Below are 56876 nucleotides of genomic sequence, written 5' to 3' on the forward strand. Positions count from 1 at the left end.
AAAGCCGGAGCTTGTGGAGCAAGAGCTGTGGGGTGTCTTACTGGCTTATAATCTGGTGAGATATCAGATGATTAAAATGGCGGAACATCTGAAAGGTTACTGGCCGAATCAACTGAGTTTCTCAGAATCATGCGGAATGGTGATGAGAATGCTGATGACATTGCAGGGCGCATCACCGGGACGTATACCGGAGCTGATGCGCGATCTTGCAAGTATGGGACAACTTGTGAAATTACCGACAAGAAGGGAAAGGGCCTTCCCGAGAGTGGTAAAGGAGAGGCCCTGGAAATACCCCACAGCCCCGAAAAAGAGCCAGTCAGTTGCTTAACTGACTGGCATTACAGCTTTCCGTGCTGGCTTTTTTATTGCTCTGGAGCTGACATGACCCGGCAACGACAAGCCGACCTCTTCCTTGTTCTGACCACGATGATTGCCGCCTGCGGCTGGATTTTCTCGCGCGAGGCTATTTCTGGCATGCCGGTCTTCGCCTTCCTCGGGCTGCGTTTTTTCGGCGCCGCGCTGGTACTGCTGCCGTTTTGTCGTGGTCAGCGTATTGCGTGGGAAAAAATGCGCCAGGTGGTGATTAGTGGCCTGTGGATGGCGCTTAATCTCTGTCTGTGGATCTGGTCGGTATCGACCACGGCATCGCTGGGTGAGGGGGCATTTATCATGAGCCTGTCAATGCTGTTTGTCCCGCTGGTTGCCTGGGGAATGATGCGCACCCGCCCGGCACGCGCGTACTGGGAGTGCCTGCCGGTGGCGATTATTGGCCTGGGGCTGTTAAGCCTGCATATGCCGATTACGTTTCATGCCAGCCAGGGCTGGTTCCTGCTGACGGCTTTCGTGCAATCGATCTACTTTTGCTATACCAGCCGCTGTGCGCGGGAAGTACCGCTATTGCCGTTGACGGCAGTGCAACTGGCGATTACTGGTATTGCCGGACTGGTGATTTCGCTGCTGTTTGAATCATGGACGCAGCCATTCACCGCCACTACCGCAGGCTGGCTGGCGGCAAGCATTCTGATCGCCACCAGTTTGCGCTTTGGCCTGCAATTGCAGGGGCAGAAATATGCCGCCGTTGCCAGCGCTGCCATTATTATGGTGCTGGAGCCGCTGTTAACGGTGATTGCCGCCTCCCTCTGGTACGGCGAGCGTCTGCCGTTGCAAAAAATTATCGGCGGAGTGCTGATCCTGCTTGCGCAGGTCTGGTTCCGCTGGCGTATGGTGTCGCGTCTGCCTTCAAAGGTGTAACGTTCCTGCCAGTACCGTATGTGCCATGCCGCTCATCAGCACGCGGCCATCGTCGGTGCAGTGAAGCGCCAGTACGCCGCCGCGCCGTGATGCCTGGTAAGCGGTAAGCGAGCGCTTATCCAGGCGCTCTGACCAGTATGCTGCCAGCGCGCAGTGTGCCGAGCCGGTGACCGGATCTTCATTGACGCCAACCCACGGCGCGAAATAACGCGACAGTACATCATATTCCCCATCGCCAGGCGCGGTAACGGCTACACCGCGCCCCGGTAGTGCGCCCAGTGTCTGGAAGTCGGGCTGCAATGTCCGTACGATCTGCGCATCATCAACCACCACCAGTTGTTTCGGGCCAAACAGGCCGTAATCACGTACTTGCGCGCGCTCCAGACCGAGCGCATCAAGTAATGCCGGTGGTGCTGCGCTGTGCAGTTGCGGGGTGAGTAACGGGAAATCGAGCTGGATACTCTCTGCGCCCAGCGTGGCGGATAGCGGGCCGGAGAGCGTCTGAAAAGTAATTGTTTCACCCGCTTGCAGCAGCCCGGTCTGGCGCAGGATATGCGCCATCGCCAGCGTACCGTGTCCGCACAAATCCACTTCTGCCTTTGGTGTGAACCAACGCAGGTTGTTATCGGCAAGATTGAGAAACGCGGTTTCCGACACTGCCATCTCATCGGCAATCTGCTGCATTAACCTGCTATCCAGCTCGTGTTGCGTGATGCATACTCCCGCTGGGTTGCCGGAAAAAGGACGCGCACTGAATGCGTCCACCTGATAAATATTGAGTTCCACCGCTTCACTCTCTTCGTCACAAAATAATAACACTACCCCTGTTTCGCGATAACGGATAGCGTTCTTTAGCTGGCCGGACAACGGTGAGCCAGTTGCTGGCGCGCACTGACTGCCGCTGCTGCCAGTACCAGCATCATTACCACTTCTGTCACCAGAAAACCGCTTAGTGCGGTGCTGTAATTGCCGTGTGATTGACCTACCAGGTAGAGAAATACGCTGCCAAGCGCGGCCGGGCCGAGACCGAATGTCGCTTGTTGCAGTGTGCTGAGTAACGCGCTACCAGCGCCCGCATCCTGCGTGGTGATGTCCCGCATTCCGATGCGGTAAAAGCTGTTCACAATCAGCGCCTGGCCGTAGCCAATTAGTGCTGTGGAAGGCGCCAGCGCCAGTGCGCCGACCATCCGCCCGGAGAGTTGTAACGTGGCAATCAACGCCAGCAGGCCGCTCACCTGAATGACCAGCCCGGTCAGTAAAATTGTACGCATGCTGTAACGGGCAATCAGTTTCGGCGCATACCAGGCGGAGACAAAATAGGCGATACCGAGTGCCACAAAGCTGTTGCCGGACTGGTACGGCGTCATTCCCATGCCTGCCTGCAATGTCAGCGCCATGCAGAACATAAAGCCGGACCAGGCGGTGAAGAATAGCAGCGCAATCAGCAGACCAAAACGAACGCTATGCAGCTTAAGCAGATGCGGCGGTACCAGCGGAACCAGACCAGCGCGCTGTTGTTGCAAGGCGCTGGTACGCATCCACAGAGCCAGCGGAAACAGCGCCAGCAGCGCGGCCTGCGTTGACCACGGCCAGTGCAGTTCCGGGCCCAGCGCCAGTGGGAATAGCAGGCAGCAGAGGATTAACGCCAGCGCTAAAGTGCCCTGCCAGTCAATACGAGTCCGGGTGTCGTTGTGCGTCTCCGGCAGGTAGCGGTTCAGCGCCAGTATCAGCAGACAAATCGGTACATTGATAAAGAAGGCATTGCGCCAGCCCAGCCCGGCGATATCAGCCGATACCAGCCAGCCACCGCACATCTGACCAATAATGAATGATACGCCGCCAATGCCGCCATACAGACTAATAGCGCGGGCATGTGCGGTGCCTTTTAACGTGACATGCAACGTGGCGAGAATTTGCGGCACGATCAGCGCCGCGCCGATGCCCTGTAACGTGCGGGCGGCCAACAATGCGGAGACGGAATTCGCCAGGCCGCACAGCAGCGAGGCGAGACCAAAGAGCGCTACGCCCACTAAAAACAGGCGCTTGCGGCCAAAGTTATCGCCCAGCTTGCTGCCCATCGCCAGACAGACGGCAAACGCCACGCCGTACAGGGCAACGATCAACGCCAGTTGCGTGGCGCTGGTGTGCAACGACTGGGTAATCGAGTCGAGTGCAACGTTGGTGATTGAGGTATCTATCTGGGGCAACATCTGCCCGGTTAGCAGAAGGATCAGGCCTGCCCGGCCTGGTGAAACAGCAGACGTTTTCATGGTGACTCCATTGCGTCATTCATCAGATGGACGTAGCATCACCGATTAGAAAAACGGGTACCAGTTCTTACGTATACTGGTACTGGCACTACTATGCTGGAGGGGGTAATGACGCTGATAAGCGATCGAATGGTGGATGTGACCATCCAGGATGAAAACCGCAAACAGCTCGGCGCATTTTTACGCGCCCGCCGGGAGAGCCTCGATCCGCAGCGTCTGGGGTTGCCACGCAGCGGTCGGCGGCGCACGCCAGGGCTGCGACGGGAAGAGGTGGCGCTGCTGGCTGATGTTGGCGTCACCTGGTATACCTGGCTGGAGCAGGGACGGGATGTAAACCCTTCGTCAGCGGTTTTACAAGCCATTGCCAGCGCATTGCAGTGTTCTCCAACCGAAACGCGGCACCTGTTTTTACTCGCCGGATTAACGCCTGCCGAAACGCTGAATGTGCCGCAATGTGAGGGAATTAGCGAGGGTACGCGCCGTTTGCTGGATAGTCTGCTGCCGCAACCGGCCAGTATTCAGAAACCTAATTTTGATATTGTGGCATGGAACGTCGCTTTTGAGCGCCTGATGGGGGTTAAGTTCAATGAAATTCCCGAAGATGAGCGCAATTGTATTTACCTTTATCTCACGCATCCGCAGTGGCGTAGCCGTCTTGGCAGCGATGACAGCGTATTGCAGACATTTGTGGCCTATTTTCGTGCGGCGATGGCGGAGCACCGTGGCGATCCGTTATGGGAAGCGAAGCTGGCGCGTTTTTGCGCGGCATCCAGCGAGTTTGCCACGCTGTGGCGGAAATATCTGGATGTGCGCGGCGTGGAAAATAAGCTGAAACTGTTTACTCATCCGCAGCTGGGAGAGTTCACCTTACAGCAAATGTACTGGTACTCAGCGCCGCGTAACGGTTCGCGGCTGCTGGTTTATCTGCCGGTGGATGCGCCTGGCGAGCGGGCGCTTAGCTGGCTGGCTGAGAACGCGTAGGGCGCAGTCGCTGCTGCTCTTTGCGCGAAAGACCGTCCACCACCCGATCCCACGACGTCTGAATCAGCGAGGCAAGCAGCGATTCGTCGATCTCTTCCCCGGCATAGACCGAAATCCAGTGTTTTTTGTTCATGTGATACCCCGGTTCAATACTGGGGTAGATTTGCTGGTTGAGCAGGGAACTTTGCGGTTCCGCTTTCAGGGTTACCATCGGTCTGCCGTGGGCGGTAGTGGTTAGCATAAAAATTTTGCCGCATACTTTGAACACATCATGCTCCGGGCCAAACGGCCAGCAGTGCTCGGTAAACGGCAGCTCAAGCGCAATACGGTGCGCGCAGGCCTGCAATGCTTTACTGTCCATTTATTCCCTCAGCCGTGAGTGCGCGCCACATTGCCTCAAAACCGAGGCGTTTGATCTCTTTAGCTCGGGAGGGATCGCGGCTGGCAAAGGTGATAGTGGTATCCGCCAGCGTCAGGAAAATGGCATCGCCAAACGGCGCAAATTCGCCGTTGAGAAAAACCGGCAAGACCGAGCGGTGGCAGAGCTCGTGCAGCTCCGGAAAGATAGCGGTAACCTGCTGGCGGGTTTCCGGGCGCAGTTTTTCGCTGACGGAAATTTGCCGCACCGCGCAGTGGCCGTTAGGGTGACGAATACCCCAGTCGATATAGCTGTCCCAGACTGAATGTGTATGCACTTTTGAATCGCTGATGGTGCGATCGAGATTCTCCAGCATGGTGCCGCACAGGTCAGTTTTCAGATGCAGATAAAGTGCGTTCAGCAGGTCGTCTTTGGTGGCGAAGTAGCGAAACAGCGTCCCTTCCGCAACTCCCGCATTGCGGGCTATTAAGGCGGTGGAAGCGGCGATCCCGGATTGCGCGATAGCTTCGGTTGCTGCTTCCAGTAACGCTTGCTTTTTGTCTTCACTCTTTGGACGAGCCACTACATTTTTCCCCATACTTTATAAAAACCACAATTGAAGCATGCCCACCAAGGGGCTGCAACGTTGAATGTCAAAGAAAGAAAATGATCTTGACGGTTTGCTGTCCTTTTCTATAATGAGTGCTTACTCACTCATAATCAAGTTTGTTTCATGTCGTCTCTACGGACTGGAGCGATTTCTTCGGGTCAGGATATGAAACGTCTCACTTTCAGCGTGGTCATGGTTATGCTCGTTGCGTCCGCCGCCAGTTTACCCTTTGTTTTGAATGCAGGATTTGGCAAAGCGCCGCAAGGCGAACAGCTTACTGAAGTCGAAAAATCACCCCATTACCGTGACGGCAAATTTCAAAATACGTTGCCGACGCCAGGCTTTACCGGCAAGAAAAATATGCTGGCCGCGTGGTGGGATTTTCTGGTCACTAAACGGGAAAACGCCCGTCCGCAGCAACCGCTGCCAATGGTACAAACGGATCTTGCCAGCCTGCCTGTTGAACAGGACTCGCTGGTATGGATGGGGCACTCTTCGTGGTACCTGCATCTGGCGGGCAAACGCATCCTGATCGATCCTGTGTTGAGCGACTACGCTGCGCCGTTTTCATTTCTCAATAAAGCGTTTGCCGGGAATGAGGCATGGACAGCGCAGAGCCTGCCGGAGATCGATCTGCTGATCATTTCTCACGATCACTATGACCATCTGGATTACGCCACTATCAAGGCGTTGATGCCGAAAATCAAACAGGTCGTGACGCCGTTGGGCGTTGGTTCGCACCTGCGTTACTGGGGCATGAATCCGCAGATTATTCGTGAAGCGGACTGGCAGCAGAACGTGGCGATCAACGATGAACTAACGGTTCATGTGCTGCCGTCTCGCCATTTCTCCGGGCGTGGCCTGAAACGTAATCAGACGCTGTGGGCCAGTTTTATGTTTGTCACCGACCAACGCAAGGTCTATTACAGCGGCGATACCGGTTATGGCCCACATTTTAAAACCATCGGCGAGCAGTTTGGTACGGTGGATATCGCCATCATGGAGAACGGCCAGTATGACGAAGACTGGAAGTACATCCATATGATGCCGGAGCAGGCCGCGCAGGCGGCGGAAGAGATTAATGCACGCGCGGTTCTGCCGGGCCACGCGGGGCGCTTTGTGTTGGCAAAACACTCATGGGACGATCCGTACAAACGGCTGGCGGCAGCAAGCCGGGGCAAAAATTTCCGTTTACTGACACCGATGCTGGGCGAACCGGTTCTTGCGGCTAACGATGCGCAGGAATTCCGTGCCTGGTGGGAATAAACCCGTTTATTAATCGAAGAGCAGAGGGGGAGCGCAGTATGACTATTTCCGCTCAGGTTATCGACACTATCGTCGAGTGGATCGATGACAATCTCCATCAACCGCTACGTATTGATGATATTGCAGCGCACGCGGGCTATTCCAAATGGCACCTGCAACGTCTCTTCTTGCAGTACAAAGGGGAGAGTCTTGGGCGTTATATTCGCGAGCGGAAACTGTCGCTTGCTGCGCAGGATTTACTCAATACTAATCAGAAGGTTTACGATATCTGCCTTAAGTACGGTTTTGATTCGCAACAAACCTTCACGCGTACCTTTACCCGCACGTTTAATCAGCCGCCGGGGGCGTATCGTCGGGAGAACCACCCGCATACGCATTAAACGCATGAACTAAAAACCGGCCATTAAGAAGGCTGGTTTTTTACTCATCGATCGTCTGCGTTATGCCGAGACGCTGTAAAAAGCCACAGATCCCTTCGCGGGCCAGTAACAGCGCCAACAGTTTCTGTTCTTCGGGCGTCATATTCTGCAAAACTTTGACAATCTCCTGTAGCGAACTGTTTTCACTCGCATAGGATGGTGCCGGTTCTGCGATAGAGTAAGGAGAATGGTGCTGGCGCATGGAGGGCGTTTTCATCACGAAATTCCGCACTTCTTTGGTGATGTGAATCAGCCTTGCGCGACCACCTTTGATACCGGGTAGTGCTTCCGTTTGCCAACCTTGTTCACGGATCCAGCGATTAACGGTTTGTCTGGCAACACCGAGAAAATCGGCCAGCTCTTCAGTCGTCATTTTGTTAGCGAGTTTCATCATTTTATTTCTGAGTGCGGATGCCAAGACGTTGCAATAACCCGGTTATGCCGTCACGTAAGAGTAGAGAGGTGAGCTGCTTTTGCTCAGCGTCAGTCATCTCTTTCGCCAACGAAATAAACAAAGCTTCAAGTGAGTTGTTACTGACAAATATCGTAGGGGCTGGCTCTTCGCTACGCTGTGCGCTGCGAATAAAGGCGCGTACTTGTTCATTCACATGCACCAGCCGGGCTTTTCCTCCTTGTACTCCAGGTTTTGGCGAGGTGATCCAGCCCTCTCTGCGCACCCATTTATTGATGGTTTGCCGACTGTACCCGGTAAGACTGGCTAACTCTTCTGGTGTCATTCGTTCCTTGAGCATGTAATTTCCAGAATGGTTGTAAGGGTAATTAGTGGTTTATGTTATAGCACCATTTTACTGGAAAATGTGACATGTTTAACTACTGACTGTGAGGAGCTACGCAATGTCCTTAATTTGCATGCTTTTTCAGCGATTGATTGACGCGGTACGATTTTGCCGTTGACACCTGGCAAGGGAATTCATATCATGCCGCCCGTCAACACGACACGCTTTACATAATGGGGCTATAGCTCAGCTGGGAGAGCGCTTGCATGGCATGCAAGAGGTCAGCGGTTCGATCCCGCTTAGCTCCACCAAATTCCGAACCCAACGGAGTTGGCGCGTAAAGACAAATTGTGGGGCTATAGCTCAGCTGGGAGAGCGCTTGCATGGCATGCAAGAGGTCAGCGGTTCGATCCCGCTTAGCTCCACCAAAATTTCAAACCCTCGCGTTTACGCGGGGGTTTTTGCTTTTTAGCTTCCGATTTGTCAATTTATTACAGCAAAAAACTGGAAAAGTAGTCGTTCGGTAAAGCCTCAGTAATGAACAGTATTCGATGGTCTGAAAACTTGATTCATATGATGAATAAACCTATTATTCTGGCTATTCTATTTTTTTTTTTTTTTTTTTGCCAGGATTATTTAATTAACTTTGATGATATATAATAAATACAATTGTATAAGAAAATTTCTGCTCGCGTTAATTTTATGTCTGGTAGCACTTCCTGTTTCTCGTTTTATTTCACCGCGCGCAATTGTTGATGGTTCTACGCTATTTCTGGTATGGCTACCACTAAATGTAACGTTGGCGATTATCTTTTTATTCGGTCGTCATGGGATAATTCCACTAATTATTAGCTTTGCCGTACTGAATGAGTACACATTTCATCTCCCGCATACGGAAGCTGCGGTATTGTTATTCTGCGAGTTATTCCCGGTATTTGCAGTATGTACGATTGTGCGCTGGCGGCTTGGCGCGCGCTGGCGTCACTGTATGCCAAATAGCGACATAGCGGTACGCGTAGCGTGGATAGGATTTGTTGCGCCTTGCGGCATTAAGGCATCAATGTATATTGCCGCAACCTGGTTTAACTATCCGATTAAGATCTCGAATTTTTTCGGCTCCGGAACAATCATTTTCTCTATTATTGATATACAAAGCCTGATTTGCGCAGCGCTAATTTTTACTATGATTGTCTATTATCTGCTACGGATGATAATCAATCCGCGTTTTGCACGAAAATTCTGGTATCGTAATCGCCAGCCTTTTTTATCAGCTAAAAAACGCTTATTTATGCTGGGCTGGCTGGGAGCATTAGTTGCAGCCGTTACTATATTGTGCGCACCTTTTAAAAGTGACTATATTGCCGGATATTTAGTGCCGATTATTTTCATCCTTTTTACCATGGGGATCAGCTGGTTAAGTTATTCATTTATTACACTTAGCTGGTCTGTTTCGGCGTTTATGCTGCTGGCTTATAACAATAACTTCCTGCAGGGGGTGAATTCCGACTACTCGCTGGCGTTTGTCATGTCAGTGTTGATCAGTTTTACCATTTGCATGTTGTATATGATGCAGGTTTTTCGCCGCAGTGAGTGGCTGAAAAGACGCTGGAAATTACAGGCAATGAGCGATCCTCTGACCGGTCTGCCGAATCTGCGCGCGCTGGAAAAGCAGATGGAACAACAGCCCAACGGCGTGGTGTGTTGTCTGCACATGAAGAATATGGAGTTTCTCAGTAAGCATTTCGGCTTGATGATGTGTGTGCATGTGAAGCGCAGCGTTGCCCGGAAACTACAACCTCTGTTGCAGGGGGGCGAGCGTTTTTTCCAGTTGCCCGGTGGTGAACTGTTGTTGTGGTTAAACGGGCCGGAAACGGAGGCGCGTTTACAGCATATGACCGATTTTCTGAACAGTCGTCGCATCCTCTGGAACAACGTCGGCCTTGAAATCGAATTTGGCGCCTCCTGGGGAGTGTTGCACATGTGCGGCGAAGCGCTGCATCAAATGCTCGGGCAATTGAGTTGGCTGGCTGAGAAGGCCAGCGCCGGGCATCAGGTACTGGCGCTCACCAATAGCTTGCAGGCGGTGGCCGGTCAGACTACGAACCGAGTCTTGCAGCTTAACAAGGTTAAACGTGCGCTGGATGAAAATGGCATTCAGCTTTATGGCCAGCCAGTTGTTGATGCGCAAGGGAAGGGGTACCAGGAAATTCTCACCCGGCTTATCAGCAATGGTGAAATCATGATGCCGGATCAATTTATCTCCGTCATTACGCAGTTTAACCTCGGAACACGTTTCGATATGTTGGTGGTTGAACGCCTGTTGCAATGGATGCAGCAGCACCCGCACACCAGCAAGTATGCGCGTTTTTCAGTGAATCTGATGCCGCTGACGTTGATGCAAAAAGCCTTTGCTTCGCAGTTTCTGGCGTTGTTTGAGCATTATGCGATAGCGCCACAGACGGTAATCATCGAAATCACCGAAGAGCAGGCCTTTTCCAATTCCGAAGTCAGCATTCTTAATATCCTGCAATTGCGTCAGGCTGGGTTCAAAATTGCCATCGACGATTTTGGTACCGGTTATGCCAACTTTGAGCGCCTGAAACGGCTGCAAGCGGATATCATCAAGATCGATGGCTGCTTTGTGCGGGATATTCTCCAGGATCAGCAAGATGTGATGATTGTTAAAGCGATTTGTGAACTGGCGAAAGCAAACTCTTTCACTGTTGTGGCGGAGTATGTGGAAAACGAAGCACAACGTGAACTGCTGCTGGAGGCGGGAGTGGATTATCTGCAAGGGTATTTATTTGGCAAACCGCAGCCGTTGACTGATGGCGAATAAAAAACCGGGGAATTCCCCGGTTTGGTTTTTTGTTTCGTGCGTGGCTATCAAATCACCAGCGCGGCGATGGCGGCTGACAGCACGCTGACCAGCGTCGAGCCATACACCAGCTTCAGACCAAAGCGGGAAACGACGTTGCCTTGCTCTTCATTCAGGCCTTTGATCGCGCCTGCGATAATGCCGATAGAGGAGAAGTTTGCGAAGGAAACGAGGAACACCGACAGGATACCTTCAGAGCGTGGGGAGAGGTTAGCTGCGATTTTTTGCAGATCCATCATTGCCACGAATTCGTTAGACACCAGTTTGGTTGCCATGATACTGGCGACCTGCAATGCTTCGTGCGCCGGCACACCCAGAATCCAGGCGATCGGATAGAAGATATAACCGAGAATGCCCTGGAAGGAGATGCCGAAAACAGCAGCAAACAGTGCGTTCAGGCCGGAGATCAGCGCGATAAAGCCGATCAACATTGCCGCCACGATAATCGCCACTTTAAAGCCCGCCAGAATGTATTCACCCAGCATTTCGAAGAAGCTTTGACCTTCGTGCAGTTTTGCCATTTGCAGGTTTTCTTCGCTCTCTTCAACACGGTACGGGTTGATCAGCGACAGAACAATAAAGGTGCTGAACATGTTCAGTACCAGCGCCGCCACCACATATTTTGGCTGGAGCATGGTCATGTACGCGCCGACGATGGACATGGAAACCGTTGACATTGCGGTCGCGGCCATAGTGTACATGCGGTTGCGTGACATTTTGCCGAGGATATCTTTATAGGCAATAAAGTTTTCGGACTGACCCAGAATCAGGGAGCTGACGGCGTTAAAGGACTCCAGTTTGCCCATGCCGTTAACTTTGGAAAGCACCGTCCCGATGGCGCGAATAATGATTGGCAGTACACGAATATGTTGCAGAATACCGATCAAGGCAGAAATAAAGACGATTGGGCATAGCACTTTCAGGAAGAAGAACGCCAGACCCTGGTCATTCATTTTACCGAAGACGAAGTTAGTACCTTCGTTGGCGAAACCGAGCAGTTTTTCAAACATTTCGGAGAAGCCTTTCACGAAACCAAGGCCGATATCAGAGTTCAGGAAGAACCAGGCCAGTAAAACTTCAATCACCAGCAGTTGAATCACAAAACGAATGCGGACCTTCTTGCGATCGCTGCTGAAGAGCAAGGCAAGCAGCGCCACAACAACAAGCGCCAGGACAAAGTGCAGAACGCGGGACATATTTGCTCCAAATATGAGACGGGTAGGAATTTTGTGCACATTCTATGTAACAAGCGGAAAGAAAACGAGATCAAACACACACTATATTGATGTCGTGTGACCAGACTCAAAAATAGTGATCAAACATACATTTCTGTTATGTTAAGTAAAGGCGTGAAAAGTTACGTTGAAATGCTACACTCTTAACATAATTCGGCGATGATTCCTGCTATCGCCGTCACCATCCTTGCGATCCGGCCCTTCTATCGTTTCTGGCTATCAGAGAAATCAGGTAAATCCACTACAAATGAACTTGATAATCATTCTCACATTGCTAGCATGAAACATAGCAAAGGCTATATTTAGGGGCAATAAATGAACAGTAGTCGCGTTGAGAATAGTAGTGGGCGTGCAGCGCGCAAGGTAAAGCTGGCGCTAATGGGGCCTGCGTTTATTGCCGCCATTGGTTACATCGATCCGGGGAATTTCGCCACCAACATCCAGGCTGGAGCCAGCTTCGGCTACCAGTTGCTGTGGGTTGTTGTGTGGGCCAACATCATGGCGATGTTGATACAGTTGCTGTCTGCCAAGCTCGGTATCGCCACCGGAAAAAATCTTGCTGAGCAGATCCGCGATCACTATCCGCGTCCACTGGTGTGGTTTTACTGGATTCAGGCTGAAATCATCGCCATGGCGACCGATCTGGCTGAATTTATTGGTGCCGCGATTGGCTTCAAATTGATCCTTGGCGTTTCTCTGCTACAAGGCGCAGTACTCACCGGTATTGCGACATTCCTTATTTTGATGCTGCAACGTCGCGGGCAAAAACCCCTCGAGAAAGTCATTGGCGGGCTGCTGCTGTTTGTGGCGGCGGCATACATTGTTGAGTTGGCCTTTTCGCAGCCGAAGCTGGCGCAACTGGCGCAAGGTATTGTCATCCCCAGCTTGCCGGGGTCAGACGCCGTGTTCCTTGCCGCTGGTGTTCTGGGCGCGACTATCATGCCACATGTGATTTACCTGCACTCGTCGCTGACACAGCATCTGCATCAGGGTACGCAGCGCGAGCGCTACTCTGCGACAAAATGGGACGTAGGTATTGCCATGACCATTGCTGGCTTTGTTAACCTGGCGATGATGGCGACGGCAGCGGCGGCGTTTCATTTTAACGGACATAGCGGTGTGGCGGATCTCGATCAGGCTTATTTGACGCTGGAACCGCTTTTAAGCCATGCAGCGGCAACCATTTTTGGTTTGAGTCTGGTGGCGGCCGGCCTCTCCTCCACCGTGGTGGGGACGCTGGCGGGACAGGTGGTGATGCAGGGGTTTGTCCGTTTTCACATTCCGCTATGGGTGCGCCGTAGCATTACCATGATGCCGTCGTTTATTGTTATCTGGCTGGGGCTGGATCCGACCCGCATCCTGGTGATGAGCCAGGTGCTGTTGAGCTTCGGCATCGCACTGGCATTGGTGCCGTTACTGGTCTTTACCAGTGACCGTAAATTGATGGGTGGGCTGGTAAACAGCACGCTGGTGCAACGCACAGGTTGGTTAATTGTGGTGCTGGTGGTGAGCTTAAATGGCTGGCTGCTGATCGGAACACTTGCAGGTTTATAATGAAAATGCCCGCAGGCATTTGGCGTTGCGGGCAGGGTGTTGAATGCCGGATAGCGGGGCGCTACCCGGCACGGAAATTAGTGGTGATGGCCACGCCCCGGGCCGCCATGATCATCCCGGTCGCGCCAGCCTTCGCGATAACCGCTCTCGTAAGCATCGCGCTTATCCCAACCGCGATCCCAGCCACGGTGCCAGCCGCGATCGTGTTTGTACCAACGGTCACCGCGCCATTCATAATTGCGACCCCAGTAGTCCCGATCACGCCAGCGTCCGCCATCCCAGTAGTTACCATAGTTATCGCGATCGCCAATTTGCAATTTAATCGACGGCAACAGGGTGATTTCGCCAGCATTAGCGACCAGCGGTGCTGAAGCCATTAACACTGCTGCCAGAATCAGTGACCTGAACATACTCTTCTCCTCACGATCGGGCCGAAACGGCCTGTTACAACAATTTTACGGGGTGGCAATACCCCGTATTATTGGCGGAACTCTTAAATCGTGAATGGCAGCACTTTTTGCTAAAACAGTATTTATTCTGTACCGCTCAGAATCGTATCGATCTCAGCACGCTCATCCGCAGTGAAGTGACGGTTTTCCAGCATACCAACCGCATCTTCGAGCTGGCTTATCTTGCTGGCGCCAATCAGTACTGACGTCACCTTATCATCCCGCAGTACCCATGCCAGCGCCATCTGCGACAGCTTCTGACCACGCCGTTGCGCCAGCGCATTCAGCGCACGCACGATGTTCAGTTTTTGCGTGGTAAGCTGCTCTGGATTGAGAAAACGGCTACTGCTGGCAGCGCGTGAATCCGCCGGGATCCCCTGCAAATAGCGGTCAGTTAGCTGGCCGCCAGCCAGCGGAGAGAAGGCAATACTGCCCACCCCTTTTTCCTGCAACACATCCAGCAATCCGTCTTCAACCCAGCGTTCAAACATTGAGTATTTGGGCTGATGGGTCAGACAAGGCGTTCCAAGGTCATTAAGAATATCAATCGCTTCCCGCGCCTGTGCCGCCGGATAATTAGACAGACCGACGTACAGTGCTTTGCCCTGGCGCACAATATGATCCAGCGCGCGCATCGTCTCTTTCAACGGTGTTTCCGGATCCGGGCGGTGATGGTAGAAGATATCTACATACTCAAGTCCCATCCGACGCAGGCTTTGATCGAGGCTGGCAATCAAATATTTGCGGGAACCCCAGTCGCCATACGGCCCATCCCACATGGTGTAACCGGCTTTGGTGGAGATAATCAGTTCGTCCCGTAGGGAGTGAAAATCCTCATGCAGGAGACGGCCAAAATTACGTTCAGCCGATCCCGGCGGTGGCCCATAGTTATTGGCAAGGTCGAAGTGTGTAATGCCGAGATTGAAAGCGTACTGCAATAACTGACGGCTGTTTTCCAGCAGCGTGGTATCACCAAAGTTGTGCCACAGACCAAGTGAAATGGCCGGAAGCTTTAACCCACTGTTGCCGCAGCGGCGATAAGCCATATTTTGATAGCGCGCAGGATCTGTCTGATAAGCCATGCCGTACTCCTATTGTGTCTTTGTTGTGTGAGTGTATGCGTTTACACAAACTGGCCTTCCTGAGCGTACACCGGGTTGTGTCGTAAAGCTTACTTTCCACCTGAAATATGACCTCTAACCTGGATTCTAATCACACTTCTTTAATACTCAGATCAACGTTAAAAGCCAGGGATCAACGACATGCGAAACGACATGAAAAGTGATTACTCAATTGCTGACTACTTACTCGACAGGATCGCTGGCTGCGGTATCCACCACCTTTTTGGCGTGCCGGGTGACTATAACCTGCAATTTCTCGATCATGTGATTCAGCACCCGGCTGTGCAGTGGGTAGGTTGTGCGAATGAACTTAACGCCGCCTACGCCGCTGATGGCTACGGGCGTTGTCGGGGAGCGGGCGCATTATTAACCACCTTCGGTGTGGGTGAACTGAGTGCAATCAACGGCGTTGCTGGCAGCTATGCCGAATATGTTCCGCTATTGCATATCGTTGGTGCGCCCTGTAGCGAAGTACAGCAACGAGGTGAGTTGCTGCACCATTCGCTTGGCGACGGTGATTTTCACCATTTTTACCGGATGAGTGAGCCTGTCACCGCTGCACGCGCCATTTTAACAGCGCAAAATGGCTGCTATGAGATCGATCGTGTGCTTGAAGTGATGCTGACGCAGTCCCGTCCCGGTTATCTGATGCTGCCTGCTGATGTGGTGAAAATGCCAGCCATTCCGCCTGTAAACGCTCTCACTATTACCCCGTTCCCGGTAAACGAAGCGTGTCTGAATGCCTTTCGTCAGCATGCGCAGGCGATGTTATCAGCGGGTTCCAGCGTGGCGTTACTGGCCGATTTTCTCGCCCGCCGTTTTGGCGTACATAAGGTGCTGCAATGCTGGATGAAAGATTCACCGTTGCCGCATGCCACCCTGCTGATGGGGAAAGGGTTATTTGATGAAACGCAACCCGGTTTTGTTGGTACATACAGCGGTGCGGCCAGCCCGGCGCCGGTGCGCGAGGCGATAGAGGGCGCGGATACGGTGATCTGCATCGGTACGCGTTTTACTGATACGCTGACCGCCGGGTTTACCCAGCAAATTGCGCAGGAACACACTATTGAAATCCAGCCGTTTGCTGCCCGCGTCGGCGAGGTGTGGTTTAGTGGTATTCCGATGCGCGAGGCGATAGATACGTTGATTCCCCTCGTGCGTGCCAATGCACATTCCGCGGCGGATCATCGCTCGCCTCAGGCTATTCATGCCCCGGTTCATCAGGGGACACTCAATCAGGAGACGTTCTGGCAAACCGTACAGCAATTTATTCGTCCTGATGACATTTTGCTGGCGGATCAGGGCACAGCGGCGTTTGGGGCGGCTTCCCTGCGTCTGCCTGCCGGAGCGGATCTGCTGGTGCAGCCATTATGGGGTTCGATTGGTTTCTGCTTGCCTGCCGCGTTTGGCGCGCAAACCGCCTGCCCGCAACGCCGGGTGGTGTTGATCACTGGCGATGGCGCGGCGCAACTGACGATTCAGGAACTGGGATCGATGCTGCGTGATGGGCAACGACCAATCATTTTACTGCTCAACAATGACGGCTATACGGTCGAGCGTGCTATCCACGGCGCAAAACAGCGCTATAACGACATTGCTCGCTGGAACTGGACCCATCTTCCCCATGCTTTAAGCGTGGATTGCCAGGCCGAATGCTGGCGTGTGAGTGAAACCGTGCAATTGGCCCAGGCGCTGGAAGCAGCGGCACATCATCATCGTCTTGCGTTGATAGAAGTGATGCTACCAAAAACCGATCTACCGGATCTATTACGGGATGTCACCCATGCACTCGAAGCGCGTAATAGCTAACTGTTATTGATCGCGCCGGGGAACAATCATCATCGGTTTCCCGATCAGTAGCAGCCAGGCGGGAAGGATCACGATGCACAACAGCGGCAGCAGAGTCGTATCCGGCACCACCACGGCGGCAAGAAACAGGCTCAGCCAGCCATCGCGCGTTACCACCAACACCATACCGAGCACCGCGCAAGAAACCGTCACGGCGGCGGGTACGGCATCGACATGCTTGTGCAGCATCAACCCGAGCGCCACACCGACAAATACCGCCGGAAAAATACGCCCGCCACGAAAACCGCAGGCAGCAGCTACCACCAGTGCAGCCAGTTTTACTACCGCAAACAGCAGGTAATCCGTCACCGTTAGCGTCTGGGCGAAAGCCAGTTGTTGCATCTCGTCCAGTCCCTTAAATAGCGTGACCGGCCCGCCAATGATCCCCAGCAGGCCAAGCAGGAAGCCGCCAACGCCAAGAACCAGCACCGGGTTGTGCAGTTGGTGCATCAACCGGTGCAGGCGCGGCAGGCACCAGACGGCAACCATACCCAGCGCGATGGCAAATACAGTAACCACCGCACCGCTGATGATATCGACGATATGCAACTGGGGATAACGGGGGATTGGCAGGGCAAAATGGGGCAGAGCGAACAAACTGCTGGTCAGTGCGCCAGCCGCAGCAGCCATCAACGGTGCTAATAAACGGTCCCACAGCGGCACGTCATTGCTGGCGGTCAGGGTTTGTGAAAAAACCAGTGCTGCCGCTACCGGTGTACCGAACAGCGCACCAAGGGTGCCCGCCGAGGCGAGAATGGTCCAGTCCAGTGGTGCTACGCGAGGGAAGACGTGTGCCCCCAGCGCTACCGCGAGCGCAATATTGAGTACCATTACCGGATGTTCTGGCCCCAGGCTAACGCCACCCGCCAGCCCGAGGATCAGCGCCAGTACCAGGCCGGGCAGCGCTTTGACTGACACTGGTGCATTGATCAGTGGGACGCTCGCCGGATCCGGACCGCCGTGTCCGCGACTGAAACGGATCACCAAACCAACGGCGATCCCGGTCAGCGTCAGTATCGATAAGATCCAGCCCGGCGAATCGGATGCAATGCCCAACTGCCCAGGAATAGCACTCCACAAAACGGCTTGCAGCAGCGAAGCTATCTTCATTACCAGTAGCAGCACAAGGCTGGAGGCCACGCCGATAGTCAGCGCAGGCAGGGCCAGCAGTAACAGTGTTCTGGCTCGCGGATGAAGCATACATAGATCCTTGTAAAGACGTCGGGATGACGCAAAACAATCTGGCGGCAGCCCGTGGGTTAATCTGTGACGTAGATCGATTATCCTGGGGCACTCGTGCTATGGTCGTTGTTGTTACAGCGCCTTGAATTTACAGTGTGCCAAAGATTTATTCTGACTTTAGCGGAGCCGTAAAAGAATGACAAAGTATGCTTTAGTGGGAGACGTGGGCGGTACCAACGCGCGCTTAGCGTTGTGTGATATCGACAGCGGTGACATCTCCCGGGCCAAAACCTATTCCGGCCTCGATTATCCCAGTCTCGAAGCCGTAGTGCGCGTTTATCTTGATGAACATAACGTCAGCGTGGAAGACGGCTGCATCGCTATTGCCTGTCCGGTTACCGGAGACTGGGTGGCGATGACGAATCACACATGGGCTTTCTCGATTGCGGAAATGAAGAAAAGCCTCGGGTTTGCGCACCTGGAAATTATCAATGATTTTACCGCCGTATCAATGGCGATCCCGATGCTGAAAAAAGATCACCTGATCCAGTTTGGCGGCGGTGAGGCGGTGGAAGGCAAACCGATCGCTGTTTACGGCGCTGGCACGGGGCTTGGCGTTGCGCATCTGGTGCATGTAGATAAACGCTGGGTGAGCCTGCCGGGCGAAGGTGGTCACGTCGATTTCGCACCGAATAGTGAAGAAGAGGGGATTATCCTCGAAGAGCTGCGGGCGGAAATCGGCCATGTCTCTGCTGAACGTGTGCTTTCTGGCCCTGGGCTGGTCAATCTCTACCGGGCGATTGTGAAATCTGATGGTCGCCTACCTGAAAATCTGCAACCCAAGGATGTTACCGAACGGGCGCTGGCGGACAGTTGCATTGACTGCCGCCGCGCATTGTCGCTGTTCTGCGTCATTATGGGACGTTTTGGCGGTAACCTGGCGCTAAACCTCGGTACATTCGGCGGGGTGTATATCGCGGGCGGGATCGTGCCGCGCTTCCTCGACTTCTTTACCGCCTCCGGTTTCCGTGGTGGCTTTGAAGATAAAGGGCGTTTCAAATCCTATGTGCAGGACATTCCGGTCTATCTGATTGTTCATGATAATCCCGGGCTACTCGGCTCTGGCGCGCATTTGCGCCAGACGCTGGGACATTTCCTTTAAAGATTCATTAGCTGCCTGAATTCTTTAACTTTGCTGCGGCTGACGGGCACCTGAAAATCCAGGTCCCGCAGCCGCAAGATATAGGTGTTGTTGAACCACGGTTCGATCTCGCGAATTTTATCCAGATTCACGCAGTATGAGCGATGGCAGCGAAAGAAATGCGCCGTCGGCAGCTTGCTGCAAAACTCGGTGATGTTCATCGGCATCACGTATGATTCCCGCTTCGTATAGACGAAGGTCATCTTCTCATGCGCTTCCGCATAATAAATATCGTTAATGCTGGTAACAATAATACGTTCGTCTTTCACCAGATTAATGGTGGCGTTTTCCCGTGATTGCGGGCTGCTGGCGGTACCTGATTGCTGCTGCCAGGCCGTTTCCAGCTTTCGCAGCATACTGATAATTCGCGACTCCTGGTACGGCTTCAGAATGTAGTCAAACGCTTCCAGTTCGAAGGCTTCGACCGCATGCTCTTTCCAGGCAGTAATAAACACAATAAAGGGTTTATGTGCGAACTGGCTGATGTTTTGCGCCAGCAATACGCCATCCAGAGACGGAATATTGATATCCAGAAAGATCGCATCAACTTTGTTGTGCTGTAAATATTTCAGCACATCGAGACCATCGTCAAAGGTACCGACGATCTCCATCTGGCTGTGTTCTTTTATCAGCCAGCTCAACTCCTGTTGCGCCAGAAATTCATCTTCAACAATGATGACCTTCATCGACTTCTCCTGTTAGGGCAACAATGTGGCGGATGACGAGCGCGGAACATAAAAGGCAATCTCGGTTCCTGGCGTCAGGCGGCGAATATGTAATCCATCGCCATACAGTAATTTCACGCGCTGGTGAACGTTAAGCAGGCCAATCTTATTGCCCGGCATTTCATCGGCCTCAACGCGGGCAATCATCTCCGGTGCAATACCGTTGCCGGTGTCACGCACCGCGATGCGTACGCGGTTGCCGAATTCTTCCACAATTATCGTTACCACGCCTTTGCCTTTACAGGGCTGAATGCCGTGCACAATGGCATTTTCTACCAGCGGCTGAATCAGCAGACTGGGGATCACACAACTGACCTCTTCATCAATGTCATAAATGACGGTCAATTTGTCGCCAAAACGCGCCTGTTCAATCGCAATGTAATCTTTAATTTGATACAGCTCTTTCTTGATGTCGATCTTCTCATCATCTTTTAATTCAATGTTATAGCGCAGATAACGCGACAAATTAAAAATCAATTGCCGGGCGGTATCCGGGTTGAGACGAATAGAGGAAGAAATAGCATTCAGAGCATTAAACAGGAAGTGCGGGTTTATTTTGCTTTGCAGTGCGCGCAGTTCTGCCTTGTTTGCCATTTCACGCAGTTGCTCAGCGCGGGAAACTTCCAGTTGGGTCGAGATAATTTGCGATAACCCGACCGCCATCTCCTGTAAAGATGAGGTGATCTGGTGCGCATGGCAGTAGTATATTTTCAGTGTGCCGGTGACCACACTCTGCTCCCGCAGCGGGATCACCAGCATGGAGTGAATTTCAGGCGTGCGGTGGGCTTCATCATTGTTTTTAATGATAATTTCACCTGTGGTGATCGACTGATGCGTGGTCGGGCTGAGAATATCGTCGCTGTCGCGATAGTTATCTTCTCCGACACCAACGTACGCCAGCACATGATCGGTATTGGTGATTGCCACAGCATCGGCGTTGATATCGCGACGAATGATATCGCATATCTGACGCAGCGAATCACTATTGACGTTACGGAATAACGGCAATGTTTTATTCGCAATATCCAGTGCCAGTTTTGCCTGGCGACCCGCGATAGCCTCTTTTTCCCCTTCGACACTTTGCACCAGCAGCACGATAAAGCCGATACAAACGCTGCCGAGGATCATCGGCACACCGATTTTGGAAACAATATCCAGCCCCAGCGCGGTGGTTGGTGCCCAGAGGACCACCAAAATCATGGTCAGGCTTTCGCAAATCATCCCACCAATGATCCCTACACGCCAGTGCTGCGCTTTGGGAACTTTCCGGTTAATCATTCCAGAAAAGATCCCGGCAATAATACTGGTGATAAAGCATGGAACTGCGGTAACGCCACCAATGTCGATCAGATAGCGGTGTATCCCGGCGATGACGCCGGTAATAATGCCGACCCACGGGCCAAACAAAATCCCACCGGACATAACAGCAATAATACGCACGTTAACCAGCGAACCTTCAACCGGCACGCCGGACCAGGTGCTGAACAGGGCGAACATGGAGAAGATCGCGGTAACCGCAAGCAATTCTTTTGGCGTGTGGGCGGTTTTATGCAGCAGTTCGCGAAACAGGCGTATGCGGATCAAAAAGAACAGGCAGATCAACATTAACGCCGCGCGATCAAAAACTGCCAGTAACATATCGAATATTTCGTGCACTGGGGGACTCGGTGGATGACGTCAAAAAGCCATGATAAGGAACCCTGTCGCAGATGACCAGTCACCACATTCATTCGTTCAATCATTCATGCAACGAGGAAAGACCATATTTCTAAAAGGGGATTGAAAGATGTTCAAAGGAGAGTGGCGAAAGGCGAAATATACTGAAAAATAAAAGTAATTACTTTGATATCATATTGTTAAATTTAACATGCAATTTAGTAATAAGAGGATGGAATCACTTTTCCTCTCTTGAATCAATGTTCCCCTTTTAGGCCGGCCTATTATTTTTACTTTTTCCTCTCGACAGCAGGAAATTTTTCAGGATATGTTTTAAGCACGCTGTATTTACAGCGACGTCGCTCGGACGGTCCGGGCGCTAACGTTACTCCGAGGAATCTATGGCTGACTCCAGTCCTGAACGTCGTTTTACGCGTATCGATCGTCTTCCCCCTTATGTTTTCAATATTACCGCTGAATTGAAAATGGCTGCGCGTCGTCGCGGCGAAGACATTATTGATTTCAGTATGGGCAACCCGGACGGTCCAACACCTCCGCATATTGTTGAGAAACTCTGTACGGTCGCCCAGCGCCCGGATACTCACGGTTATTCTACTTCGCGCGGTATTCCTCGTCTGCGTCGGGCGATTTCACGCTGGTATCAGGATCGCTATCAGGTTGAGATCGATCCAGAAACTGAGGCCATTGTAACTATCGGTTCGAAAGAGGGGCTGGCGCATCTGATGCTGGCGACACTGGATCACGGAGATACCGTACTGGTGCCGAACCCAAGCTATCCGATCCACATTTATGGCGCGGTGATTGCCGGTGCGCAGGTTCGCTCTGTGCCGTTGGTAGAAGGTGTGGATTTCTTCAATGAACTCGAACGCGCGATCCGTGAAAGTTACCCGAAACCAAAGATGATGATTCTGGGCTTTCCGTCTAACCCAACGGCACAATGTGTAGAGCTGGAATTCTTTGAGAAAGTGGTCGCGCTGGCTAAACGCTACGACGTACTGGTGGTTCACGATCTGGCTTATGCCGATATCGTTTTTGATGGCTGGAAAGCGCCGTCGATTATGCAGGTGCCGGGCGCGCGCGACGTTGCGGTGGAATTTTTCACCCTGTCGAAAAGCTACAATATGGCCGGCTGGCGTATTGGATTTATGGTCGGTAATCCGGTGCTGGTAAACGCACTGGCGCGCATTAAAAGTTACCATGACTACGGCACGTTTACACCGTTGCAGGTAGCCGCGATTGCTGCACTGGAAGGGGATCAGCAGTGCGTACGCGATATTGCCGCACAGTATAAGCGCCGCCGCGACGTGCTGGTGAAAGGGCTGCATGAAGCGGGCTGGATGGTCGAAATACCAAAAGCTTCAATGTATGTATGGGCGAAGATTCCGGAACCGTATGCGGCGATGGGCTCACTGGAGTTTGCCAAAAAGTTGCTGCAGGACGCCAAAGTGTGCGTCTCTCCCGGCATTGGTTTTGGTGATTACGGTGACACCCATGTGCGTTTTGCCTTGATTGAAAACCGTGATCGTATCCGTCAGGCGGTACGCGGCATTAAGACGATGTTCCGCAACGACGGGCTGCTGCCAGTGACGCAAAAAAGCGCAATAGAAGATATTGAACCCTAAAAAACAACAGGAGCCGCGAGGCTCCTGTTGTTTTCCGCATCAATAGCTCAGGTCAGATCATCAGGGCGAAGGTGCCGGCCCACACAATGACCATCACAGAAATGCCCATAAAGAAATATTTCACGTTCATCACTCCGCATACGTTTGAGTATGCACTTAATGACCTTACAAGGACTGAGTATAGAGAGGTGAAACTACGCCAAAACCAAATTGAGAATTATCTCCATTTCGGCCACAGCTCCATCTCAGAATTTTGGGTGAATTTCTCACCAACGGGGGCTAATGTACGCTTAATTTTTTGGCCTTACAAGAGCCTTTTTTTTATGAAATTTTAGTGACTTACAATGTGTCGGGCTTTGGCGACACAATACTTTCGTTGCTAAATAAATTGCTTTTGAGCAACGTAAAAAATGTAAAGCTGAAACGGTTCATTTCCACTTGAATTCTAAGGCTTATTTTTTGATGGTGGTCACATTTTGCACACTGAAAGCATAATGCATACTTATGTAAGGATTAAGAATAAGGTCTTAACTCATATGGCCGGGTGAGAAAAATAACTGACTATGTATTGAGTAAAATCGTGATTGCAGACGCAATATAACAAAACTGTATCTTTCTTGTTAAAAGCGGACTTGCATGGATATGTATAGACAAGTATATGTATTCATATCCTCACTGCAGAGACTTTGCTGACAATGAAAAATGTAACCCTCGTCCCCGGCCAACTGACACTGTCCCAATTGCGCGATATCTACAGCCAACCGCACCAGTTAACACTGGATGAGTGTGCTTTTAGCGCCATTAATGACAGCGTCGCTTGTGTCAATGCCATTATGGTGGAAGGGCGAACGGCATACGGTATTAATACCGGTTTTGGATTGCTTGCTCAGACGCGCATTGCCACTGACGATCTGGAAAATTTACAGCGCTCTTTGGTGCTTTCCCACGCTGCGGGCATTGGTGAACCGCTGGATGATGACATGGTGCGCCTGATTATGGTGCTGAAGATCAACAGCCTGGCGCGTGGCTTTTCCGGCATTCGTTTGCAGGTGATCCAGACGTTGGTGGCGATGGTAAATGCTGGTGTTTATCCCTGGATCCCGGCTAAAGGATCTGTCGGTGCATCCGGCGATTTAGCGCCATTGGCACATATGTCGCTTACGCTGCTTGGTGAAGGTAAAGCGCGCTGGCAAGGCGAGTGGCTACCTGCAACTGAAGCACTGAATAGAGCCGGGCTTGCTCCGCTGACGCTGGCGGCGAAAGAGGGGCTGGCGCTGCTCAACGGGACGCAAACCTCGACAGCATTCGCATTGCGCGGTCTGTTTGAGGCCGAAGATTTGTTTGCTTCCGCAGTGGTTTGTGGTGCGCTGACCACCGAGGCTGCGCTCGGTTCACGTCGTCCATTCGATGCACGTATTCACCAGGTGCGCGGTCAGCGTGGGCAGATCGACGCGGCGGCTCTCTATCGCCACGTGCTGACTGATAACAGTGCGGTTTCACAGTCTCATCACAACTGCAATAAAGTGCAGGATCCTTACTCATTACGCTGCCAGCCGCAGGTTATGGGAGCGTGTCTGACGCAGTTGCGTTTTGCCGCCGATGTGTTGCTGACCGAAGCGAATGCGGTTTCTGATAACCCACTGGTTTTCGCTGCTGAAAATGAGGTGATCTCTGGTGGCAACTTCCACGCGGAACCGGTTGCGATGGCCGCTGATAATATCGCGTTGGCTATCGCTGAGATCGGCTCGCTGGCGGAGCGGCGTATCGCGCTGTTGATGGATAGCCATATGTCGCAGCTTCCGCCCTTCCTGGTAAAAAATGGCGGTGTTAACTCCGGTTTTATGATTGCCCAGGTCACTGCTGCAGCGCTGGCGAGTGAGAACAAAGCGTTGTCTCATCCGCACAGTGTCGATAGTTTGCCGACCTCTGCTAACCAGGAGGATCACGTTTCGATGGCACCTGCTGCTGGTCGTCGGCTTTGGGAGATGGCGGCTAATACTCGTGGTGTGATTGCCGTGGAATGGCTGGCTGCTTGTCAGGGGCTGGATATGCGGGAAGGATTAACCTCCAGCCCGTTACTCGAGCAGGCACGCCATTTGCTGCGTGAACGGGTGAAACATTACGATAAAGATCGTTACTTTGCGCCGGATATTGAGCAGGCCTCGTTAATGCTGGCGGAGCGCTGCCTGGCACATCTGCTGCCGGAAATTTTGTCATAAAGAATAACCGGGTTGCGGTTCGTTAACTCACTTCCGGTTAAACGCCGGGATTGGTAAAGTGAAGCGTACTGTAACGTGACCAGCAGGGAATTCAGCGTGACCGGAAGAATTGACTACCAGATAGAGAAGTACAGTTTTACGGAAATGGGTGAAACGCCGCGCCTGACGCAGCAATGGGCTGATGTGGCAGAAGAGTGCCGTCAGACGCAGGCTGGAGCCGAAGAACGCCTGCGGATCGCGCTGCTGAATGTCGATTATGTCACCAGTTTTGAATTACCTTTCCGGTTGCTGCTTATTCGCGCTCCGCAATTGATCGCCAGCCTGCGGGACGAACTGCAAATCAGCCAGAAAAATGTGCTGTTTAACGGTAAGCGTTTTGGTTGTGTCTATACGTTGAGAAGCGATTTGAGCGGCATTCCGGATGAGTTTCAGTACCGGCTGTCAACGCGCATCCGCCGGATTGATGCCGAAGGCAATACGGCTGCGCCTTATCAACAGATTGCGAAAGAGACTAAAGCGCCGCGTGAACGTCTTAAAATTGCACTGACGGAAGGGTTACAGGTAACCGCGCTGGACGGGCTTTTCTGGTTTGGTATTCAGCGCATCGCCGCCGATGTGCAGCGGTTGAGAAAAACCGGCCTGAAGATAGCCACTGCGGAAACGGACGTTTTTGATAATTTGACCGGAACAACACGGCGCGTGCCTGTTTATCGACGCGTGGAAAATGAATCTGCTGGATAACCAGGCTTGCCGATATTTGTTCTGCCAATAACTCGGGCATGTCAGTTAGATGCGATTGGTACTTTGTACCCCTCGGGTAGCTTTTTCCCGATCGATCCCCGCGCTACCAACCAGCCTTCAAACTCAGGTAACGCTCCGGCGGGTTGCTGACGAATATGGCAGATCAACCTGCGGGCTGCTTCCCGACCCATCTCATAAACCGGCTGCGCGACTACCGTGAGCGGCGGTGTCATCAGTTCTGTCCAGGGAAAATCATCATACATCACAAAAGAGATATCATCGGGTACTCGCAGCCCGCGTTTCGCCAGCCCGCGTAGTATGCCCATTGCGATAAGGTTATCGGAGGCGATAAGAGCGCTTGGGGGATCGGTAAGTGCCAGTAATTGTGTCAATATCTGTTCGATGTGTTCATCACTAACGGCATTAAGCTGCACCAGGGCAGGATCTAATACCATTCCCGCTTCCTGATGCGCGTCAATCATCCCTTTTACACGTTGCGCCACAGGCGTCGGCCCCAGCGTCATGGTGTGGGAGTAAGATGCCGCGATACGCATACTGGAGAGGTAAGCGATACGCTTATGGCCTGCGTTCAGTAAGAGTTGGGTAGCATGCTTCGCTACAGTCAGAAAGTTAGCCTGGATAGTTTCCACCTCCAGCCCTTCGACTGCACGGTCAAACGTCATTAACGCACGTCCTTCTGCCAGCACCTGTTTTAGGTGATCATTATCACCAGCCAGGGAACTGCAGGGCGCAACGATTATCCCATCGACGCGCTTGTCCAGCATCACACGTACGGCTTCTCGCTCTTCTTCTACGGTTTCATCACTGTTACTGAGAAGCAAATGAAAACCTGCCTGGCGGGCGACATCGGCCATGCCTCGTAACGCAAGGCCAAAATGAGGGTTTTCAATATCACCAACAATCACGCCGATGGTGTTTGAGCGTCCTGTATTCATGCTTCGCGCCAGCTCATTCGGACGGTATCCCAGGTTTTCTGCGGCCTGGCTGACACGCGTCTGCACTTCTTGCCTGACGGAACCATATCCACCCAGCGCCCTCGCGGCCTGGGCTTTTGACACGCCCGCCAGACGTGCTACGTCAGCAACCGTTGGACTGCGTAATTGTTGATTTTTTGTTGTCATAATTATTTCAAATCACAAGTTGATAACATCCGAATTGACGCTGCTTAAAGCGTGTGCTTAATATCAGTATATCCATTTGAGACCGGTCTCACAACAAGCATCGGCCTCATTTTAACCCTCATTGAGACCGGTCTCAATTATAACTCACCGGCTCAGTGGACTCTGAAGTTTCACCTGCAAAAACGGAAGAGCTTTATGACATCGCATAAACGTTTAACCAATCTGACCGCAAGCTTGTTCGGCATCGCTGTAATGCTCTCAGCCAGCTTCATTGCCCGGGCGACAAGTGATAACAATCCGTACGGCTTAATTGATCCGGGACATCTGCGTGTGGCGAGTCTCGGTGACGCGAAGCCTTATACCTTTACCGACAAAAGCGGCAATTTCACTGGATTTGACGTCGAATTCTTTAAAAATGTCGCGCATCGTATCGGGATTGATAAGGTTGATTTTGTTGGACAGGATTTCTCGGCCATCCTTCCTGCCGTCGCTAATGGACAATATGACGCCGGGGTGGCCGCAATCGGCATTACCCCAGCACGCGAAAGAACCGTCGATTTTTCGACAGGTTATCTGGCGGGTTATCTGACGGTGTTAACCCGCAGTGATTCCGGCGTGAAAAACGTTGAGACGCTGGCTCATAAACGGCTGGGCGTGATCCAGGGGACACTCCAGGAAAGCTATGCGTTGCAGCACTTCAAACAGACCGATCTGGTCCGTTTCCCTGATAACAACGCCGCTGTTTCCGCGCTGAATAACGGCACGCTTGATGCGATGTTCCTTGATTACGAAGCCGCCAAGGATTATGCAGCCCGCTTCAAACTGGTGATGGCCGCTAATATTCCCTCTTTTGATGCTCCTGCGGGCGTGGCGATAGCTAAAAACAAGCCAGCTTTTAAAGCTGCTCTGGATAAAGCCATCAAAGATGCGATGCAGGATGGTACCTGGAAAAAGCTCTACGAGAAGTGGTTCCCGGGTTCGCCGATGCCTGAACAGTATCTGCCACACCATTAATCCTCCCGCACATCCTGTGTGCGTGTGAATGCTTCCGGTGATGGCTCTCGTCCATCACCCGCAACAGAGAATCGGCTATGGATCTGATCACTATTCTTTCGCGTACTTTCTTCGATATTCCTTCGATGATGGACGTACTGCCACAACTGCTGGCAACGGGGCTGGTTAACACTATTATCATCTCAGTGTCTGCCACCGTTCTTGGTACCTTTTTCGGCCTAATACTGGCGCTGATGGGGATTTCCCCTTCACGCTGGCTGCGCGTACCCGCCCGGCTTTATACCGATCTGTTTCGCGGTTTGCCTTCTATCCTCACCATTTTGCTGATTGGTCAGGGGCTGGCGCGCTTCAGTTATCAATTGTTCGGTCCAACTCCTTATCCGCTGGGTATTTTTGCCCTGAGCCTGATTGCAAGCGCTTACATGGGAGAAATCTTTCGCGCGGGTATTCAGAGTGTCGAACAAGGGCAGATGGAAGCTTGCCGGGCGCTGGGCATGAGTTATAGCCGGGCGATGCGGCTGGTGATCATTCCTCAGGGTATCCGTCGCGTGTTACCCGCCATTGTTAATCAGTTCATCGCCATCATCAAAGACTCTTCACTGGTGTATCTGCTGGGGCTGATGACGAATCAGCGTGAACTGTTCCGCGTTGGCCAGGATGCTGCGGTACTCAGTGGTAATTTGTCTCCTCTGATGCTGGCCGGTCTGTTTTATCTGGTTATCACAGTGCCACTGACACATGCAGTCAACCACATCGACATTCGTTACCGTACCGGACGACGACGCGCAACGGCGCCCCAAAGCGGTTTAAAAGAAATCGATGAAGTGAAAGTGAAACGGGCGGTTGTGCCCACTGTATCCCTGACCAGCGAACAAGGACATTGAGATGGCAACTTCCTCTGCGTTTCACGGCGCAAGCCTTGAGTTGCGAAATCTGACTCTTGCGTACGGCCCGATTGAAGTGCTGCGCAATGTGTCGCTAAACATCGCACCCGGCACCACAACCTGCATCATTGGACCTTCCGGGTCAGGAAAATCAACCTTACTGCGGGGAATTAACCGTCTGCATGAACCTAAAAGCGGCGATGTATTGCTCGCTGGCCGCTCGGTATTAAAAGACAAACCAGATGCGCTGCGACTGCGCATTGGCATGGTATTTCAGCACTTCAATCTGTTTCCCGATCATAGCGCGCTGGAAAACGTCGCGCTGGCGCCGTGGAAAGTAAAAGGGCGCTCAAAAGCAGAGGCAATGATCATTGCCAGTCAGCGTCTGGCAGAAGTGGGATTAGCACAGCGCGCCAATCATCGGCCGCGCGATCTCTCCGGCGGCCAGCAACAGCGTGTGGCAATAGCGCGCGCGCTGGCGATGGAGCCGGAAGTGATGCTGTTTGACGAAGCGACTTCCGCGCTCGATCCCGAACTGGTGAAAGGTGTGTTGACGCTGATGGCCGATTTGTGTCAACGCGGCATGACAATGGTAGTGGTGACCCATGAGATGGGATTCGCCCGGCGCGTCGCTGACCAAGTGGTTTTTATGGATGAAGGCGAGATCGTAGAAGCAGGTACGCCCGAGCAAATGTTTGAACGCCCCCAGTCTGCACGTTTACAGCGTTTTTTATCGGAGGTGCTCTGATGCCGCATCGCACTGTTTCTGGCCCTATCCGCACGGCTCTGGTGGGCTTTGGTATTGCCGGAAAAATCTTTCACGCGCCGCTAATTTCACACAATGCAGACTACCTGCTGGCGGTGATTGTCAGCCGCGATGAACAGCGTGTGGTATCGGCACGACAATTGTATCCACAGGCACGGATTGTGTCGGACTGGTCCTCACTGCTGCATCTTATCGACAGTGGTGACATCGCATTAGATCTCATCGTACTGGCTACTCCGCCCGGGCAGCATCGTGATCAGGCTTTACAGGCCAGTCTGCGCGGCATTCATTTGGTGGTAGACAAACCTTTTGCCCCGGATGTGGAAGCGGCGGAAGCGATGATTAACGCAGCCCGGCAAGCCAGTACCTTGCTGACGGTATTTCACAACCGCCGCTGGGATGGTGATTTTCTCACGCTCAAACGCCTGGTACAGGAAGAGGCGTTTGGCATGGTAAGAAGTTTTGAATCCCGCTTCGAGTGGTGGCGCCCTGAAGGCTTTGGCAACTGGCGTGACGAGGTCACGATTGCGCAGGGGGGCGGCCTACTGCTGGATCTCGGTAGTCACCTGATTGATCAGGCGATGCAGTTATTCGGTCAGGTTCAGGAGGCCAGCGCGGAGTTGGCGAGGCATTCCGGCAATCTGTCTGACAGTGATGAGGATTGTTTCGTCTCATTACTGCATAAAAACGGCGTCCGTTCACGGCTGTGGATGAATGGTCAGGCTGCGCTGAATGCGCCGCGCTTCCATCTGTTGGGCAGCAAGCGCGCCTTTACCCATTGGGGTCTGGACAACCAGGAGCCGCAGTTGTCCGCAGGTATGTCTCCTGCGGACAGCCAGTACGGCGTTACGCCTCCTGAAAGGTATGCCCGGGCAGGCACAACGGATGAAATCGATGCTGTTCCCCTGCAACGTGGTGACTATCCCGCGTTTTATCAGTTGCTGGCCAACGCGCTTTTGCATGGCGGCCCTCCTCCTGTTGCGGCAGAGGAGGGGCTTGCGGTGCTGAGGCTTATCGAACGACTCCATCGACAAAACTGCGTACGTATTGCCTGACCGGCGAAACTCTTTAACAGAAGGAATAAATGATGACAGACAAATCTGTGGCCAAAACCGTTGTTGTGTTGGGCGGTGGAGTTCTGGGCGTATCAACCGCATGGCATCTGGCCAAAGCCGGTGCCAAAGTGACGCTGGTAACCGAAGCGGAACTCTGTTCCGGCGCATCGGGCCGTTCACTTTCCTGGCTTAACTCTGCTGGCGAACGTTCTCAGCCTTATCATGCGCTGAGAATGGCAGGCATCGACCGCTACCGTACGCTGTTTGCACGCTATCCCGATCTTGACTGGCTGCGTTTCGATGGTGCGCTGTTCTGGGCCGCTGACGATGAGGCGGGGATGAAAGCGCGCCATGGTTACGAAAAAGCGCATGGTTACGATTCACACCTTATTGAACAAACTGCGGTAAGTGATGTTGATCCACAGGTGAACAGAGCAGCGCTCGCCAGAGTGGTGATTGCTAATCCGGGTGAAGGGTGGGTCAGCTTGCCGCATCTTGTGGATCATCTCGTTCAGGAATTAAGAGCAACGGGTGGCGAAATCATTGAGCATGCCGGAAAAGCAAGTGTGATAACTGACACCGGGCGTGCAACCGGCGTTCGCAGCGAGAACGGTGGGGAATTCAGCGCAGACAGGGTGCTGGTAGCCTGTGGCCCCTGGACTCCCGATGTTGTCGCTCCGCTCGGGGTGCACATTCCGAACGGTTCACCTGTTTCCATGCTGGTCAGCAGCACAGCACATGATCACGGTCTGCGGGTTGTCATGAACACGCCACGCGCGGCAATTCGTCCAAACCCCGGAAATACACTGGCGGTTGATCATGACTGGTATGAAGAGAATATCGTTGCACATGCCGATGGTCAGTACAGTATTGATCAATCGGTTATCAGCCAGTTAATGGCCGAAGCCGGCAAATTGATTGGCGATGGTTCAACGCTGGAGGCAGAGAGCTGGAAAATTGGGTTGAAGCCCATTCCGGGCGATGGTGAACCGGTTATCGGGGAACTCAAAAACGTCCCAGGGTGTTTTGTTGCATTTACTCATTCGGGAGCAACGTTGGCGTTGATTTTAGGCGAGCTTCTTACGGATGAAATTCTCACGGGCATAAAGCACCCCATGCTCGCCACTTTCCGGCCGGAAAGATTTAGCTAAGAGAATCACCAGCGCCATTATGGTTTTGGCGCTGGGGGATATCTTCATCAATGGGTATTTAATAGCGGGCAGGCCAATTTGACCGGAGGTATCGCGGAGCATTTCCCCGGTTGCGGCTTTGTTCCAGTCCACGCATCATCTGCCGCAGCTATATTGGTCTTCACCCTGTTCACAGGAGAGGTCACTGGAATAAAAACCGGCCAACAGGCTGGTAAAGAAGATGCCCAGTCCGTACCGCCATGACAAAGCTCGCGATCAGGGGGGATCGCGAGACTGTGGCCGTTATATGGCTATTTTTTCCCCAGGTTGGCGTCAAATTGTTGCCAGCTCTCTGTCATATCCACCACGGTTTTCGATTTTCGCGCTTCGTCGATTTTTATCGCAGTGAGTCCGGCTTCCAGTGCATCCACCACCGTTACTTTCAGCGGCGTTCCTTGTTTAATATGTTTCACAATCTCTTCAGCCATCAGCGCATCAGCGCCGTAGTGCCCATCGTAAGCGTTGCCGCTGTAGGTGGTATCCACTTCACGCTCACCGGTACGGGCGTTATGCACGCGGAAATAGTTACGCACAAAGTCACCTTCAGCCATGCCGTCGGTGCCCATTACGCAGAAACGACGGAACTCATCCGGCACGTTGAGGTTGGCGTGAAAGGCCAGGGTGGCGCCACCTGCGTATTCAATGATGGCTGTCTGGTAATCGACGATATCGGCGTCGCTATCAAACACCGCGTCGGTACTTGACCAGCCGCTCGGTTTGATATGATACAACTCGGAATCAGGTGTGACGGCACCCTGCGGCGCGTGTTGCGGGGTAAAGGATTTACGCCCACCAAAGCTGGCGACACGCACCGGACGCTCACCCATCAAGCCCTGATAAAGATCGATATCGTGGCAGCATTTTTCCAGAATATACGGACCAGCGTATTTCTCCAGCCTACGCCAGTCGCGCTGGAAGAAGGCGCCATGGTATGGCTTGATATGTTCGGTGGCTTCGATGGAGGTGATCTCTCCGAGGCGTTTATCATCACGCGCCATCAGCAGGTCGTGGTACAGGGGTGAGTAGCGCAGCACCAGACCGACCAGAATACGCTCGTGACCATACTGCTGTACCAGCCGTGCCATCGACATCGTCTGTTCTTCATTGATGACCACCGGCTTCTCGGTGAAGACGGTATAACCCGCAGCCAGGCCCTGACGAATATGCTCAAGATGCATAAAGTTCGGTGAGCCGATCAACAGCAGATCAAAACCGCCATGACTCAACAGTGCGTCGATGCTGTCAAATGCCTTTCCGGGATCAATACCGAAGGTGTGAAGATTGGGTAAACCCGCCGGAGCCGGATCGACATAACCCACTACTGAGAACTCTGTATCGGCTTTGCTGAACTCTTTCACCACATGGGAAAGACGAAAGCCAAGACCAATAATGCCCACTTTCATGTTATACCCCTGAAGCTCGTTGCCTGTTAGCTGCCCGACTCATCAGGCGGCTGATAATCTGACCGCTAACTTATTACGGCAGAAAAACTAATGTCAATAATAATCCTGAGCGTAAAAATCGTTATTTTTAGTATTTATATGATTTTAATCATTTTTATTTTATGTTGTATCTTCCATATTTATTTGTTATTGCGATTTAAGTTTTTTTACCCTATCTTTCGCACATCTAGAAAGGGTCATCCCGAGCGGTGCAGGGCAGGAGGAAGTGCGTGCAGTCACTGATGCTGGGTATTGATGGCGGTGGTACGCGCTGTCGTGGACGTCTCACCGACGAACGGGGGCAGTTGCTGGCGGAAGCGTACGGCGGGCCAGCCAATGTCTGGTCTCACTTTGAAGCGGCAATTGACGCTATCGACCGGGTGATTGACGATCTTTTTACTCAGGCAGCATTGCCGCCAGCGGCACGGGCACAAACCGTGCTGGTGGCGGGTCTTGCGGGGGCGAATGTGGCTTCGGTCAAAGCACGTCTGGATAGCTGGCAGCCAGTCTGCCAGTCGCGCTATGTTTTTACCGATGTCGAAACCGCCTGCGCCGGGGCGCATAATGGCGCGCCAGGGGCAGTATTTATCACCGGCACTGGCAGCCAGGGTGCGGTGTGGGATGGCGCGCAGTTTACATCGCTCGGCGGCTGGGGATTTGCCCTTTCCGATGCCGGTTCAGGTGCGGTGCTGGGGCAGCGTGCGCTCCGGCTGGCGCTGCTGGCCCATGAAGGCATTGTGCCGTCCTCGGTACTGACCCAACGCATCATGGCGCATTACCAGGACAGCCCGGAACAGATGCTAATCTGGTCGCGTCAGGCAACCCCAGCTGACTGGGGCCGGATAGTGCCGGACGTTTTCGCCACCGCGCATGCGGGGGACGCGCATGGCGCCGCGCTGGTTCAGCAAACCGCTGCGGATATCACACAGATGATACAGCCGCTACTGGCGCGCAGCCAAAAGCTGGCATTGATGGGAGGCCTGGCCGCGCCGATTCAGCCCTGGCTTCCGGCGGATATCGTCGCACTACTGGTACCACCGCAGGGAGATGCGCTGAGTGGTGCGCTACGGCTTGCCAGCCAGTTCAGTATGAATCAACCCGCGTAACCTTTTCATTCTGCTGATAAAGAGAATTATGATTGCTCCGAACGTAACTGCCCGTATTCTGCGGCTGATTGTCGAAAATGCGCCGATCAGCCAGTCCGACCTTAAAGTGCGCAGCGGCCTGAGTATGTCAACGGTCTCGCAGGCCACTAATCGCCTGCTGACAGGAGGCATCGTCCAGGAGCTGGGGCTGAGACGTGTCTCGATGGGACGTCCCAAGACTCTGCTGGGCCTTAATCCCGACCACGCCAGTGTGGTTGGCATCCAGCTCAATGCGGAACGTAACCTGATTGTGCTGACCGACCTGGGCGGCAACATCATCGGCGAGCAGCAAATGCCTTCCGGGGCCATGACACCGAAACAGTTGGGTGATGCGCTGGCGAAGTTCCTGCGCGGCGTAGAGAGCAGAAAGGTGGGTGCGATTGGCCTGGCGCTGTCTGGTCTGGTGGATGCCAGCAATGGCTATTGCGTGCGCTCACGCGTGCTGGACTGGGATAACGTTCCTATTGCCCGGCTACTGGAAGATCGCTTCTCGCTGCCGGTATTTATCGAAAATGACGCCAATGCTTTAGCGATGGCGGCGCTGGTATTTGGTCAGCTCGGTCATGCGCAATCGGCGATTATCGCCACCTTTGGTAAAGGGATTGGCGCAGGTATTCTGCTCGATCGCCAGCTCTATCGCGGGCGTCATGGTAAAGCCGGTGAGATTGGTAATGCCCTGCTGGGTGATGGCTCCGAGCGTCTGCTGGAAGATGTCGCCTCATCACAGGCGATTCTGCAACGGGTGGCCGCCACGCTGAAAGGTGAGGTGCCGCAGACGCTGCGCGACCTGGATATGCGCCCGACGCAGGAGGTGCTGAGTGCGCTGGCGGAAGCCGGACACCAGTTGGGCATGTCGTTGGCAAACTTGTCGATTGCCTATGATCCCGATGTGGTCTATCTGGCGATGGAGCCACAAATGGCGTCACGCATTTTACTGGATAATATCACCCAGAGTTTCCAGACCTATCGCCTGAAATTGACGCCGCATATGACGCCGTTACAGTTCATTACCGAGTCAAATCGCATGTGGGCACAGGGCGCTGCGGGGTTTGCGGTGAACAAATTGCTGGATTTGTTGGCCGCTCAGGCAGATGAAGAGATAGCGTCGTAAAAATTTGCGATTTAGCGCGTCATCTTGCATTAAGCGGGTTTTGCCTGTATCAGGTTAAGGCCGTTGCAGGGCGCGATTGCTAAGGCCCGCATCCGGGCTAAGCTCCAAAAGCGGGATACCCAACTACCGGGGAACTGAAACAAGCCATATGTGAGTACCTCTGCTATTACAACCATGAGCGTATCACTCTGCAATTAAAAAGCCTGGGTTCGGTTGAACCCCGAACCCAGGCTGCTCTGCTCAGCGGTACTGAAATTCCGTAATGTCTGGCGGGTAATGCCCTATGGCGCTAACCGTTGCTAAACAGCCTTCACCGCAAGCGCATCCCTCCCTCATCAAACAACAAACAACTCCCCACATCTAACTGATAACGCACCGACTCACCCATCTCATGGCTTGCCACATTACGCTCCTCAATCACCAGTAGCCGCTCCTGGCCTACATCCAGATAAAGATAATTAGTGTGTCCCAGCATCTCACTGAACGACAACGGTGCGCTAAAGCTCAGCAGTGCGCTGGCTGAGTTGGCAGGTTGAAAATGTTCGGGACGTACACCCAGCGTCACTTTCTGCCCTTCATGGCAGGTGGCTTCAATCTTTATGGTTAACGCGTGAATGCCGAGAGAAGGCACGCGCAACTGCACTTCGCCGGGAGTGGCGGCGGCCACTTCTGCGGGTAAGAAATTCATCTTTGGCGAACCAATAAATCCGGCGACAAACAGGTTGTCCGGGTCGTGATATAACTCCAGTGGTGCACCGACCTGTTCAATTCGGCCCTGACGCAGTACCACAATACGGTCGGCCAGCGTCATCGCTTCCAACTGGTCATGGGTGACGTAAATCATGGTGTTACCCAATGAGGCGTGCAGCCGGGCGATTTCGATACGCATCTGCAAACGTAGCTCGGCATCCAGATTCGACAGGGGTTCATCAAACAGGAAAATGCGCGGATGGCGAATAATGGCGCGCCCAATCGCCACGCGCTGACGTTGCCCGCCAGACAAAGCCCGTGGCAGGCGATCGAGCAGCTCAGTAAGATGCAGGCGCGCCGCAGTCTGCGCAATCGCCTGTTCGATCTCGGTTTTCGGGCGTTTCATCACCTCCAGGGGATAAGCGAGGTTGCCGCGCACCGTCATATTCGGGTAAAGCGCGTAGGACTGAAACACCATGGCGATACCGCGCTCGGTCGCTGGCTGGTGAGTCATATCCGCGCCCTCAATCAGCAACTTGCCATCGCTGATCTCTTCCAGCCCGGCAATCATGCGTAACAGCGTCGATTTTCCGCAGCCGGAGGGGCCAACAAACACCACAAATTCACCGCTGTTGATAGTGAGATCAATACCGTGAATGACATTCACTTGCTCGTAAGACTTCTTAACGCTTTGCAGATGCAGGCTGGTCATACTGTGTCTCGCTTAAAGTAACTGGCCCATATAGATGGCGTTGCTGCGCACGATGGGCGTAAAGCCAAGGCGCTTATAAAAACCGCAAACCTGCTCGTTTTGCAGGCTGACGCCCAGGTGCACGCCAGGCACACCCGCCTGGCGCAGCAGCATCAGCAGTTGCTCAATCAGTTTGCGCCCCCAGCCATCCTGCTGAGTGGCTGGCAACAGATTGATATGCAGATGCGCTGGCCACTGGCTTACCAACAGATCGGCGGCGGCATCCGGCTGAAAGATGGCATCCAGAACTTTGCTGTCGAGCGGGGCGCAGGCCGAGTAGTTACGATATTGCGCCTGCAACATCGGCCACCACTGCTGGCTTAACACCGCCTCGAAGGCTCGGGTATCCGGTACGGCCACCGCATAGCCGACGACCTCACCCTGCTGTTCAAGCGCCAGCGCGAAATCCGGCGCAAAACGTGCGTAGGGAATTACAAAGCGCAGGCCGGGCAGGGCGGGGTCAGAATAGAGCGCAGTCGCGTCTTTTCCGGCATTGGCGGTTTCTAAACAAATACGCGAGAGCGCGGGAAAATCCGCCTCGGTAGCGTGACGAATAACAGCTTCAGCCGTCATGGTGGAGCCTCTATGGTCAGGAAATGGACAGTTTTTACGGTAATAAAAGTACACTTAGTTTTCAAGATGTAATAATTACCTCATCCCACAAGGAGAACGCTAAACATAACCGCAGTGCATGACTCTCAGTATGGCAATACGACAAGTATGCAGCGGCAAACCCTTACCTGGTGGGCTTTTTAACATTAACGCGTGAGCGATATTCATAACTATACGATTTTCATATGTTCTATCAGTAGGTTAATGTGCTTTAAAAATCCGAGTGAATTATGCTGAGCCTAAGTAAAGACTGACCGGTTGCATCGGTATTCTGTCTGATTAAGCAGCATTCCCTGCTGATTACCCCGCTTTTCTTCTCACTTTTCGCACTGCATCACAGAGTAAAAATTCCGCATTGCACAGGTTTGACTTTATTTTGTTGATAAAGTAAGTATGGATGTGAGCGTTATTTATGCTGAATCAGCCTGCGGGAAATGCGGGTGCCGAGATGAAGGGATGCCAGTCATCTGTTGGAGAAACCGAGCATTATGTGTGATTCAACCGTACGTGCGCAGTACTTCTATAGCTCTCTTCGCACCCTGTCTCGTCTGATTTCCGCTGGGGTGCTGCTCGGTGCAGCGATGACCTCAGCCCAGGCGGTGACACTGAATGAGTGGGACATTTATAACTATCCGCAGCAGACAGAAGCAGTGGATGAAGCGGTCAAAGTGTTTCAGCAACAGAATCCCGGCATTGTCATCCAGCGTTCTGTGCACTCCTTCGAAGATACCCGTATCCCGCTCAAACTGGCGCTGACCGCAGGTGATGGTCCGCAGATCGCCCAGGTTAACCAGGGCGGTGGAGACATGGGTTCTCTGGTGAAAGACAAACTGCTTTGGCCGCTGGATGAGTATGCCAAAACCTACGGCTGGACAACGCATTTTCCGGATTCAATCCTGAAACGTAACCGCTGGTCAGATAATCAGGACTTCGGTAGCGGCAAACTGTATGGCATCGCCAGCCTCGGTGAAATGGTCGGCCTGTATTACAACAAAGCGTTGTTGGATAAAGCCGGTATTGCCGTGCCAAAAACCCTCGCCGAGTTGGAACAGGCGATGAAAAAACTGAAAGCGCAGGGCACCCCGCCAATGATGCTGGGGTTGCTGGATGGCAACATGGGCCAGCAATTGCTCAGTACCATCTGGGAAGCACAGATCGAAAGCAGCGACCGTAAAAAACTCGATGACCTGATTTACGATGTGGGCGGTACCTTTAAAGATGACAAGCTGGTGAAGGCCGCCAATATGATGAAAAGCTGGAACGACAAAGGCTATTTCTTCACTGGCTACCAGGGGATTGGCCACGACGATGCCGCCACGCTGTTCCAGAACGGGCAGGCCGCCTTCCTGGTGAGCGGTACCTGGTATCTGGGACAGTTCAAAGACAATAAAGATATTCATTTTGCTGCAATGCCGATGGGTGAGGGCGTGCAACATGCGCTGATGGTAGGAGGAACTGACCTGGCATTTTCCATCACCAGCACGGCAAAAACCAAAGAACAGCAGGATGCCGCCGCAAAATTCATCGACTATATCGTGTCGGATGAGATGGCGAACCGCTGGCTGAAAGTGGGCTTTCTGCCCGCCAGCGCCAGCAAAAATGCACAGATCCCGGCTGATAATCCGTTGCTGGCCGAGACCTACCAGGTCTGGGTAACGCTGAACCAGCATGATGGCCTCGGGCATTATGTGGACTGGGCGACCCCGACCATGAACACCGAACTGAATCAGAACGTGCAGCAGCTACTGGCCGGACGGCAAACCGCCGAGCAGATGGTCGCCAGGTTCGATGACAACTATCAAAGCTACCTGAAAACCCTGAAGCACTGATAATTCCGGCCCGACAGTGATGCCGGGCCGCTGACAGGCCTGCAAGCGAGTACGGTTATGCTGAACAAATCTGCCTGGCGCAATGCGCTCTATCTTCTGCCCGCGGTGCTGGTATACGCGGTTTTTCTGCTGGCGCCGTTGCTGGCGTCGCTGGGTATCAGTTTTACCGACTGGGACGGCACTTCCATGCCTGTCTTCAGCGGCATCAGCAACTACATGCGTATGTTCAGCGATCCGGTGTTCTGGGTGGCGCTGGGCAACAACGCAGTGCTGATGTTGTTCTACACCTTGTTGCCGATTGGTGTCGGCTTGCTGCTGTGCAGCTTCCTGTATGAAACGCGCAATAATAAAGAGCGTAGCTTACTGCGCATTTTCTTCTTCCTGCCTTATATCATGCCGATGGCAGTCCTTGGCGTGGTGTGGCGCTGGTTATACAACCCGGCATTTGGCCCGATCGACCAACTACTGCGAGCGATTGGTCTGCCGCAGATGGCCCTTTCATGGCTGGGGGATTTCAACTGGGCGTTGCCTGCCGTGGGGTTGGTGGCAACCTGGTACTTCTTTGGCTTTTGCCTGGTGTTGTTTATGGCGGGATTGCAGCGCATGGATCCCTCATTGCTGGAGGCTGCCGATCTGGATGGCTCCTCGCGGCGGCAAAAATTTATGCGTATCACGCTGCCGTCACTGCGCCCGGAACTTCGTATCGCGCTGTTGCTGACGGTCATTGCCAGTCTGAAAGCCTTCGATCTGGTCTACGTGATGACCCAGGGCGGGCCGGGCACCTCAACCATGGTCACCAATCTCTTTATGTATAAGCAGGGCTTTGACCTGCATTACTTCGGCTATGCTTCGGCGGTTGCGGTGTTCAGTATGATGATTGTTTTGTTGATCAATGCGTTAATCCACTTTGCTATCCGGGAGCGTCACTAATGCGTGGCACGCCAGTCGTTTTTCGTGCGCTTATCTGGATCGTGGCGCTGATGACCATTATGCCATTCCTGATGGCATTGATGACCTCATTCAAAACCCAGATGGAGCTGTTCCAGGGTGTCTTTACCTTGCCTGCGTCGCTCAACTTTAAAAACTACGTCACTGCCTGGCAGCAGGGCCATTTTAATGTTTATTTTATGAACTCGGTGCTGGTGGTGATCCCAGTCGTGATTTGCAGCATTCTGCTCGGCATTTTGGCCGGTTTTGGTTTTGCGTGGCTGAAGATCCCCGGTAAAAAGGTCGTGGCGGCGTTGCTTGGCCTTGGCATGGTGCTGCCGAGTGAAGCTTTTATTATCCCGCTGTATCACGAGCTGCGCTGGATGGGGCTGACCAATACTTACCTGGCACTGATTCTGCCGCAGATTGCCCTGTCGCTGCCGTTTACCACGCTGATGATCGCCACCACACTGCAACAGGTGCCGCGCGAGTTGGTGGAAGCTTCAGTGATGGACGGCGCATCACGACGCAAAATTCTGTGGGGTATTCTGGTGCCCGCCATCTGGCCAACGTTATCGACACTGGCGCTGCTGCTGTTTATATGGACCTGGAACGAGTTCCTGATCCCCCTGATTCTGGTGAATAAAGATGAGCTGCGCACGCTGCCGATCGGCATGATGTTTTTTCAGAACAAAAACACCATTGATATCCCGGTGCTGATGGCGGGGGCGATGATCGTCATACTGCCTCTGGTGTCTGTGTTCCTGGTATTCCAGCGTAAATTTATCAGTGGTGTGACTGAAGGCGCGGTGAAATAAACCCCCAAGGCTGACATCACCAGCCATTTTCTGTCCTTACGACGAGGCCTCCGAACTGATGCTACCGGGGTGAGTGTAGCGCTGGGGGCGTCGGTCACTGAGCTCTGGTAACACCGCCATTGAATATAGAACCCTTTTCAGATGCCTGCCTGAGCGAAGTTGATTCTCCCTGAACAAAAAATGGGTTTGACATCTTTGATGTTAACTGATTATAAGTGTACATACTACATGTTCACTTACTACATCGGGTGAGAAATTTCATGAACAAAGACAACGTCTGGAGTAAGTCTTATACGCTTACTGTAAACAGCACGCCGAAAGCAATATGGCAGGCATTTGTCGACACAGCTAACTGGAAGCGATGGAACCCTGGCGTAAAGTCAATCGCTATCGAGGGGCCATTTCATACGGGAACATGGTTCACGATGGAGTTGCCTGAAGGGGATGTTATCCGTAGTCAGCTTATCGATGTTTCTGAAGAAAAGTATTTCGTTGATGAGACCTGGGTAGATGAAACGCTGGTCAACGTTGAACATCGTATTGAAGCAGCAGATTCCTGTCGCAGCATGTTGATTTATGCCATTAGTACGCAAGGGCCCCAGGCTCAGGCTTTCGGAGAGGGAATAAGCTCGGACTTCCCTGAGGTGATGGCTGGACTGGCAAAATACCTTGCTGAAACAGGTTCAATGTAAATGGCATCTGCAAGCAATAAACCTCTTCCCAGCGCTTTCGAAGGGCCGGACGATAGCCCGGGCTATTTAATGTGGCGAGTGTCAAATAGCTGGCAACGCGAACAACGAAATGCCCTGCAACACTTAGGCCTGACACACACACAGTTTGTCGTTCTGGCTGTAGCCAGTTGGTTTGAGGAAAAAGAGGTACTGACGCAAATACGGTTATCACAGCTAACCGGGAGCGATACGATGACGATTTCTCAGGTCGTTCGTGTACTTGAAAAAGCAGGTTATCTGCAGCGTATTCCCCATCAAAAAGACACGCGTTCCAAAGTGATTAGGGTAACAAAAGCAGGTCGGGAGTTGGCTGAACAAGCTGTGCAGGTGGTAGAAGCAACTGATAAGAAATTTTTTATGCCGCTTGGAGATAATGGGCAATCCCTGATTACTTTGTTCCGAAAACTTCTCAGATAGCGCCGACAAACATTGAATATACATCTGCCAAACCGTCAGGATTATTCTATGTGAATGCGTTTTTCTCTGCCGGTTATGGCGGCATCGATTCACTTTCCGCGGTTAGTCAGGCCATCACAAACGACATTGCGGATATTTTAGTGCATGAATCAATGGGGCGTTGTCAGCATCGCCAGGTCATCCTCCAATAATTCGCGGTGTTCCTGGCGATCCTGATAGCCACGAACCATTTTATGAATGATGGAATAATGTGGACATAGTTAAGTTAGTCGATGTGCTTTATGCAGTCGCTACAGTTAATGTATAACATGCGTACGTATATTTTCGTTCGATTGAGCGCCAGCTTCCACCGATGCCACAATTTTCGGCGATTCCGGCAATATCCCGCAGCAGGAATTTTTTGCTATGCATACAGATAAAGAATTTCGTTTATATCACCCCTTGAAGGGGATTGCGCATACCTTCGGCGAAGAGTGGTTTGCATTGAAAGCCGAAGCTTTCGCCCGTTTTTTCGGTACGCCGACATTCCTTATTGGGCAGACTCTCGCGGTGATCGTGTGGATTGCTCTGAACTCTGTGGGCGTCGTGAAATTTGACCCCTATCCCTTTATTTTACTCAACCTGGCGTTCAGTATTCAGGCTGCTTATGCAGCTCCGCTGATCTTATTAGCGCAAACCCGACAGGCGGAGCGCGATCAGGCGCATGCACTGGCGGATGCGCAACACCGCGAAGATCTGGATGATGCAATGGCAAAGCGCCAGATGCTAGCCGAGGAGCAGTCGGCGCAACTGTTGGAATTACTGAAACAAAATACCCATCTGACCGAGCTGACCCGGCAAATGGCCGAGCGTATCGAAACGCTCACAACGCAGCTTGCACAGCGTGAGCTCCACTGACAGCAACAGTGAATGGCTGGTGATGGCTGGTTTCCGCAACCAGACCGTGCACGCTACGTCCGGAACTTCACAGTGTCACACTCAACAACCAGCCTGCGACACCACTACTCACTACGACCAGCCACGGCGGCAGCTTCCAGAACATCAGGGCGATGAGTGCCACAAGGGCAAGGCCGAAGTCTTGCGGTGTGTGAATCGCGCTCGTCCATACTGGTTGATAGAGCGCTGCCAACAGCAGGCCAACCACGGCTGCATTAATACCCAACAACGCTGCTTGCGTACGGGTATTGCGGCGCAGGCTTTCCCAGAACGGCAATGCACCCACGATCAGCAGGAAGGACGGTGCGAAAATCGCCAGCAGACAGACCAGACCACCCAACCAGCCAGAGGGTGCCTGGTTCATTGAGGCTCCAAGAAACGCCGCAAAGGTGAACAAAGGGCCAGGAACAGCCTGAGCAGCACCATAACCTGCCAGAAAGGTGTCATTACTGACCCAGCCGGAAGGCACCACTTCAGCTTGCAATAACGGCAGCACGACATGCCCACCACCAAAGACCAGAGCTCCGGTTCGGTAGAACGTTTCCACCATTAACAGCGTCTGATTTGGCAATATCGCTGTCAGCAATGGCAACCCTATCAGAAGCATAAAAAACAGCGTGAGCCAGAACAATCCGACGCGACGCCGTACAGAAATAGGCAACGGGTCATGTACCGCCACTTGTTGAGGTTTGAACAGCAACAAGCCAATGACTGCTGCAATGACGATACACCCCACCTGTCCCCAGGTGGACGGTACAAGAAGAACAAAGCAGGTCGCCGCCGCCATGATAGTGATACGTGGTAGATCCGGGCAGAGATTGCGGGCCATGCCCCATACAGCTTGCGCGACCACTGCAACAGCCACCACCTTCAGCCCGTGCAACACGCCAGACGGCATCGCATCCCCGTAACTGGCCATCCCCAGCGCAAAAAGGATCAGCGCAACTGCGGATGGCAGCGTGAAGCCGACCCATGCTGCCAATGCCCCGGTATAACCGGATCGGGACAATCCGAGTGCTATACCGACCTGACTGCTTGCCGGGCCGGGCAGAAACTGGCACAGGGCTACCAAATCCGCATAGCTGCGCTCGGTCAACCACTGTCTTCGCGTCACAAACTCATCGCGGAAGTAACCCAAATGGGCAATTGGGCCGCCGAAGGAGGTGAGGCCCAGTCGGAGGAAGATCATAAATATTGCCCAGGGGCTACGGTCAGTCCTGGTGGTTTCGGGCATGGTCGTATCCAGATTACTGGTTTTGTTGGATTATTATAATCGGGTTTCGATAACGAAATCCGATAAATGATCTAAGCTATGTTCCCCTTGATCTGATCCCCTCCTGAAAAAAGTGCGTGGAACTATTACCTGATTCCGATGGCTGTTATTGGACGATCTTCATTTATGAAAATACGCACTCAATAAATTTTCGGATCGAAAACCAACCGCAAGCTGAATCGCCGCGAGGCCAACAGTCATTGAAGGGTGTTCAAAAGGATACTAATCTGACTTATTTTTTACCATCTTACCGCTGTCATTTATACGATATGTTCCGCTATCTAAAATGAAATAAAGCCCAGTATTCTTGCTGTTGTTCACCATAATGAGCGAATCTTTATCGATGCAATTTATTGGCGGTTTCATATCATCAAAACAAAGTCTGTCATACCCATCAGTTTCTTTATATCCATCACCGAAACACCAAAAAATGACGGTAAAAAAACCATCTTGGGCAGGTTTGGGGATGTTATACATGTCCTTGAGCATTTTCTTATTTTTCAACCACCAATTGATTTTCCCCTGTTCGGTTAATGGGAAGTTTTTCACCAAAACATCGCTATAGTTACGTCTTTGGTGAACGGCTATGATCTCCACGGGGCGTAACGACAACCAGAGGAAGTAACTCAGCAGGGCGCAAATAACCAGTAATAACGCACAAATAACTTTTTTATTTTTAGATTTCATAACAGCCCCCGGTAATCTCTACAGTGGCTTCCATATTGGTCATAAATGGCTTGAAGCCAAACTGATTGTAGCGCTGGAGAACAAACCAGATACGAAAAAAATGGAACTGGCTGAATTTTGTATTCAGAATATCATCACTATCCAGACCAAAATGGTCCTGAACTTTGTAATGCACTACTGCCCGGTATCGGTCATTTGCAATATGCAGTGATTTAATAGTGATATGCGTTGCCCAGGTATCATGGACGGTGATACCCATGCCATTATAATTATCCTGGAATCTGTCGAACTTTGGTAATTTACCACTTAGCACTGCATCTCTTAATCTGTCTCGGTTTTCTATTGGAAAATGCTTGCTTTCCCAGTCTATGTTTGTTCTAAAAGCTTTCGATAACAGAATGCGTGTACTGTTTCTCTCCGAAATATCTCTAACTATCTGTTCTTTCAATGCCCTGTCGAGCGACATATCTCGAAACGGCGTACCGTTGCCGTTCTGCATGTGAGTGATCATCTTTTCGATCAGGTGACTGTACGGCCCGTAAAGGGAAAATTTACGGGATAACGAGCGGAACTCGTCAAACAGCATTGTGGCGCACTGCTGGCGGGTAACCTTTTCACCCTGGCCACGCAGATTACAGCAGAACATGGACTGGGGGCGATCCATCGAGGAACGCAGGGTAAGCGTCCAGGGATCAACCCGGTCAGAAATATAGTCCAGCCGGTACTGGGATTTTAACTGCGCTTCGGTCAGATCGCCGCAGCGCATATCTTTGGCGTGGTAGTCGTCCATCCGGTTTTGCGTGGTGAATATCGCACAGGGGAACTGTAGTGCGGCCATCGTGATACATTCCTTGTGTTATCATCCTTTGAAGTCTTCACAGGGAATAATACGCAGTGAAAGGTCAGAGTGTAAACGCCGTACAGCCCCTGCCCGTAATTTTTTACCGATTCCGGGCAGGGGGATAGTGGACACTCTATGTCCTCAGGCCATCATCAAAATGCCATGTGGCATTTTTAAGATTTCCGGGGATCTCCTGCGCAATACCTTTCGCATCGGTGGCCTGTGTCTGGATCTCAATATTGTCAATCCGCACGTCTGTACGCTGTGAAACCTGCCGGGATGAATTGCTGATAGCGTTGCTGGTCATGGAAGTAATCGGATTGCTGGCCGCTGCCTGTAACTGCACCTGACCGCCATAGGCCATATCCTGCGCTGGTGGCGCTGGCGTAATGGGTTGTGCTTCGCTCTCAGCTTTTGCCACTTCGTCCTTACCCATACCGAACCAGCCTTTCACTTTCTGCCACGCTTCGCTAATTTTCCCAAAGCCTTTAAGGGCAATACCCACCACCTTACCAATCAGCTTTTCCTGGCCGTTCCACAGTTCGGTTATTTCTTTGCCTGCGCTGGTTATGCCCCTTCATGTGTGCGGATTGCAATGGACGTCAAAACATTTACAGTGACTGTGAGGCCGCTAAATAAAAGGGGTTTAAAGGATTTTGTGGACTTTTCTGGAAGTAAAAATACTTGCGGATGGTGTCCCCTGCAGGAATCGAACCTGCAATTAGCCCTTAGGAGGGGCTCGTTATATCCATTTAACTAAGGGGACAAGGCGGCAGGAGTATAACGTCATTTACCTGCTGCGTTAAGCATGTTTGCCGCCAAGTGGTTAAACAGTCACCGTTTATGCTTTTTTTCTGCACCTTCGTCTGAGTTTATCTCTGCTTCTGCCCTGGTTTTTTCTTCGGCCTTGCGTTTGTTGATCATGTCGTTACGGATTTGCGCATGGCTGAGCAGGGCGAAAATAAAAGTACCGCCGCAGATATTCCCGGCGAGCGTTGGCAGGGCAAATGGCCAAATAAATTCGCTCCAGTGCACGTTGCCGTTAAATACCAGATAAAAAATCTCTACCGCGCCGACCACAATATGAGTGGTATCTGCCAGCGCAATCAGCCAGGTCATCAACACAATCACCACAATTTTCGCGGAGCCCGCAGCCGGAAACATCCACACCATTGTTGCAATGATCCAGCCGGAAAGAATTGCATTAGAAAACATTTCCAGCGGCGTATTTTTCATCACATCCATCCCGATTTTGACAAAAGCATCACGAGTCTCTTCGTCAAAGACCGGCATATATTCAAACGCCCAGGCAGCAACAGCAGTACCGAGCAGATTTCCCAGTAGCACCACGCCCCATAACCGCGTCATCAGGGCAAAATTTCCCCAGCCCGGGTTTTGCATTACCGGCAGCACGGCCGTCACGGTGTTTTCGGTAAAGAGTTGCTGGCGTGCCATGATGACAATAATAAAACCGAAGGTGTAACCCAGATTCTCCAGTAGAAAACCGCCCGGAACGCCTTCCAGTTGCACATGAAAAATCCCTTTTGCCAGCAATGATGATCCCATCGATAGCCCGGCGGCAATGGCCGACCAGAATAGCGCCATTGCGTCTCGTTCCAGCTCTTTTTCGCCATCCTGGCGAATATGTTCATGAATAGCCATGGCCCGGGAGGGGAGGCGATCCTCATCAAGTTCGATTTTTTCGCCGCGCTTTTTTTCGTCGCTCTTGACCTCGATCTCATCGCTGTGCTTATCGATTTTCTCCATACTTACCCCGCTTTTGCTGCATTGATGTCTAAAGCGTAGCGGTTTTACACTGCTTGCCACGGCGGCATCGTCTTAAAGTGCCGGGAAAAGCAACAATGGCAATACGGTATAAGCAAAGTTTGTATAGAATTGTTAGTAAGTCGTATAGATAATGTCGGCTATGCTGGTTTGAGTCTCGCTCACTGCGTGGACATCATAAGATGCGCTGATACAATGCGTTGCATAACTTCGACGCAAACCCGGCGTCGCGTTCGCGTTATTATAGATGGCCTTCAGCACGGGTCATTTTCTTCAGGGAGACACCTATGAAATACCGCCTGTCGGCGCTTGCGTTGGCAACCACTGTACTGGTCGGCTGCGCCAGTTCTCAGCAGACGCAGGGACGTTCGGACCCGCTGGAAGGGTTCAACCGGACTATGTATAACTTCAACTTCAATGTGCTGGATCCATACGTTGTTCGCCCTGTGGCGGTAGTATGGCGTGATTATGTGCCGCAACCTGCGCGCAATGGTCTGAGCAACTTCACCAGCAACCTTGAAGAGCCTGCGCAGATGGTAAACTACTTCCTGCAGGGCGATCCCTATCAGGGCATGGTGCATTTTACTCGTTTCTTCCTGAACACTTTGCTGGGTATGGGCGGCTTTATGGACGTCGCCGGTATGGCGAACACCAAGTTGCAGCGTGAAGATCCGCACCGTTTTGGCAGTACGCTGGGACACTACGGGGTTGGTTACGGCCCGTATATGCAGTTGCCGGTATATGGCAGCTTCACTCTGCGCGAAGATGGTGGCGGTATGGTGGATACGCTCTATCCGGTGCTCTCGTGGCTGACATGGCCGCTTACGGTAGGTAAATGGGCCATTGAAGGTGTCGAAACCCGTGCGCAACTGCTTGATTCCGACGGCTTGCTGCGCCAGTCTTCCGATCCTTATATCCTCGTGCGGGAAGCTTATTTCCAGCGTAATGATTTTATCGCCAATGGCGGCAAGCTGAAGCCGCAGGAAAATCCGAACGCGAAGGCAATTCAGGGCGATTTAAAAGAGATCGATTCGGAATAAAACCGGTCGCAACAAGTAAAAAAGGTGAGCCAGGCTCACCTTTTTCTTATCTACGCGTTATCAGAAGGCGTAGTTGAAGTTAGCGCCGTAGAGGAATGCGCGGCCTTCAGACTGGAACGTATATGGGCCTTCGGTGAACTTCACTTTCTGTCCATGCATATAAGAGACGCCAACATCAACGGACGCGTCCTTATTAAAGGCGTAGGTCGCACCGGTACTCAGCCACAGACGATCCTGGTCAGGAATAGAGATCGTGCGTTTTTTATCCGGAACCGGGCTGTCATCAAAGGCGATACCGGCGCGGAAGGTCCAGTTATCATTCATATAATAAGTGGTACCCAGCGCGATGCGATATGCATCTTTAAAGCTTTCATCTTTGTAGAACAACGTTTGACCATTATCACCGGTGGCTTTCAGCTCCTGGAACTGGCTCCAGCTGGTATAAGTCAGACTGTAGTGAATTGCCCACTGCGGATCGACGCGGTTATAACCCGAAACTTCCCACATCTCTGGCAGATGGAGCGACAGCGAACCATTGGTAGTTGAGCCGCCAGTACCAGTCGGCAAGCCAAGACCCAGTGCTGCGTTAATCGGATTAAGCGTTGTCGGCAGGTTGCTCTTATAATTGCCATCGAAGTCGACTTTCACTTCGGAGCGGTAAGTGAATGAATAACGGTTGTTTTTATCCAGCTCGTAAAGAATTCCGGCGTTCCAGCCAAAACCCCATTCATCGCCTTTCAGATACGCGATTTGCGTATCACGGCTGATACCGCCCGCTTGTGCACCAATAGCGGCAGCCTGCTGGGCACTAAGCTGGCCGGATCGCACCATGCCTGGCAGGCTGGCGCCGATTATTTGCGGCAGATCGCCTGCGTAACGCTCAATCTTCGCACGAGCATAAACGGCATCAAAACCAAGACCGAAGCTCCAGTGGGTGTCCAGACGATACGCGCCGCTAAGGTTCAGGTTCAGTGTTTCAAGATCGGTTTTACCGCCCATCGATCCGGCTGCGTAGCCATCATTAAACTCCGTTGCCAGCCCGAAGTTGGAGGTCATCGAGGCCCCCCAGCCGAACTGATCGTTAATTGGCGCGACAAAGTGCAGGTTTGGCACCCACGCGGTCGGTGCAATATTTTTCTGGCTTGCATCATTACCAATCACGGAACGACCAGTGACATCTACTTTCGGATCAATGAACACCGCACCGCCGGAGAACGTCGGGCGGTCAAACATGGTGATCAATGCAGGGTTGCGGCTAACGTTACCCGCATCATCCGCAATTGCACCTTCACCGGAATAAGCGCGGCCAAGACCAGAAGCCGAAAATTCATTGAGTTGAAAGCCTGCGGACCAGGCCTGGGTAGAGACAATTGCCACTGCGACTGCCAGAGCAGACTTGGTAAAACGGGTTTTCTGGCTCATGACCATAACCTCATTCGAAATCGATTTATTTTTATTCAAACTATGTTACGTGTTGTAACAGGAGCGCGAAGTGTAGGGTCTGTGTTACAGCAGAGAAATCAGACCAGTGGCGGAAGTATAGGTCTGACCAGATGGAATGTTGCAAGTTTGTATATAAGTTTTTTCAATTGTGATCTCTGAAACGGGATCTGCGTGGCAAAATCGCCGGGGGCATTCATCAGTCAATTGGGCGATTTTTGTTTTAGATCATTTTTAAGTGTGATTTAGGTCACTTGCCCACTTTCGGAAGATTATCAACTGGAGACACCGTGAGCAGCGGCGTAAAATATGCCCATCGTTTATCTGGCACCCTGGGTGCTAATTCAGAGGAATCAATAATGAGCAAATGCAGTGCTGATGAAACCCCGGTTTGCTGCTGTATGGATGTTGGCACCATTATGGACAACTCCGACTGCACCGCTTCTTACAGTCGCGTATTCACCCACCGCGCTGACGCCGACGAAACGCTGGCCGCGCTGAGCGCAAAAGCCCGCAGCGTGGAATCCGAACCTTGCCAAATTACCTCCACCTTCACTGAAGTGGCGGATGGCGTGCGTCTCGATATTGATTTTGTTTTCGCCTGCGAAGCGGAAACCCTGATTTTCCAGCTTGGTCTGCGTTAATTTTCCTGCCAGCGCCTCCTTTCACGGAGGCGTTTTGCTAAGTATCTCTGTGCCTTAGCTCGCATTTTTCTCTCGCTCCCATTGGCTATATGTAAAAAATTGGTTAAGACTGTTATCAGGTCAGACCACTTTAAATACACGCTGTTAACAGGGGAGTGTTATGAAGGCATTACCGCTTGTCACCCGCCAGGGCGACCGCATTGCCATTGTCAGTGGGTTACGGACCCCGTTTACCCGCCAGGCCACTGCGTTTCACGGCATTCCGGCGATTGATCTCGGCAAAATGGTGGTGGGAGAGATGCTGGCGCGCAGCGAAATTCCCCCCGAGGTGATTGAACAACTGGTGTTTGGCCAGGTTGTGCAGATGCCGGAAGCGCCTAATATCGCGCGCGAAATCGTACTTGGTGCTGGCATGAGCGTCCATACCGATGCCTACAGCGTCAGTCGTGCCTGCGCAACCAGTTTCCAGGCCGTGGCCAACGTCGCAGAAAGTTTGCTGGCGGGAACTATTCGCGCTGGTATTGCTGGCGGGGCGGATTCCTCCTCTGTTTTACCGATTGGCGTCAGCAAAAAGCTGGCGCGTGCGCTGGTGGATGCCAACAAAGCGCGCACGATGGGACAAAAACTGAAACTTTTCTCCCGCTTGCGCTTGCGCGACTTGTTGCCGGTTCCTCCCGCCGTTGCGGAGTATTCCACTGGGTTGAGAATGGGTGATACGGCCGAGCAGATGGCGAAAACATACGGCGTCAGCCGTGAACAGCAGGATGCGCTGGCCCACCGCTCACATCAGTTAGCCGCGCAGGCCTGGGCAGAAGGTAAACTGCGTGATGAAGTAATGATCGCCTATGTGCCGCCGTTTCGCGATCCCGTTGAACAGGATAACAACGTTCGTCATAACTCCAGTCTGGCCGATTACGCGAAACTGCGTCCCGCCTTCGATCGCCATCATGGCACGGTGACGGCGGCGAACAGTACGCCGCTGACCGACGGTGCTGCGGCTGTAATTTTAATGACTGAATCCCGTGCCCGGGAACTGGGATTATTGCCGCTGGGTTATTTGCGTAGCTATGCTTTCACCGCCATTGATGTGCAACGGGATATGCTGCTTGGCCCAGCCTGGGCAACACCGCTGGCGCTGGAAAGGGCCGGGCTGACGATGGCAGATTTGACACTTCTCGATATGCACGAAGCCTTTGCCGCGCAAACCTTAAGCAACCTGAAATTGATGGCCAGCGAGCGTTTTGCCCGTGAGGTACTTGGGCGCTCGCAGGCGACCGGCGAGGTGGATGACAGCAAGTTTAACGTGCTGGGTGGCTCCATCGCTTACGGTCATCCGTTTGCTGCCACTGGCGCGCGCATGATCACCCAAACGTTACATGAACTGCGCCGCCGGGGCGGAGGCTTTGGTCTGGTCACAGCCTGCGCTGCGGGCGGTCTGGGCGCAGCAATGGTTCTGGAGGCTGAATAATGGCAATGATGTCCGCATTCACGCTTAATGTGCGTCCCGACAATATCGCGGTCGTTACCATTGATGTGCCGAATGAAAAAATGAACACCCTGAAAGCGGCGTTTGCAGATGAAGTCCGCGCCATGTTGAAACAGATCCGCGACAACAAGGCGCTACGTGGTGTGGTGTTTATCTCGGCCAAGGCAGACAACTTCATCGCTGGCGCGGATATCAATATGATCGCCCGTTGCCAGACGGCAAAAGAAGCCGAGGATCTGGCTCGTCAAGGGCAACAAGTGATGGCGGAAATCCATGCGTTGTCGATTCCCGTGGTTGCCGCAATTCATGGCGCTTGCCTGGGCGGTGGACTGGAACTGGCGCTGGCATGTCATCGCCGGATTTGTACTGACGACGGAAAAACGATGTTGGGATTGCCGGAAGTACAGTTAGGACTGCTTCCCGGTTCCGGCGGGACACAACGATTGCCGCGTTTGATTGGCGTCAGTACGGCGCTGGATATGATCCTCAAAGGAAAACAGCTTCGTCCGCGCCAGGCATTAAAAGCCGGGCTAGTGGACGATGTCGTACCGCATTCAATTCTACTCGAGGCCGCTGTTGATCTGGCTAAACAGGAGCGACCGATTGGCCACCATCTGCCGGTTCGTGAACGGGTTCTGGCCGGGCCGCTGGGTCGCGCGTTGCTGTTCCGTATGGTGAGTAAAAAAACCGAACAAAAAACCCAGGGGAATTACCCTGCGACCTCGCGCATTTTATCCGTCATTGAAACCGGGCTGGCACAGGGGCGCAGCAGCGGTTACGACGCGGAAGCACGCGCGTTTGGCCAACTGGCGATGACGCCGCAGTCACAGGCGTTACGTCACCTGTTTTTCGCCAGTACCAGCGTTAAAAAAGATCCGGGCAGCGAGGCTCAGGTTGGTCCGTTGAACACCATCGGTGTGCTGGGTGGCGGATTAATGGGCGGTGGGATAGCTTTCGTCACGGCAAGCAAAGCGGGATTGCCGGTTCGCATAAAAGATATTAATGCGAAAGGGATCAACCACGCGCTGAAATACAGCTGGGAAGCGCTGGATAAAAAAGTGCGTCGTCGCTACCTGAAAGCGGGCGAGCGTGATAAGCAGTTGGCGAAAATATCCGGCACGCTGGATTTTAGCGGCTTTGCACAGCGTGATCTGGTCATTGAGGCGGTGTTTGAAGATCTGGATTTGAAACAGAAAATGGTGGCTGAAGTGGAATCCCATTGTTCTGCTCATACTATTTTTGCCTCCAATACGTCTTCTTTACCGATCGGCGATATTGCAGCCCAGGCCGCGCGACCAGAGAAGATCATCGGATTACATTTTTTCAGCCCGGTGGAAAAAATGCCGCTAGTGGAAGTGATCCCACACACCGGAACAGATGAGCAGACCATTGCTACTACGGTAAAACTGGCGAAAAAACTGGGCAAAACGCCGATTGTGGTGGCGGATAAAGCCGGATTTTACGTGAACCGCATTCTTGCTCCCTACATTAATGAAGCCATCCGGTTGCTGAGTGAAGGCGAGCGCATTGAGGGTATTGATCGCGCGCTGGTGAAATTTGGCTTCCCGGTCGGGCCGATCCAGTTACTGGATGAAGTGGGTATCGATACCGGTACCAAAATTATCCCGGTGCTGGAAAAGGCTTATGGTGAAAGGTTTTGCGCACCTGCAAGTGTTGTGAGCGCAATTCTGAATGACGATCGCAAAGGACGAAAAAATGGTCGTGGTTTCTATCTTTACCCTGCTAAAGAGCGTAAAAGCAAAAAGCTGCCCGATCCAGCGATCTACCCCCTGATTGGCGCTTCCGGCAGCGGGAAGCTATCGGCGGAGCAGATGGCCGAACGCTGTGTGCTACTGATGCTGAACGAGGCGGTGCGTTGCTTTGATGAGCATGTGATTCGCAGCGCGCGAGACGGCGATATTGGTGCCGTATTTGGCATCGGTTTTCCGCCGTTTTTAGGCGGGCCGTTCCACTATATAGCGACATCCGGAGCGGGCGATATCGTGGCGAGGATGCAGCAGCTGGAAGCGCAATATGGCGCGCGCTTTGCGCCTTGTGAACCGCTGTTGCGGATGGCGGAGCAGGGGGTAACTTTTTGGTCGGAAAAAGAAACTGAAGATGTGAATTAGAGCCTATCCCAGTAGGCGTAATTAATTGTTGCCGATGGTTTGGACATGGACAGCGCGGAAAAACCGGAGCGTACACGTAGTACGTGAGGGTTTTGAGCACTGCCCAGAGCCAAACCAGCAAATAAAAAAGCCAATGCACAGGCAACTTGAAGTATGACGGGTATAAAAATTTAATTTTGTTATTCCTCATGACGTTCGCGGTTATTTTGTAAACAGTGATTGACTATGCTTACACCATTGAGGTAAAAGACAGCGTTTCATTCATGGAATGGATCAGGCACAATGCCCGGCCATTGATACTTTCCGTCGTCGCGAAATGATTTCGCAGTGAAAGTGTTGATGATTCTGGTTAACAAAAGCGGTGCAATATGCAAGTTTTTATCATGCGTCACGGCGACGCTGCCCTCGATGCAGCTAGCGACTCGGTTCGTCCCTTAACCCCTTGTGGCTGTGACGAATCCCGTCAAATGGCAACATGGTTGAAAGGCCAAAAAGTGGATATTGAACGTGTTCTGATCAGCCCTTTTTTACGTGCTGAACAGACGCTGGAAAAGGTAGGTGAATGTATGAACCTGCCTGACAACGTGGATGTCCTGCCGGAACTGACGCCTTGCGGCGATATCGGCCTTGTCAGTGCTTATTTACAGGCGCTGGCAAATGAAGGAACCACCTCTGTGCTGGTGATCTCTCACTTGCCGTTGGTCGGCTACCTGGTGTCCGAGCTTTGTCCGGGTGAAGCACCGCCGATGTTTACCACTTCCGCCATTGCCTGCGTTACGCTGGACGAAGACGGTAAAGGGGTTTTTGACTGGCAAATGAGTCCCTGCAACCTGAAGATGCGAAAAGCCATCTGAATTAGCCGAACGCTGGAAAACGAAGAGCCGCTTTATGCGGCTCTTGGCGTTTCTGGCATCAGGGCAGTTCCGGCGGCTGCCACTCTTCTACTTCTATCAGCACCAGAACTGCGGCGTCGCCGCCATACTCTTTCGGCGCCTGGTGAAACGCCATCACATGCGGGTGCTGCGCCAGCCACAGTGGTGTCTGTTGCTTCAGAATGTGTTTACCGTGGCCATGCATCACGCAGGCGCAGAACACATGTTCTCGGCGACAGGCGGCGATTAGCGCGCCCAGCTCTTGCTTCGCCTGCTGCTGTGTTAAACCGTGCAGATCGAGAAACAACTCTGGCGAGTAGTCGCCCCGGCGGAGCTTTTTCAGTTCAAAATGGCTGACATCTTCGCGCACATATTTGACCGGACCTTCGGTATTGAGCAGCGGCTGAAACTCGTCGGAAAAGTAGTGGCTGTTATCGGCCTGTTCCTGTAATAACCGTTTCACCGGAACTTCGCTGATTTTTTTCCGCGCCGGGCGATGTACCACAGTATCCTGCTTAAGGCGGCGTGTACCGGTCATCAATTGCCGGAACAACGCCTGTTCCTCCTCGCTAAGTGATGGTTTCTTTTTCATTTGTGCATCTCATCTTTTCTTTTCTTCAGTGTACCTGACTCACTGTGGCCCCGGTGAAGCAAAATGCATTTTTCCCTCTGGCGGGTGCGTGAGGTGCTGATTTATCGCCGTCTTCATGGCAAACTAGCCGCCGAATTTAATGCGAGCATGCGCCTGGGGGATACTATGGATAAAATTTTTGTCGATGAAGCAGTGAATGAGCTGCATACCATTCAGGACATGCTGCGTTGGGCGGTCAGCCGCTTCAGCGCTGCGAATATCTGGTACGGTCACGGCACGGATA

General features: G+C 52.5%; 55 protein-coding genes, 3 tRNA genes and 2 pseudogenes (1 of these 60 running past the window's edge). 35 read left to right on the plus strand and 25 right to left on the minus strand.

The window, feature by feature from the left end:
* Both GA0061070_RS13390 and GA0061070_RS13395 read left to right on the plus strand, forming a co-directional pair.
* A pseudogene (locus GA0061070_RS13390) lies at window positions 1–328 on the plus strand (IS4 family transposase); the annotation flags it as partial.
* A gap of 53 nt (window positions 329–381) precedes the next feature.
* Window positions 382–1251 (plus strand): DMT family transporter, encoded by an 870-nt coding sequence (locus tag GA0061070_RS13395; RefSeq protein WP_090136600.1) that lies wholly within the window; start codon window positions 382–384, stop codon window positions 1249–1251.
* Here the strand turns inward: GA0061070_RS13395 and GA0061070_RS13400 are convergent.
* Entirely contained in the window at window positions 1240–2118 is an 879-nt protein-coding gene (locus GA0061070_RS13400) for a PhzF family phenazine biosynthesis protein (protein ID WP_244153120.1), read from the minus strand. The two genes, GA0061070_RS13395 and GA0061070_RS13400, sit on opposite strands and share 12 nt — an antisense overlap.
* Window positions 2103–3521, minus strand: coding sequence for an MFS transporter (locus GA0061070_RS13405; protein ID WP_090136601.1), 1419 nt, complete (start codon window positions 3519–3521; stop codon window positions 2103–2105). The genes GA0061070_RS13400 and GA0061070_RS13405 overlap by 16 nt, the downstream gene beginning before the upstream one ends.
* Before the next feature lie 108 nt (window positions 3522–3629).
* On the opposite strand from GA0061070_RS13405, the gene GA0061070_RS13410 reads away from it, so the two are divergent.
* A complete protein-coding gene (locus GA0061070_RS13410; protein WP_090136602.1) occupies window positions 3630–4502 on the plus strand; it encodes a helix-turn-helix transcriptional regulator in 873 nt (290 codons plus the stop codon).
* Here GA0061070_RS13410 and GA0061070_RS13415 read toward each other — a convergent pair.
* Both GA0061070_RS13415 and GA0061070_RS13420 read right to left on the minus strand, forming a co-directional pair.
* Window positions 4477–4863, minus strand: coding sequence for an MmcQ/YjbR family DNA-binding protein (locus GA0061070_RS13415; protein WP_090136603.1), 387 nt, complete (start codon window positions 4861–4863; stop codon window positions 4477–4479). The genes GA0061070_RS13410 and GA0061070_RS13415 overlap by 26 nt on opposite strands.
* Entirely contained in the window at window positions 4853–5443 is a 591-nt protein-coding gene (locus tag GA0061070_RS13420; protein ID WP_090136604.1) for a TetR/AcrR family transcriptional regulator, read from the minus strand. The genes GA0061070_RS13415 and GA0061070_RS13420 overlap by 11 nt, the downstream gene beginning before the upstream one ends.
* 192 nt (window positions 5444–5635) lie before the next feature.
* Between GA0061070_RS13420 and GA0061070_RS13425 the strand changes: the two genes are divergently transcribed.
* Together GA0061070_RS13425 and GA0061070_RS13430 are read left to right on the plus strand one after the other, a co-directional pair.
* Window positions 5636–6736 (plus strand): MBL fold metallo-hydrolase, encoded by a 1101-nt coding sequence (locus tag GA0061070_RS13425; protein WP_090136605.1) that lies wholly within the window; start codon window positions 5636–5638, stop codon window positions 6734–6736.
* Between the two features lie 38 nt (window positions 6737–6774).
* Window positions 6775–7116: a RamA family antibiotic efflux transcriptional regulator gene (locus tag GA0061070_RS13430; RefSeq protein ID WP_043952807.1), complete on the plus strand. Its 342-nt coding sequence runs from the start codon at window positions 6775–6777 to the stop codon at window positions 7114–7116.
* A gap of 40 nt (window positions 7117–7156) precedes the next feature.
* On the opposite strand, the gene GA0061070_RS13435 is transcribed toward GA0061070_RS13430, so the two are convergent.
* Together GA0061070_RS13435 and GA0061070_RS13440 are read right to left on the minus strand one after the other, a co-directional pair.
* The gene (locus GA0061070_RS13435) at window positions 7157–7549 is read right to left on the minus strand and encodes a YfeC-like transcriptional regulator (RefSeq protein ID WP_090136606.1); all 393 of its coding nucleotides are present in this window, start codon (window positions 7547–7549) and stop codon (window positions 7157–7159) included.
* A 1-nt stretch (window position 7550) separates the two neighbouring features.
* Complete coding sequence (locus GA0061070_RS13440) at window positions 7551–7907, minus strand: YfeC-like transcriptional regulator (RefSeq protein ID WP_090136607.1); 357 nt, start codon at window positions 7905–7907, stop codon at window positions 7551–7553.
* Between the two features lie 220 nt (window positions 7908–8127).
* Between GA0061070_RS13440 and GA0061070_RS13450 the strand changes: the two genes are divergently transcribed.
* The 3 genes from GA0061070_RS13450 (at window position 8128) to GA0061070_RS13460 (ending at window position 10731) form a co-directional block, all read left to right on the plus strand.
* Window positions 8128–8203, plus strand: a tRNA-Ala gene (locus GA0061070_RS13450).
* 41 nt (window positions 8204–8244) lie between these two features.
* Window positions 8245–8320 (plus strand) — tRNA-Ala (locus tag GA0061070_RS13455).
* Between the two features lie 221 nt (window positions 8321–8541).
* Window positions 8542–10731: an EAL domain-containing protein gene (locus GA0061070_RS13460; protein WP_090136608.1), complete on the plus strand. Its 2190-nt coding sequence runs from the start codon at window positions 8542–8544 to the stop codon at window positions 10729–10731.
* A gap of 47 nt (window positions 10732–10778) precedes the next feature.
* On the opposite strand, the gene GA0061070_RS13465 is transcribed toward GA0061070_RS13460, so the two are convergent.
* Complete coding sequence (locus tag GA0061070_RS13465; protein ID WP_090136609.1) at window positions 10779–11966, minus strand: NupC/NupG family nucleoside CNT transporter; 1188 nt, start codon at window positions 11964–11966, stop codon at window positions 10779–10781.
* A gap of 354 nt (window positions 11967–12320) precedes the next feature.
* Between GA0061070_RS13465 and GA0061070_RS13470 the strand changes: the two genes are divergently transcribed.
* Window positions 12321–13559 carry an Nramp family divalent metal transporter gene (locus GA0061070_RS13470; RefSeq protein WP_090136610.1) on the plus strand — a complete coding sequence of 413 codons (1239 nt, stop codon included), beginning with the start codon at window positions 12321–12323 and terminating at the stop codon, window positions 13557–13559.
* Window positions 13560–13636: 77 nt separating this feature from the next.
* On the opposite strand, the gene GA0061070_RS13475 is transcribed toward GA0061070_RS13470, so the two are convergent.
* Complete coding sequence (locus GA0061070_RS13475; RefSeq protein ID WP_090136611.1) at window positions 13637–13969, minus strand: DUF2502 domain-containing protein; 333 nt, start codon at window positions 13967–13969, stop codon at window positions 13637–13639.
* Window positions 13970–14091: 122 nt separating this feature from the next.
* On the minus strand, window positions 14092–15090 hold the full coding sequence (gene mgrA / locus GA0061070_RS13480; protein ID WP_090136612.1) for an L-glyceraldehyde 3-phosphate reductase: 999 nt from the start codon (window positions 15088–15090) through the stop codon (window positions 14092–14094).
* A gap of 192 nt (window positions 15091–15282) precedes the next feature.
* On the opposite strand from mgrA, the gene GA0061070_RS13485 reads away from it, so the two are divergent.
* The gene (locus GA0061070_RS13485) at window positions 15283–16938 is read left to right on the plus strand and encodes an alpha-keto acid decarboxylase family protein (RefSeq protein WP_090136655.1); all 1656 of its coding nucleotides are present in this window, start codon (window positions 15283–15285) and stop codon (window positions 16936–16938) included.
* A gap of 3 nt (window positions 16939–16941) precedes the next feature.
* On the opposite strand, the gene GA0061070_RS13490 is transcribed toward GA0061070_RS13485, so the two are convergent.
* Complete coding sequence (locus GA0061070_RS13490) at window positions 16942–18177, minus strand: ion channel protein (RefSeq protein WP_090136613.1); 1236 nt, start codon at window positions 18175–18177, stop codon at window positions 16942–16944.
* A 178-nt stretch (window positions 18178–18355) separates the two neighbouring features.
* Between GA0061070_RS13490 and glk the strand changes: the two genes are divergently transcribed.
* On the plus strand, window positions 18356–19321 hold the full coding sequence (gene glk / locus GA0061070_RS13495) for a glucokinase (RefSeq protein WP_090136614.1): 966 nt from the start codon (window positions 18356–18358) through the stop codon (window positions 19319–19321).
* Here glk and GA0061070_RS13500 read toward each other — a convergent pair.
* Together GA0061070_RS13500 and GA0061070_RS13505 are read right to left on the minus strand one after the other, a co-directional pair.
* Window positions 19318–20046: a LytR/AlgR family response regulator transcription factor gene (locus GA0061070_RS13500; protein WP_043952817.1), complete on the minus strand. Its 729-nt coding sequence runs from the start codon at window positions 20044–20046 to the stop codon at window positions 19318–19320. The two genes, glk and GA0061070_RS13500, sit on opposite strands and share 4 nt — an antisense overlap.
* Before the next feature lie 12 nt (window positions 20047–20058).
* Window positions 20059–21741 (minus strand): sensor histidine kinase, encoded by a 1683-nt coding sequence (locus GA0061070_RS13505; protein WP_090136615.1) that lies wholly within the window; start codon window positions 21739–21741, stop codon window positions 20059–20061.
* Between the two features lie 401 nt (window positions 21742–22142).
* Between GA0061070_RS13505 and alaC the strand changes: the two genes are divergently transcribed.
* The gene (alaC, locus tag GA0061070_RS13510) at window positions 22143–23384 is read left to right on the plus strand and encodes an alanine transaminase (protein ID WP_090136616.1); all 1242 of its coding nucleotides are present in this window, start codon (window positions 22143–22145) and stop codon (window positions 23382–23384) included.
* A 52-nt stretch (window positions 23385–23436) separates the two neighbouring features.
* Here alaC and ypdK read toward each other — a convergent pair whose 3' ends face one another.
* Window positions 23437–23508, minus strand: a complete 72-nt coding sequence (gene ypdK, locus GA0061070_RS13515) for a membrane protein YpdK (RefSeq protein WP_099458783.1) — start codon at window positions 23506–23508, stop codon at window positions 23437–23439.
* 571 nt (window positions 23509–24079) lie between these two features.
* On the opposite strand from ypdK, the gene hutH reads away from it, so the two are divergent.
* Window positions 24080–25603: a histidine ammonia-lyase gene (gene hutH / locus GA0061070_RS13520; protein ID WP_090136617.1), complete on the plus strand. Its 1524-nt coding sequence runs from the start codon at window positions 24080–24082 to the stop codon at window positions 25601–25603.
* Window positions 25604–25699: 96 nt separating this feature from the next.
* Window positions 25700–26344: an ECs1377 family protein gene (locus tag GA0061070_RS13525; protein ID WP_090136618.1), complete on the plus strand. Its 645-nt coding sequence runs from the start codon at window positions 25700–25702 to the stop codon at window positions 26342–26344.
* Between the two features lie 41 nt (window positions 26345–26385).
* Here GA0061070_RS13525 and GA0061070_RS13530 read toward each other — a convergent pair whose 3' ends face one another.
* Window positions 26386–27486, minus strand: a complete 1101-nt coding sequence (locus tag GA0061070_RS13530; protein ID WP_090136619.1) for a LacI family DNA-binding transcriptional regulator — start codon at window positions 27484–27486, stop codon at window positions 26386–26388.
* A gap of 195 nt (window positions 27487–27681) precedes the next feature.
* Between GA0061070_RS13530 and GA0061070_RS13535 the strand changes: the two genes are divergently transcribed.
* The 5 genes from GA0061070_RS13535 (at window position 27682) to GA0061070_RS13555 (ending at window position 32356) form a co-directional block, all read left to right on the plus strand.
* Window positions 27682–28500: an ABC transporter substrate-binding protein gene (locus GA0061070_RS13535; RefSeq protein WP_090136620.1), complete on the plus strand. Its 819-nt coding sequence runs from the start codon at window positions 27682–27684 to the stop codon at window positions 28498–28500.
* Between the two features lie 77 nt (window positions 28501–28577).
* On the plus strand, window positions 28578–29384 hold the full coding sequence (locus tag GA0061070_RS13540) for an amino acid ABC transporter permease (RefSeq protein ID WP_090136621.1): 807 nt from the start codon (window positions 28578–28580) through the stop codon (window positions 29382–29384).
* Between the two features lies 1 nt (window position 29385).
* Window positions 29386–30132, plus strand: a complete 747-nt coding sequence (locus GA0061070_RS13545) for an amino acid ABC transporter ATP-binding protein (RefSeq protein WP_090136622.1) — start codon at window positions 29386–29388, stop codon at window positions 30130–30132.
* A complete protein-coding gene (locus tag GA0061070_RS13550) occupies window positions 30132–31205 on the plus strand; it encodes a Gfo/Idh/MocA family oxidoreductase (protein ID WP_090136623.1) in 1074 nt (357 codons plus the stop codon). Before GA0061070_RS13545 ends, GA0061070_RS13550 begins: the two co-directional genes overlap by 1 nt.
* A 32-nt stretch (window positions 31206–31237) precedes the next feature.
* The gene (locus GA0061070_RS13555) at window positions 31238–32356 is read left to right on the plus strand and encodes an NAD(P)/FAD-dependent oxidoreductase (RefSeq protein WP_090136624.1); all 1119 of its coding nucleotides are present in this window, start codon (window positions 31238–31240) and stop codon (window positions 32354–32356) included.
* A gap of 290 nt (window positions 32357–32646) precedes the next feature.
* Here GA0061070_RS13555 and GA0061070_RS13560 read toward each other — a convergent pair whose 3' ends face one another.
* The gene (locus tag GA0061070_RS13560) at window positions 32647–33798 is read right to left on the minus strand and encodes a Gfo/Idh/MocA family protein (RefSeq protein ID WP_090136625.1); all 1152 of its coding nucleotides are present in this window, start codon (window positions 33796–33798) and stop codon (window positions 32647–32649) included.
* A gap of 269 nt (window positions 33799–34067) precedes the next feature.
* On the opposite strand from GA0061070_RS13560, the gene GA0061070_RS13565 reads away from it, so the two are divergent.
* From GA0061070_RS13565 to GA0061070_RS25990, 3 genes and pseudogenes are all read left to right on the plus strand, one after another.
* On the plus strand, window positions 34068–34943 hold the full coding sequence (locus GA0061070_RS13565; protein WP_208598173.1) for a glucosamine kinase nucleotide-binding domain-containing protein: 876 nt from the start codon (window positions 34068–34070) through the stop codon (window positions 34941–34943).
* A gap of 28 nt (window positions 34944–34971) precedes the next feature.
* On the plus strand, window positions 34972–36093 hold the full coding sequence (locus GA0061070_RS13570; RefSeq protein ID WP_090136626.1) for an ROK family transcriptional regulator: 1122 nt from the start codon (window positions 34972–34974) through the stop codon (window positions 36091–36093).
* 128 nt (window positions 36094–36221) lie between these two features.
* A pseudogene (locus GA0061070_RS25990) lies at window positions 36222–36356 on the plus strand (IS3 family transposase); the annotation flags it as partial.
* 47 nt (window positions 36357–36403) lie between these two features.
* Here GA0061070_RS25990 and GA0061070_RS13580 read toward each other — a convergent pair.
* Window positions 36404–37495 carry an ABC transporter ATP-binding protein gene (locus GA0061070_RS13580; protein ID WP_090136627.1) on the minus strand — a complete coding sequence of 364 codons (1092 nt, stop codon included), beginning with the start codon at window positions 37493–37495 and terminating at the stop codon, window positions 36404–36406.
* Between the two features lie 12 nt (window positions 37496–37507).
* Entirely contained in the window at window positions 37508–38107 is a 600-nt protein-coding gene (locus GA0061070_RS13585) for a GNAT family N-acetyltransferase (RefSeq protein WP_090136628.1), read from the minus strand.
* A 527-nt stretch (window positions 38108–38634) separates the two neighbouring features.
* Between GA0061070_RS13585 and GA0061070_RS13590 the strand changes: the two genes are divergently transcribed.
* From GA0061070_RS13590 to GA0061070_RS13615, 7 genes are all read left to right on the plus strand, one after another.
* The gene (locus GA0061070_RS13590) at window positions 38635–39975 is read left to right on the plus strand and encodes an ABC transporter substrate-binding protein (protein ID WP_090136629.1); all 1341 of its coding nucleotides are present in this window, start codon (window positions 38635–38637) and stop codon (window positions 39973–39975) included.
* Window positions 39976–40032: 57 nt separating this feature from the next.
* Window positions 40033–40905 (plus strand): carbohydrate ABC transporter permease, encoded by an 873-nt coding sequence (locus tag GA0061070_RS13595; RefSeq protein WP_090136630.1) that lies wholly within the window; start codon window positions 40033–40035, stop codon window positions 40903–40905.
* Window positions 40905–41720 carry a carbohydrate ABC transporter permease gene (locus GA0061070_RS13600; protein ID WP_090136631.1) on the plus strand — a complete coding sequence of 272 codons (816 nt, stop codon included), beginning with the start codon at window positions 40905–40907 and terminating at the stop codon, window positions 41718–41720. Before GA0061070_RS13595 ends, GA0061070_RS13600 begins: the two co-directional genes overlap by 1 nt.
* Before the next feature lie 260 nt (window positions 41721–41980).
* Complete coding sequence (locus GA0061070_RS13605; protein WP_090136632.1) at window positions 41981–42412, plus strand: SRPBCC family protein; 432 nt, start codon at window positions 41981–41983, stop codon at window positions 42410–42412.
* Window positions 42413–42868: a MarR family winged helix-turn-helix transcriptional regulator gene (locus GA0061070_RS13610; RefSeq protein WP_090136633.1), complete on the plus strand. Its 456-nt coding sequence runs from the start codon at window positions 42413–42415 to the stop codon at window positions 42866–42868. It abuts the gene before it with no gap.
* A gap of 50 nt (window positions 42869–42918) precedes the next feature.
* On the plus strand, window positions 42919–43059 hold the full coding sequence (locus GA0061070_RS25185; RefSeq protein WP_167353580.1) for a hypothetical protein: 141 nt from the start codon (window positions 42919–42921) through the stop codon (window positions 43057–43059).
* 214 nt (window positions 43060–43273) lie between these two features.
* The gene (locus tag GA0061070_RS13615; RefSeq protein WP_090136634.1) at window positions 43274–43765 is read left to right on the plus strand and encodes a DUF1003 domain-containing protein; all 492 of its coding nucleotides are present in this window, start codon (window positions 43274–43276) and stop codon (window positions 43763–43765) included.
* A gap of 67 nt (window positions 43766–43832) precedes the next feature.
* Here GA0061070_RS13615 and chrA read toward each other — a convergent pair whose 3' ends face one another.
* The 6 genes from chrA to GA0061070_RS13645 all read right to left on the minus strand — a co-directional run bounded on the left by chrA (window position 43833) and on the right by GA0061070_RS13645 (window position 48372).
* On the minus strand, window positions 43833–45038 hold the full coding sequence (gene chrA / locus GA0061070_RS13620) for a chromate efflux transporter (protein ID WP_090136635.1): 1206 nt from the start codon (window positions 45036–45038) through the stop codon (window positions 43833–43835).
* 261 nt (window positions 45039–45299) lie between these two features.
* Window positions 45300–45764: a DUF943 family protein gene (locus GA0061070_RS13625; RefSeq protein ID WP_090136636.1), complete on the minus strand. Its 465-nt coding sequence runs from the start codon at window positions 45762–45764 to the stop codon at window positions 45300–45302.
* Window positions 45754–46602 carry a YPO3983 family protein gene (locus tag GA0061070_RS13630; RefSeq protein ID WP_090136637.1) on the minus strand — a complete coding sequence of 283 codons (849 nt, stop codon included), beginning with the start codon at window positions 46600–46602 and terminating at the stop codon, window positions 45754–45756. Before GA0061070_RS13630 ends, GA0061070_RS13625 begins: the two co-directional genes overlap by 11 nt.
* A 136-nt stretch (window positions 46603–46738) precedes the next feature.
* Window positions 46739–47110, minus strand: coding sequence for a hypothetical protein (locus GA0061070_RS13635; protein ID WP_139109767.1), 372 nt, complete (start codon window positions 47108–47110; stop codon window positions 46739–46741).
* A 186-nt stretch (window positions 47111–47296) separates the two neighbouring features.
* Window positions 47297–47371, minus strand: a tRNA-Arg gene (locus tag GA0061070_RS13640).
* Window positions 47372–47439: 68 nt separating this feature from the next.
* Window positions 47440–48372: a formate/nitrite transporter family protein gene (locus GA0061070_RS13645; protein ID WP_090136639.1), complete on the minus strand. Its 933-nt coding sequence runs from the start codon at window positions 48370–48372 to the stop codon at window positions 47440–47442.
* Window positions 48373–48677: 305 nt separating this feature from the next.
* Between GA0061070_RS13645 and mlaA the strand changes: the two genes are divergently transcribed.
* Window positions 48678–49430 (plus strand): phospholipid-binding lipoprotein MlaA, encoded by a 753-nt coding sequence (gene mlaA, locus GA0061070_RS13650; protein WP_090136640.1) that lies wholly within the window; start codon window positions 48678–48680, stop codon window positions 49428–49430.
* 60 nt (window positions 49431–49490) lie between these two features.
* Here the strand turns inward: mlaA and fadL are convergent, their stop codons facing one another.
* Window positions 49491–50852, minus strand: a complete 1362-nt coding sequence (fadL, locus tag GA0061070_RS13655; RefSeq protein ID WP_090136641.1) for a long-chain fatty acid transporter FadL — start codon at window positions 50850–50852, stop codon at window positions 49491–49493.
* 377 nt (window positions 50853–51229) lie between these two features.
* On the opposite strand from fadL, the gene GA0061070_RS13665 reads away from it, so the two are divergent.
* The 4 genes from GA0061070_RS13665 to sixA all read left to right on the plus strand — a co-directional run bounded on the left by GA0061070_RS13665 (window position 51230) and on the right by sixA (window position 55983).
* Window positions 51230–51514, plus strand: coding sequence for a YfcZ/YiiS family protein (locus tag GA0061070_RS13665; protein ID WP_090136642.1), 285 nt, complete (start codon window positions 51230–51232; stop codon window positions 51512–51514).
* A 160-nt stretch (window positions 51515–51674) separates the two neighbouring features.
* The gene (gene fadI, locus GA0061070_RS13670) at window positions 51675–52982 is read left to right on the plus strand and encodes an acetyl-CoA C-acyltransferase FadI (protein ID WP_090136643.1); all 1308 of its coding nucleotides are present in this window, start codon (window positions 51675–51677) and stop codon (window positions 52980–52982) included.
* The gene (gene fadJ / locus GA0061070_RS13675) at window positions 52982–55129 is read left to right on the plus strand and encodes a fatty acid oxidation complex subunit alpha FadJ (protein ID WP_090136644.1); all 2148 of its coding nucleotides are present in this window, start codon (window positions 52982–52984) and stop codon (window positions 55127–55129) included. The genes fadI and fadJ overlap by 1 nt, the downstream gene beginning before the upstream one ends.
* A 368-nt stretch (window positions 55130–55497) precedes the next feature.
* Window positions 55498–55983: a phosphohistidine phosphatase SixA gene (sixA, locus tag GA0061070_RS13680; RefSeq protein WP_090136645.1), complete on the plus strand. Its 486-nt coding sequence runs from the start codon at window positions 55498–55500 to the stop codon at window positions 55981–55983.
* Window positions 55984–56041: 58 nt separating this feature from the next.
* Here sixA and smrB read toward each other — a convergent pair whose 3' ends face one another.
* Window positions 56042–56593, minus strand: coding sequence for an endonuclease SmrB (gene smrB, locus GA0061070_RS13685; protein ID WP_090136646.1), 552 nt, complete (start codon window positions 56591–56593; stop codon window positions 56042–56044).
* Between the two features lie 165 nt (window positions 56594–56758).
* Between smrB and prmB the strand changes: the two genes are divergently transcribed.
* Window positions 56759–56876, plus strand: partial view of a 50S ribosomal protein L3 N(5)-glutamine methyltransferase gene (prmB, locus tag GA0061070_RS13690; protein WP_090136658.1) — the start only. 815 nt of this gene lie beyond the right edge of the window; 118 of the gene's 933 nt are visible here — the first part of the coding sequence; its start codon is at window positions 56759–56761; its stop codon lies off the right edge, out of view.

Source organism: Kosakonia oryziphila, from assembly GCF_900094795.1.
GTDB lineage: Bacteria > Pseudomonadota > Gammaproteobacteria > Enterobacterales > Enterobacteriaceae > Kosakonia > Kosakonia oryziphila.

Excerpts from the sequence above, each read along its gene's own strand:
- GA0061070_RS13395 (WP_090136600.1), top strand. The coding sequence starts at position 382 with ATGACCCGGCAACGACAAGCCGACCTCTTCCTTGTTCTGACCACGATG.
- GA0061070_RS13405 (WP_090136601.1), bottom strand. The coding sequence starts at position 3,521 with ATGAAAACGTCTGCTGTTTCACCAGGCCGGGCAGGCCTGATCCTTCTG.
- GA0061070_RS13410 (WP_090136602.1), top strand. The coding sequence starts at position 3,630 with ATGACGCTGATAAGCGATCGAATGGTGGATGTGACCATCCAGGATGAA.
- GA0061070_RS13415 (WP_090136603.1), bottom strand. The coding sequence starts at position 4,863 with ATGGACAGTAAAGCATTGCAGGCCTGCGCGCACCGTATTGCGCTTGAG.
- GA0061070_RS13425 (WP_090136605.1), top strand. The coding sequence starts at position 5,636 with ATGAAACGTCTCACTTTCAGCGTGGTCATGGTTATGCTCGTTGCGTCC.
- GA0061070_RS13430 (WP_043952807.1), top strand. The coding sequence starts at position 6,775 with ATGACTATTTCCGCTCAGGTTATCGACACTATCGTCGAGTGGATCGAT.
- GA0061070_RS13435 (WP_090136606.1), bottom strand. The coding sequence starts at position 7,549 with ATGATGAAACTCGCTAACAAAATGACGACTGAAGAGCTGGCCGATTTT.
- GA0061070_RS13440 (WP_090136607.1), bottom strand. The coding sequence starts at position 7,907 with ATGCTCAAGGAACGAATGACACCAGAAGAGTTAGCCAGTCTTACCGGG.
- GA0061070_RS13460 (WP_090136608.1), top strand. The coding sequence starts at position 8,542 with ATGATATATAATAAATACAATTGTATAAGAAAATTTCTGCTCGCGTTA.
- GA0061070_RS13465 (WP_090136609.1), bottom strand. The coding sequence starts at position 11,966 with ATGTCCCGCGTTCTGCACTTTGTCCTGGCGCTTGTTGTTGTGGCGCTG.
- GA0061070_RS13470 (WP_090136610.1), top strand. The coding sequence starts at position 12,321 with ATGAACAGTAGTCGCGTTGAGAATAGTAGTGGGCGTGCAGCGCGCAAG.
- GA0061070_RS13475 (WP_090136611.1), bottom strand. The coding sequence starts at position 13,969 with ATGTTCAGGTCACTGATTCTGGCAGCAGTGTTAATGGCTTCAGCACCG.
- mgrA (WP_090136612.1), bottom strand. The coding sequence starts at position 15,090 with ATGGCTTATCAGACAGATCCTGCGCGCTATCAAAATATGGCTTATCGC.
- GA0061070_RS13485 (WP_090136655.1), top strand. The coding sequence starts at position 15,283 with ATGAAAAGTGATTACTCAATTGCTGACTACTTACTCGACAGGATCGCT.
- GA0061070_RS13490 (WP_090136613.1), bottom strand. The coding sequence starts at position 18,177 with ATGCTTCATCCGCGAGCCAGAACACTGTTACTGCTGGCCCTGCCTGCG.
- glk (WP_090136614.1), top strand. The coding sequence starts at position 18,356 with ATGACAAAGTATGCTTTAGTGGGAGACGTGGGCGGTACCAACGCGCGC.
- GA0061070_RS13500 (WP_043952817.1), bottom strand. The coding sequence starts at position 20,046 with ATGAAGGTCATCATTGTTGAAGATGAATTTCTGGCGCAACAGGAGTTG.
- alaC (WP_090136616.1), top strand. The coding sequence starts at position 22,143 with ATGGCTGACTCCAGTCCTGAACGTCGTTTTACGCGTATCGATCGTCTT.
- hutH (WP_090136617.1), top strand. The coding sequence starts at position 24,080 with ATGAAAAATGTAACCCTCGTCCCCGGCCAACTGACACTGTCCCAATTG.
- GA0061070_RS13530 (WP_090136619.1), bottom strand. The coding sequence starts at position 27,486 with ATGACAACAAAAAATCAACAATTACGCAGTCCAACGGTTGCTGACGTA.
- GA0061070_RS13535 (WP_090136620.1), top strand. The coding sequence starts at position 27,682 with ATGACATCGCATAAACGTTTAACCAATCTGACCGCAAGCTTGTTCGGC.
- GA0061070_RS13540 (WP_090136621.1), top strand. The coding sequence starts at position 28,578 with ATGGATCTGATCACTATTCTTTCGCGTACTTTCTTCGATATTCCTTCG.
- GA0061070_RS13545 (WP_090136622.1), top strand. The coding sequence starts at position 29,386 with ATGGCAACTTCCTCTGCGTTTCACGGCGCAAGCCTTGAGTTGCGAAAT.
- GA0061070_RS13550 (WP_090136623.1), top strand. The coding sequence starts at position 30,132 with ATGCCGCATCGCACTGTTTCTGGCCCTATCCGCACGGCTCTGGTGGGC.
- GA0061070_RS13555 (WP_090136624.1), top strand. The coding sequence starts at position 31,238 with ATGACAGACAAATCTGTGGCCAAAACCGTTGTTGTGTTGGGCGGTGGA.
- GA0061070_RS13560 (WP_090136625.1), bottom strand. The coding sequence starts at position 33,798 with ATGAAAGTGGGCATTATTGGTCTTGGCTTTCGTCTTTCCCATGTGGTG.
- GA0061070_RS13570 (WP_090136626.1), top strand. The coding sequence starts at position 34,972 with ATGATTGCTCCGAACGTAACTGCCCGTATTCTGCGGCTGATTGTCGAA.
- GA0061070_RS13580 (WP_090136627.1), bottom strand. The coding sequence starts at position 37,495 with ATGACCAGCCTGCATCTGCAAAGCGTTAAGAAGTCTTACGAGCAAGTG.
- GA0061070_RS13585 (WP_090136628.1), bottom strand. The coding sequence starts at position 38,107 with ATGACGGCTGAAGCTGTTATTCGTCACGCTACCGAGGCGGATTTTCCC.
- GA0061070_RS13590 (WP_090136629.1), top strand. The coding sequence starts at position 38,635 with ATGTGTGATTCAACCGTACGTGCGCAGTACTTCTATAGCTCTCTTCGC.
- GA0061070_RS13595 (WP_090136630.1), top strand. The coding sequence starts at position 40,033 with ATGCTGAACAAATCTGCCTGGCGCAATGCGCTCTATCTTCTGCCCGCG.
- GA0061070_RS13600 (WP_090136631.1), top strand. The coding sequence starts at position 40,905 with ATGCGTGGCACGCCAGTCGTTTTTCGTGCGCTTATCTGGATCGTGGCG.
- GA0061070_RS13605 (WP_090136632.1), top strand. The coding sequence starts at position 41,981 with ATGAACAAAGACAACGTCTGGAGTAAGTCTTATACGCTTACTGTAAAC.
- GA0061070_RS13610 (WP_090136633.1), top strand. The coding sequence starts at position 42,413 with ATGGCATCTGCAAGCAATAAACCTCTTCCCAGCGCTTTCGAAGGGCCG.
- GA0061070_RS13615 (WP_090136634.1), top strand. The coding sequence starts at position 43,274 with ATGCATACAGATAAAGAATTTCGTTTATATCACCCCTTGAAGGGGATT.
- chrA (WP_090136635.1), bottom strand. The coding sequence starts at position 45,038 with ATGCCCGAAACCACCAGGACTGACCGTAGCCCCTGGGCAATATTTATG.
- GA0061070_RS13625 (WP_090136636.1), bottom strand. The coding sequence starts at position 45,764 with ATGAAATCTAAAAATAAAAAAGTTATTTGTGCGTTATTACTGGTTATT.
- GA0061070_RS13630 (WP_090136637.1), bottom strand. The coding sequence starts at position 46,602 with ATGGCCGCACTACAGTTCCCCTGTGCGATATTCACCACGCAAAACCGG.
- GA0061070_RS13645 (WP_090136639.1), bottom strand. The coding sequence starts at position 48,372 with ATGGAGAAAATCGATAAGCACAGCGATGAGATCGAGGTCAAGAGCGAC.
- mlaA (WP_090136640.1), top strand. The coding sequence starts at position 48,678 with ATGAAATACCGCCTGTCGGCGCTTGCGTTGGCAACCACTGTACTGGTC.
- fadL (WP_090136641.1), bottom strand. The coding sequence starts at position 50,852 with ATGAGCCAGAAAACCCGTTTTACCAAGTCTGCTCTGGCAGTCGCAGTG.
- GA0061070_RS13665 (WP_090136642.1), top strand. The coding sequence starts at position 51,230 with ATGAGCAAATGCAGTGCTGATGAAACCCCGGTTTGCTGCTGTATGGAT.
- fadI (WP_090136643.1), top strand. The coding sequence starts at position 51,675 with ATGAAGGCATTACCGCTTGTCACCCGCCAGGGCGACCGCATTGCCATT.
- fadJ (WP_090136644.1), top strand. The coding sequence starts at position 52,982 with ATGGCAATGATGTCCGCATTCACGCTTAATGTGCGTCCCGACAATATC.
- sixA (WP_090136645.1), top strand. The coding sequence starts at position 55,498 with ATGCAAGTTTTTATCATGCGTCACGGCGACGCTGCCCTCGATGCAGCT.
- smrB (WP_090136646.1), bottom strand. The coding sequence starts at position 56,593 with ATGAAAAAGAAACCATCACTTAGCGAGGAGGAACAGGCGTTGTTCCGG.